A 57352-nucleotide genomic window follows, 5' to 3' on the forward strand; every position below is an offset into this window, starting at 1 on the left:
AAAGATGTTCCCCAACCTGGACTGGTTCAGCGCCGTGTCGTATCACATGATGGGCGTGCCCACGGCGATGTTCACGCCGCTATTCGTCATTGCACGCACGGCTGGCTGGAGCGCGCACATCATCGAGCAGCGGATCGACAACAAGATCATTCGTCCGAGTGCGAATTACACCGGACCCGACGATCTGCCGTTTGTGCCGCTCGCGAAGCGCGGCTAACGCCGTCAGAGCCCTCGCGCAAGCACATGGACCTTGGCTCGCTGATACCCCGAGCCAGGGCCGCTCTTTGCCGTAGCGAGCTACACTAGACCGATTGCTTCACGCAGGCAGGAACGCGCCGTTAAAAACGCCCGCTCAATGCGATGGCCGCCGCCCTTGTTCCCGCATCATTACTGTTGGTCCCCCACGCCATGAATACTGCCTACCGCAAACGCCTTCCCGGCACCCAGCTTGATTTCTTCGATGCGCGCGCCGCCGTCGACGCAATCCAGGCCGGCGCATACGACAAGCTGCCGTACACGTCGCGCGTGCTTGCCGAAAATCTCGTGCGGCGCTGCGATCCGGTGACGCTCGTCGCGTCGTTGAAACAGATCGTGGAACGCAAGCGCGAGCTGGATTTCCCGTGGTTTCCGGCGCGCGTGGTATGTCACGACATTCTCGGCCAGACCGCGCTGGTCGATCTCGCCGGTTTGCGCGACGCGATCGCCGCGCAAGGCGGCGACCCCGCGCTGGTCAATCCGGTGGTGCCGACGCAACTCGTCGTGGATCACTCGCTTGCCGTGGAGTGCGGCGGCTTCGACCCGGACGCGTTCGCGAAGAACCGGGCGATAGAAGACCGCCGCAATGAAGACCGCTTCGATTTCATCAACTGGACGAAGCGGGCGTTCCGGAACGTCGACGTGATTCCGCCGGGCAACGGCATCCTGCATCAGATCAACCTCGAACGCATGAGTCCGGTCGTGCAGGTGAACGACGGCGTCGCGTTTCCCGATACGCTGGTGGGCACGGACTCGCACACGCCGATGGTCGACGCGCTCGGCGTGATCGCGATAGGCGTCGGCGGGCTGGAAGCGGAAAGTGTGATGCTGGGCCGCGCGTCGTATATGCGTCTGCCGGATATCGTCGGCGTGGAGTTGACGGGTAAGCCTGCTGAAGGCATTACGGCAACCGACGTCGTGCTCTCGCTGACCGAATTTCTGCGCAAGGAAAAAGTTGTCGGCGCATACCTTGAATTCTTCGGCGAGGGTACGGCGAAGCTCACGCTCGGCGACCGCGCGACGATTGCGAACATGGCGCCCGAATTCGGCGCGACGGCCGCCATGTTCTATATCGACGAGCAGACCATCAAGTACCTGAAGCTCACCGGCCGCGACGACGAACTCGTGAAGCTCGTCGAAACGTACGCAAAAGAAGCCGGCTTGTGGGCCGACAGCCTCACGCATGCCGAGTACGAGCGCGTGCTGAAGTTCGATCTGTCAACGGTCGTGCGCACGCTCGCCGGGCCGTCGAATCCGCACCGGCGCTTGCCGGTTTCCGAACTGGCTGCGCGCGGCATCAGCGGCAAGGTCGAGAACGAGCCGGGCTTGATGCCGGACGGCGCGGTGATCATCGCGGCGATCACGAGCTGCACGAACACCAACAATCCGCGCAACATGATCGCCGCCGGCCTGCTCGCGCGTAACGCGAACCGGCGCGGGCTCACGCGCAAGCCGTGGGCGAAGACATCGCTCGCGCCCGGCTCGAAAGCCGTCACGTTGTATCTGGAAGAAGCCGGCTTGCTGCCCGAACTCGAAAGGCTTGGCTTCGGCGTCGTCGCGTATGCGTGCACATCGTGCAACGGCATGTCCGGCGCGCTCGACCCGGCGATCCAGGAGGAGATCGTGGAGCGCGACCTGTATGCAACTGCTGTGCTGTCGGGCAACCGCAATTTCGACGGCCGCATTCATCCGTTCGCGAAGCAGGCGTTTCTTGCATCGCCGCCGCTGGTGGTGGCTTATGCGATTGCGGGCACGATTCGCTTCGACATCGAGAAGGATGTGCTCGGTGTCGATGCCGATGGCAATAACGTGACACTGAAGGACATCTGGCCGTCGGACGAAGAAGTCGACGCAATCGTGGCTTCGAGCGTCAAGCCCGAGCAATTCCGCAAAGTCTACGAGCCGATGTTCGCGGTCTCGGTGGACACACAGGAGAAAGCGAACCCGCTTTACGACTGGCGTCCGATGAGCACGTACATTCGCCGTCCGCCGTATTGGGAAGGCGCGCTTGCGGGCGAGCGCACGCTGCAGGGCATGCGTGCGCTCGCCGTGCTCGGCGACAACATTACGACCGACCACCTGTCGCCATCGAATGCAATCTTGCCGGACAGCGCAGCAGGTGAATACCTGACGAAAATGGGGTTGCCCGAAGAAGACTTCAATTCGTATGCGACGCATCGCGGCGATCACCTGACGGCGCAGCGCGCCACGTTCGCGAACCCGACGCTCAGGAACGAGATGGTGATCGAAGACGGCAAGGTGAAGGCCGGTTCGTTTGCGCGCATCGAGCCGGAGGGCAAGATCACGCGTATGTGGGAAGCGATCGAAACGTATATGGAGCGCAAGCAGCCGCTGATCGTGATCGCCGGAGCGGACTATGGCCAGGGGTCGTCGCGTGACTGGGCGGCGAAGGGCGTGCGTCTTGCCGGCGCGGAAGCGATTGTCGCCGAAGGATTCGAACGGATTCACCGCACGAATCTTGTCGGCATGGGCGTGTTGCCGCTCGAATTCAAGCCGGGCGTGAACCGCATCACGCTGGCAATCGACGGCACCGAAACCTTCGACGTAATCGGCGAGCGCAAGCCGCGCACGGATCTGACGCTGGTGATTCATCGCCGAAGCGGTGAGCGCGTCGAGGTGCCGGTGACCTGCCGGCTCGACACGGCCGAAGAGCTTTCCATCTACGAGGCCGGTGGCGTGCTGCAGCGTTTTGCGCAGGACTTTCTGGAGTCGTCGAAGGCGGCGGCTTAATCAATATCGTTCAGGACACTGTTTCATGGCGCATAAACCGCAGATCAGAATTCCGGCCACTTACATGCGTGGCGGCACGAGCAAAGGCGTCTTCTTCCGCTTGCAGGACTTGCCCGATGCGGCGCAAATGCCCGGCGCCGCGCGCGACGCGCTGCTGCTGCGCGTAATCGGTAGCCCAGACCCTTACGGCAAGCAGATCGACGGCATGGGCGGCGCCACGTCGAGCACGAGCAAGACGGTGATCATCGCTAAAAGCAGCAAGCCCGATCACGATGTGGACTACCTGTTCGGACAGGTGTCGATAGACAAGCCGTTTGTCGACTGGAGCGGCAATTGCGGCAATCTCTCTGCTGCAGTGGGCCCGTTCGCGATCAGCGCGGGGTTGGTCGAGGCTAACCGGATTCCGCGCGACGGCGTGTCGACCGTGCGGATCTGGCAGGCGAACATCGGCAAGACGATCATCGCGCACGTGCCGATGACCGACGGCGCAGTGCAGGAAACGGGCGACTTCGAACTGGACGGCGTGACTTTTCCGGCGGCGGAAGTGCAGCTCGAATTCATGGACCCCGCCGCGGAAGAAGACGGCGCCGGCGGCTCGATGTTCCCGACCGGCAATCTCGTCGACGATCTCGAGGTGCCGGGTGTCGGCACGCTCAAGGCGACCATGATCAACGCCGGCATCCCGACGATTTTCGTGAACGCCGAGGCGATCGGGTACAACGGCACGGAGTTGCAGGACGCCATCAATAGCGACGAAAAGGCGCTCGCAATGTTCGAGACGATTCGCGCACACGGCGCATTGCGCATGGGGTTGATCAAGCATCTGGACGAAATCGCGACGCGCCAGCACACGCCGAAGATTGCGTTCGTGGCGAAGCCGGCCGACTACGTGTCGTCGAGCGGCAAGCGGATCGGCTCGGGCGACGTGGATCTGCTGGTTCGCGCGATGTCGATGGGCAAGCTGCATCACGCGATGATGGGCACGGCCGCGGTGGCGATCGGTACTGCGGCGGCGATTCCGGGAACGTTGGTGAATCTGGCGGCTGGCGGCGGCGAGCGTGAAGCTGTGAGGTTCGGGCATCCGTCGGGGACGCTGCGGGTGGGGGCGGAGGCGGCAGTTGTCGGTGGCGAGTGGGTGGTCAGGAAGGCGGTGATGAGTCGCAGTGCGAGGGTTTTGATGGAGGGTTGGGTCAGGGTGCAAGGGTAGGGAGAGGCGCTCCGGTGCTGGCCGGATGCGTCGCGTCGAATACGGACTCTGACTGGGACTCGGACTCGGACTTTTAGCGCACCCGGTTGAACGTGCGTGGCTTTGCACTGGTTATAATCCCCGGGCCATCAAGAAACACTCAACGGTCAGTTCTGGACGCTGTGATCGTAACCACGCATCCGCACACATGAGGCATGCGTCTGCCTCTGCTGGGCTGTGTTGCCCATCTCAACCGAATGCCCGCCGACCTACTGAAGTCTTAGCGAGATCGCACAATGAGTAAGAATAAACGCCGATCGCAAGCCGATTCTCGGCCGCCCGTCGACGCTCTCCAGTACGAAAAGCTTGCGCTCTCGGCTTTCCATCTCTGTGACCGGCAGATGAGCAAGCTCGACTCGTTGATCACGCTCGCGTCCACGATATGTAGGAATCCTGCCGTCACGATTGACGAGCGCCGCCGGCAGCAGACCATGCTGGAATTGCTCATCAGCACCGGCGAGCAATATCAGCAGGAGCTTGCGTGTGACCGCGAACTCTTCCAGGTGATCGCACTCGATGCAAAAGGAGTGGCTAAGAAGCGCATCACGGCGAGCCGGGCGGCGCGCCTGCTTCAGGAAGCAAAGGAGCTCGCGTCGCGGGTGCCGGGCATGAGCACAGGTCCGCAAGAAACCGCTTGCGTCGATGAAGCGTCAAGCGACGAGGTGGAAGCCGGACCCGGCCCCGACCCCGACGTCACACGCCATTGAATACACACAGCGTTGCCGGCGACCGAAGGCCGCCGTTCTCCGTGCTGGTGTCCGTCTAACCACACGTTGCCTTCGCAGCCTTACTTCGCCCCGTGTTTGGCCTGCCAGCGTTGCATGAAGGCGATTTCGTCATGCTGCGCCTTGATGATGTTTCTCGCCAGGCGCTTCAACTCCGGGTCTTTGCCGTACTTGAGTTCGACCTGCGCCATGTCTATCGCGCCCTGGTGGTGCGGGATCATGTGCGCGACGAAGTCCTTATCGGCGTCCCCCGTGTAGGTCGGCGCGCTCATGTCTTTCATCATCTTTTCGTCGGCGGCTTTGAATGCCGGCGTCGAGTCGCCGGAAGCCGCACCGGCTGACGAAGACATGTCCATGCCGGGCATGGAGGCCGTGTGTTGCGCGTGAACAGGCGCGGTGGCGACGGCGCATGCCACGCCGCCGAACACGCACAATGCACGAAAAGCGCGAAGTTTCTTCATAGTTGATTCCCATTAAAAAGTTGTTCGAGCGACGCGTGGCTATCAGTCTCTCACCGACGGATGAAATCCCGCCGCCGCGATTGCTTCCGTGAGTTGCGTTGGTGTCAGCGTCGACGCGACCTTGACCATCTTCTTGGACACGTCGATGTCGACCGCGGCAGCCGGGTCAAGACCGGCAATCGCGCGAGCAATCGCGTTTGCGCATCCACCGCAAGACATATCCGGAACGGCTAATTCCAATTTCATTTCCAATCTCCTGAGACAAGCCTCAAGACGATCTTGGACCTTCCCACGGCGGTAAGGTCAAGCCTGCGAGCATGCGTCTTTACTTTTACCGCTGACGCCAATCTGTGCCCTTCATTGGGAACGGTCCTACACAGGCGCTCGCCTGAGCCGTCGATAATCGGCGTGACCTCAAGCGCAGGCCAGCGTTCGCAGCCTGCACCAGTCGAGGCCTCACGATTCATCCACGCAGACTCACTCGCGCGCTCATGCAAAACCAGTCCCCTGTTTCACCCCAAGCCATTTCGCTCTGGTTCAACGAAGCGGAAGAAGCACGCCTCGCAGGTCGCTTCGACACGGCGCAGGCGCTTCTCGATCGAATCATTGTGCATGATTCGACGCACGCGGCCGCGCTTTACTCGCGCGGACTGGTGGCGCTCGCACTGGACCAGCTGCCCTTGGCGCAACGCTGGATCGAGCGGGCGGTAGAAGTCGAGCCGCAGCCGCCGTTCTTCGATATGTTGTGCCTCGTCCAGATCAGGCTGCGCGCGTTCGCGAGCATTGTGCAAACTGCCAGCGCGGGGCTCACGTATCAGCCGGATTCGATTTCGCTTCACTATTACCTCGGCGTCGCGCTGCAGTTGCAAGGGCGTGCGGAAGAGGCGGCAGCAGTCTATCGCAGGTTGATCGAACTGAAGCCGGACTATGTGCAAGCGCACGCTAACTTGGGCGTCGTCGTGAAAGACCTGGGCTCGTTGAGCAAGGCCGAGCAGCACCTCAGGCACGCCATGACGTTAGACCCGTCCAATCGCGGCGCCCGTGCAAGTCTCAGTCAGGTGCTGCTGGCAGCGGGCCGATACGAAGAAGCGTGGCCGTACTTTGAAGACCGTTGGGCCAATTTCGTCGATGCCGACGGGCAGCCCGTATCGCAGCGGCCGGAACTCCCATGGCCGCAATGGAAGGGCGAGGATGCCGGCGTGGCGGGCGGCGCGCGCCTGCTCGTTCTGCCGGAGCAAGGTCACGGCGACAGCTTGCAATTCGTGCGTTATCTGCCGCTCGCACTCGAACGTTTTGCCCAGGTGGGCTACATCTGCCCGCCGTCGCTGCGGCGGCTATATGAAGAGTCGTTGTGTGCGCGCTGGCCGGGCCTCGTCATGCTCGACGACGTCATGCCTGATGCCAAAGAGTGGGACTGGCAATGTTCGTTGATGTCGTTGCCCCTCGCATTCGGCACGCGCCTCGACAACATTCCGGCCGAGGCGTATCTGCGCGCAGAGCCGCAGCGTTCCGCAGAGTGGCGTGCAAGACTCGGGGCGTTGTCGCGGCCGGACCTGCCGCGCGTCGGTGTCGTATGGGCCGGCGGCCACTCCGGGCTCACCGAAGATCGCGCGCGCAGCCTGACATCGGCGCAGTTCGCGCCATTGCTTTCCTTGTCGCGGATTCGCTGGATCAGCTTGCAGAAAGCCGACGACCTCGCAAAGCGTGCGAACCCCTCGACAAAAGCGTATCTCACCGACTGGATGGACGACGTGTCGGACTTTGCGGACACTGCCGCGATCATCGACAACCTGGACCTCGTCATTTCGGTCGATACGTCGGTCGCTCATCTGGCAGCGGCAATGGGCAAGCCGGTCTGGCTGCTGAATCGTTTTGCCGGTTGCTGGCGGTGGCTGCGCAATCGCGACGACAGCCCGTGGTATCCGACGGTGCGCATTTTCACGCAACCGCAACGGGGCAATTGGGACGAAGTCATCGAGCGCGTCGCGGCGCAATTGAAGCAGCGTTATGAACCGGGCATAACTTACCGTTCCTTTGTGCGCTAGCTAACTCAAAGCCGCGCCGGATTTACTGAATGGTGAGTTCGGGGTGCTAAGCTCGGGCGCTGTCGTGTTGTGGTTTCTCTCGCCGGTAAGGCGGGTGCCGTTTGCCAAAATAATCGATCAAGAGGGGCCGGGCATGTTGAGAAAAGTCGTCGACAGGGCAAAACAGATCCGTCGGAGCGAGCGATTCAAGCATTCCGTCGCCATGCCTCGACGCATATCGCTGCATGCGATGCAGCGCCTCAACCGGGGCGTCTTTGCAATCGAGATCAAGGAGAACTCCGGCTTTTTCTCCGTCATGCAAATGGTGTTGTTCATCCTCATGTTTTGTGAGGAAAAATGCCTGACGCCGCGCATCAGCGCTCGCGGCGGCCTGTATGGCGATGCCGATGGAAAGGTCGACTGGTTCTCCGCGTTCTTCGAACCGGTACGCGCTCCGGCTGCCTTGCCTCTCGCGCGCAAGCTCAGGACTTCGACGGTTCGTGACCTCGTGCAGTTGGGCTTCCGGCAACGTTACGAGCACGTGCTGGAACTCGGCAGCGCGAGTGAACTGTTCTTTGCATACTATCGGCCGGCGCAGCATATCCTTCGGCAGGTGGATGCAGTCTGCGAGCAGCTCGGCATCGGCGCCTTCACACTGGGCGCGCACTTCAGAGGCACTGACAAAACGCTCGAAGCGGTTCCCGTTTCGTGGAAAGACTTTTGCCGCCACGTCGAAACGACGCTGGCGGAAAATCCGTGTTTGAACCACGTTTTCATTTCAAGCGACGAACAGGCCTTTGTCGACTACTTCGTCGCGTGGCCGTTCAGCAAGCCGGTGAGCGTCGCGCCCGCGAGATTGCTCGCGAACGGTGCGACGCCGGTTCATTTCAGCGGCTTTCCGGGGCTGGAAGTCGGTCGCGAAGCGCTGGTCTCCAGTCTGCTTTTGTCGCGCTGCGGCTATCTGGTCAAAACGCCGTCTTATCTGTCCGCGTGGTCGCGAATCTTCAACCCGGCGCTGCCCGTCAAGCTCGTCGCTCCGCCGCGGCCAGATGCGTTCTGGTTTCCCGACAGCCGGTTGTGGCTCGAGCAGGAGGCGCACGACAAAGCGGCTTGAATGTTGCGTCGCTGAAGCCGCGCGACTGCCCGACCTCGCGACATGCTCGAGCGGCTTGCGATATGCTTTTGTGACAAGCCGCGCGCCGAGCGCCCAAGCACATCACAAAGGACTCGCAACATGAAAGCCGTCAAGATCGGAACGCCTGCCGGCGTCGACAATCTCCAGTTGGTCGATATCGACGATCCGGGACAGCCAGGCCCGGGCCAGGTCCGCGTGCGTATCCACGCCAGCTCGTTGAACTTTCACGACTACGGCGTCGTAAGCGGCGTGCTGCCCGCCGACGCCGGACGTATTCCAATGGCGGACGGTGCGGGTGTCGTCGAGGCCGTCGGCGAAGGCGTCGGCGAATTCAAGGCGGGCGACCATGTGGTGTCGTGCTTCTTCCCGTTCTGGGAGAACGGTACTCCCACGATTGGCGACTTCAAAACCACACCCGGCGACGGCGTTGACGGCTATGCCCGCGAAGTCGTCGTGCTGCCGAGCCACTACTTTACGCATACGCCGAAAGGCTACAGCCACGCCGAAGCCGCGACGCTCACCACGGCCGGACTAACGGCATGGCGCGCGCTGATCGTCGACGGTCAGTTGAAACCGGGCGCGACGGTGCTCGTGCTCGGTACTGGCGGCGTGTCGATCTTCGGCTTGCAGCTTGCCAAGGCCATGGGCGCCTCGGTGATCGCGACGTCCTCGTCGGATGCGAAGCTCGAAAAGCTTCGCGCGCTCGGCGCCGATCACACGATCAACTACCGCGAGAATCCCGAGTGGGGCAAAACGGTGCGCTCATTGACCGGGGGCCGAGGCGTCGATCATGTGATCGAAGTGGGCGGTCCGGGCACGTTGCCGCAGTCGATCACCGCCTGCCGGATAGGCGGCCACATTGCGCTAATCGGCGTGCTGACGGGACGCGCGGGCCCGGTGCCCACCGCGGCGCTGATGGCACGGCAACAGCGGCTGCAGGGGCTGATTGTCGGCAGCCGGCAGGATCAGCGCGACATGACCCGCGCGCTCGAAGTGACCGGCATCAAGCCTGTAATCGACAGCACGTTCGAACTCGCGAAGCTCGGCGACGCGTTCAGGCACGAAGCGGCGGGCGCACACTTTGGAAAGATTTGCGTATCGATCTGAGCACGACGCGGTTGCGCGTCCATGCAGCGCGGTGACGCTCAACCGCGCTGCGCGAGATCTGCGAATGTGACGCCTTTGGCCCCGCATGCTTCGGTGAACGCTTCGTCGTAGCTGGAGAAGAACACGGTGCGGGTTTGCGCGAGCGTCGTGAACAGATCCACCAGCACCGCACGCGCGGCGGCGTCGAGTCCGCCAACGGGCTCGTCCGCGATCAGCACTTTCGTTTCGCCAATCACGGCGGCTGTCAGAAAAAACTTCTTGCGCGTGCCGAACGACATCTGTTCAAAGCGCTTTTCCATATGCGGCGTGAGTCCGAAGCGGTCGGCGAGCGCCAGCGTCGCGTCGCTGACCACCGCGTCTCTCGCCGAAGCCACGCGCTGCAGGTATTCGCGACCGGTCGGATCAGGCGACGGCATGCAATCCTCCGGCACGTACGTCAGCAGCGATTGCGCGGCCTCACGCGCCGTGCGCAGTGAATGATCGCCGATCCAGATTTGCCCTTCATCAGCCTCGATCACGCCGGCAAGCATGCCGAGCAAAGTCGATTTGCCGCTGCCGGACTCGTCGTTGAGCGCCACGCAGCCTGCGGCAGAGTCGTGCCACAGTCGCTGAAAGATGACGCGGCCGCCATAGCGCTTGCTGAGGTTTTCGAAACGAAGCATGAGTGGACGTGAAATGTGAGTCGCCGCGCAACGCCTATTGTGAGGAGCGCGCGCGGGATTTTAGACGGATGGCAAAGCCTATCAAAAACCGGACGATTGTTCCGATTTTCCGCGGGTTGGCGGCGGTATCGCCAAGCCGCTAGCCCGTAATCGCCAAACTGCATCGCCTTCACAAAAATAGGGCGGGGTGAAATGATAGGTCTACAGAATACGCGGCCTTTTTTGCGCTGCTAAACTGTGCGCCGGAGCAGTTTTCTTCCGCACTCATGCGCCACTCGCGCCCTCAATTTCCGTCAGCCTCAACCTGCGGGATAAGCGGTAGAAACAGGCCTTTTCTGCGATTTGGAAGAAGCAGCCGCACGGCATACTGGCTTATACGCGGCGGGTGAAAAAGGGACGCATGGTTGGGTGTCCTTTCTTCCAGGCAGGCATGGCGTCGCAATTGCCGATTCCTCTCCCAACCGCTCATCCTCTGTAATTCGATATGTATCGGGGCTCGCTTGAGCTCGTTTTTGGAAGTGACTCATGAAGCCGGGAAAGAATTCGCTTGGGAAAACACGCACGCGCAAATTCGTCATTGCGGCGGCAGCGGCGCTCATCGCATTGACGCTCGCATTCAGTTTGTGGCATTACCAGCAGCGCTCCGCGCAGGTTGCGCCCGCGCTGACCGGCGTCGCCAACCAGATGCGCCACGACACGTCGGCCTGGACGCGCGAGGAGAAAGACGCGTCGCAAATGCTGCGCGACATTCATGATGCGAAGGTTGCCGCAATCGGTGTGAGTCCCAGTGCGATTCTCGTGTCGAAGCGCGACGGCTCCAAATATTTCGTGACCGACCACAACGCGACCTTCTCGCACGCGCTGTTACTCGGTGAGCCGAAGAACGGCGACGCGGCTTCATACCAACTCGTGTGGCTGCCCGACGCGGACATCCGCACAGGCGGCTCGAACTGGGTGCAGGCTTTCGACCAGACGCGCGACGTAATCAGCCTGCTGCTGCCGTTGCTGCTGATCGGCGGCATGGTGTGGTTCATGCGCCGTGAGATGCGCGGCGGCGCGACGCTGCTCGGCAAGGCGCCCACGCTGCGCTTCGACGACGTAATTGGCGCCGGCGAAGCGAAGGCGGCGCTCGCGGACATTCGCGGCTATCTGTCGAATCCGAAGCAATTCACGTCGATGGGCGTACGAGCGCCGTGCGGCATCCTGATGGTGGGCGGCCCCGGCGTGGGCAAAACGCGGCTCGCGCAGGCGCTGGCAGGGGAATGCGGCGCGAGCTTCATCTCGATCACCGGCAGCTATTTCAGCGCGAAGTATTACGGCGTTGGCATTCAGAAGGTCAAGCATCTGTTCGAAATGGCGCGCAAGAATGCGCCCACGGTGATCTTCATCGACGAAGCCGACGGCCTCGCGAAGCGCACCGACACGGGCGGCGGTCCCGTCGAAGCGGAGAGCAACCGCATCATCAATCAGTTGCTGGCGGAAATGGACGGCTTTGCTTCGAACGAAGGTGTGATTATCGTTGCGGCCACCAATCATCCGGACAATCTGGACGAGGCGTTGCGCCGGCCCGGCCGTTTCGATCGCACCGTGCAGGTTCGCCTGCCCGATCGCGAGGACCGCGCGAAGATTTTCCGTTTCTATGCCGAGAGGCTGAAGTCGAAGGCGGCGGACATCGACTACGATCAACTCGCGCGCCTTACCACAGGCTTGTCGCCGGCGACCGTCGCGATGGTCGTCAATCAGGCGGGGCTCGTCGCGCGCAAAGCAGGCGACACGGAAATCGCGGCGAAGCATTTCATCGAGGCGATCAAGATCGCGCGTATCGGCGACGTGAGCGGCGCGGAACGCGCATTGACCGAGGACGAACGCACGCGTATTGCCGTGCATGAAGCCGGGCATGGACTGGTTGCGGCGCTGCTCGGCACCGGCGTACTCGAGGAGGTCACGATTTTGCCGCGTGGCGGCGCACTGGGCGTCGCGCTTATCACCAAGGCGCAGGACAAGCATCTTTATCGTGAGACCGAGATTCGCAATGAAGTGAAGGTCCTGCTCGGCGGCCGTAACGCGGAGATCCTGGCGTTTTCTGAAGCATCGAGCGGTGCCGCCTCCGATCTGCAGGAAGCGTCGCGTATCAGCCTCGACATGGTGTCGAAGTTCGGCTTCAACAGCGACGGCAATCTGTTTAGCCTCGCCGCATTGCCCTCGCAATACGCGGGTTTGCAGATGAAGGGCGCGATCGAGCAGGCAAACGTGCTGCTCAAGGAGTTGAACGAGCAGTGCTATAGCCTGCTGCACGCCTATGAACCCGTGCTGCGCGCTATTGCAGACGAACTTCTCGAGCAGGAAACGGTGCCGGGCGAAACGGTGTATCGCCTGATCAAGGAGCATAAGAGCACGCTGAAGATCGTGCACGAGCCCGAGGCGGCTTGAGCGGCCTGACACCACCGCGCTACGCGAAGTCCGACGGTCCCGGAGGTGGAACGCCGGGAGGCGTTTCTGTCTCGCCCAACGGATCGCGCTTGGCTTCGTCGTCTTCAGGCAGCGGGTCTGCGCCTTTTTCCGGCAGAGGCTGGTCGAGCCCCGGTTCGACCGGTGTCGGGATTGCATCGCCAATGGGCTTCGAGACCTCGGTGGGCGGACCGCCCGGCTCCGCCGATTTGTCCTGGTCGGGCTCGTTCCGGCTATTGGGCTGAGTGGCCACGGCGCATCTCCAGTTGGTAACGGTCATGTCTTCTATCAGCAACCGCTGTGCCATGAGTGCGACGTCATGCGACCTCATGCTGCGTCTGAAGCGGTTCCCTCGTCCGTCAACGCATGCCGGCTATGCTGCTTCTCCGGTGAAGTGGACGTAGGCGTTGCCGCGTGCTTCGACGTAGCATCTACCTTGTCCCAGGCGCCACGCCGCGTCTTCAAACGAAGAATGGGTTCTTCGATGATTCGCCACGACAGCACCGCCAAGCCAAGCGAAATCGCAAACGACGCCCCAATCCCGGCCACATGCGCCCACAGCGGCACCGCACCGCCGAACAGCGCTTGCGCATGATGATTGCGCGTGAGGTCCGGAACGAGGTTGTGATACAGATAGAAGCCATAGCTGATGCGTCCGAGGCCCGCAAGCCAGCGCGCTTCCAGCAGAGCCAGCACGACCGTATTCCGGCAGCACGCAATCGAACACACCAGCGCCGCTATACACAGCCCATACGCGCCGCTGACGACGGTAAAGAGCAAGGGATTCTCGATGTCGCTCCACGCCGGCTCGGTTGCACAAAAGCCCACGAGACAAAGGCTTAAAACAAACAGCGTGGCGCCGTGTCCGAGCCAGGCGCGCACACCGCGTGCACCGTCTACACCGCCGCCGTTCTCCGAAATCATCAAGCCGCCCAATCCGCCGAGCGCCAACAACCAGAAGTTGCTCAACGGATGCGTGTAGATCGTGATCTCCTGCCAATGCGCGGCGCGCATCGCCAGAAGCGAAACCAGTCCCGTCACGACGATCAGTGTGCATATCGCCAGATGCCGCCGCGCTGCGAGCAGCAACAGGAGCGGTGCGAACACGAGATAGAACTGCTCCTCAATGGCAAGACTCCACAAATGCGAGTAGCGCCCCGGCCAGTAGTGCAGCACTGAGCCGATCCAGAAGTTCGACAGGTAGGCAAAGTGATACGGCATGCCGCTCGCGAGCTCCGGACTCGCCATGCCGACGAGCATCAACGCGCTCATCACCGTGAGCATCAGGTAGTAGATCGGAAAGATTCGCAGCATCCGGCGAAACAGGAAGCGCTTGAGTTCTGCCGCGAAAACGCTGTTGCTTTGCTCGATTCGCTGCCGCTGGGCCGACAGAATGCGGATGATCAGAAAGCCGCTCAGCGCAAAGAAGATCCAGACGCCCAGATGGCCTATCTCGCCGATGTCGCCGAATAACCGGTGTTGCAGAAAGACCATCAAGACTGCAATGGCGCGCAGTCCGTCGAAGCCGGCAATTCTGTTGTTCATGTGAGTGTCTTCCAATGCGAGGGCGGTGCGCGGCGCGCGACCGTTCAGGTCGGTAATGGAAGGACCGGTGCCGCGCAAATGAAAGCTCGATCACGCAAACGAGCAGCGGCAAAAAGAAGGCGTCGCACTGACGCTCAACGCGCCCGCCGAACGCAGGTCCGGCGGGCAAGCGTGTCCGGTCCACATGAGTGGCCGCCGTGCGGAGATACTTGTCGCGCGGGTTGCGCGAACTCCGACGGTCATGCATGAATTCATCCTACGATGAAAAAAAGCGAAAAAAATCGCATCGTACGACGCGCCGATTTTTTTCCGCGACGCGAGTCGGCCGTCTTTGCTCGTTCCACATGAAAGCCGCAAAAGTTGCTGCAAATCATATGCGCGGCGAATCACTCTTACCGCATGCCTACAAGCGGATTTCAGATTGCCAGCGGGGCGCCCGAATGACAGGCTGCTTGTCAGCACATACAACGTGACCGCACGGCGTCGGCAAGAAGGCGATATCGTGACGCGTTGCTGGATAACTTTCCTGCGAGAACACGAATGGAAATTCGCCGCGGACGCTCCCTCGAAGTGGACTTCTTTCGCGGCGTCGTGCTGATCGTCATCGTGCTGGACCACATGCCCAGCAGCACGCTTTCTCATCTGATGCTGCATGCGTACGCACTGTGCGATTCGGCTGAGGTGTTCGTGTTCCTCGGCGGCTATGCGTCGGCGGCGGCATACACAGCGGTGGTTGCGGCCCGCGGAGAGCGGGCCGCCAAGCTGCGCTTCGTGCGACGCTGCTGGGAAATCTACCGGGCTTATCTGTTGACGGCAGTACTCACCCTGCTGTCGGGCGCGGCGCTCGCATTTCTGCGACTGAACCACCCGATGGTGGAGCTTACCGGCTGGCCGCCGTTCGCCATGCAACCACTGCATCAGACGTTCGAAATCGCGGTGTTGCGACGGCAGCCCTACCTGTCGAGCGTGTTGCCGATGTACCTGTTCTTTGCGCTCTGCGTGCCGCTTGTGGTGCCTCTGGCGCTGCGCTCGCGCATCACGGCGCTCCTGTTCAGCACAGTTGTGTGGTGGCTCGCGCGGCCGCTGGCCGGGCTATTGAGCATTGACGACATGGCCGAGTGGGCTTTTAATCCGTTTGCATGGCAACTGATGTTCGTGCTCGGCATTGTGTGCCGGCTCGCGCCCATCAGCGAGCAGTTTCATGCTGGCGAGGCGGCGCGCTGGTTCACGCGTGCCGCCATTGCCGCGGTACTCGCGTTTGCCGTCGTCAAACTGTTCGTGCTGACGCAGCCGTTGGCCGGCACCCTTAAACAGAATCTTTCCGTGGATCGCGTGATCAACTTCATTGTCATTGCCTGGCTTGCCGCGCGGCTCGTGCGCATGGGCGCCATCGCGCGGCTCGCGCAGCGTTTGCCCGCCGTGGTTACTGTGGGCCGGACCGGGCTCGTATGTTTTGTCGGTGGCACGCTGGTGTCGTTGATCGTGGACACAGCAACGCCGCATACGTTTCACGGCTTTCGCGGCGTGTTGGTCGGACTGGCCGGAGACTTCGTCGCCATTGGTGCGCTGCTCATGCTTGCGCGCGGTTGGCACGGCTGGAAGGGACAGCAGTTGCGTGCGGCTGCGAGCGGCGCGCGTTGCGGATGAGGGCGCGGTCGCGCCGCATGCGTTTCATGCGAACTTCAGGTGTCCGCGCATGGGCGCTCGCGGCCACCGTTGCCGGTACTCTGCTGGGGACCGGCGCTCATACGGCGTTCGCCGCGCAGAAAGATGCACCGCTCTCCATGCGTTGCGCCGAATTCGCGGGCGCCGTGTTGCCGCCGGAAGTGATCGCGTTGCCCACGGCCGGCGCGCAGATCGAGAGCGCATCGATGGTCGGCGCAACCGCGCCGGGCAATCAGCAAGGCGGCGAGTATTGCCGCATCACGGGTCGGATCAAGGCGCTCAAAGCGACTACACCCGACATCCGCTTTGACCTGAATCTGCCGCGGCGCTGGAACGGCCGCGCGCTGCAAATCGGCGGAGGCGGCTATAACGGCGTCGTGGTCAGCGGCACGGGCGTGATGCCGTTCTCGCCGGACCGCGCGCCGCTCGCGCAAGGCTATGCGACCTTCGGCGACGATTCCGGACATGTCGGCGATTCCTCGCTCGCGGTGTTCGGTCTCGTCGACGAAGCCGTGACGAACTTCGGCTACGCGCATCTGAAGAAGACGCACGACGCCGCGCTTGCACTGATTGCGCGCGCTTATGGCCGGCCGCCGCAGCGTATGTACTTTGGCGGCGGCTCAACGGGTGGCCGCGAAGGCTACACGGTGATACAGCGCTTTCCCGACGACTACGACGGCGTGATCGCCAACTCGCCCGCGCTCAACTTTTCGGGCGTTCGCCTGATCGGCGTCAAGCTCGGCCAGGCGGAATATGCAACGCCGGGTGGCTATGTTCCGCCGTTGCTGCTGGAGCAGGTCTATCAACGCACACTCGGCGTTTGCGACCGGCTGGACGGCGCCGCGGACGGTATTGTGAGCGACGTCCCCGCATGCCGCGAGCATGAATCGGAAATCATTGAGTCGTTGCGTTGCGCGGGACGCTCGCCTTCGAACGAGCAATGCCTGAGCGAGTCGCAACTCGCCACGTTGATGGTGATGCGCGACGGCTTGTCGCTGCCGTACAAACTCGCTTGGGATGTCGCCGGCTATCGCGGCTACAACGTGTTTCAGGGTACGCACCTGACAGGCTCGCTCGGGTTGGGACATCAAGCGGAGCGCCTGGCCGTGCCCAGATTTTTTGCTAATGGCTATCTGTTCGCGCAGGGCGACGGCTACGTACGCTACTTCGTTGCGCGCGACGCGGAGTTCGACTCGCTCAGATTCGACCCGCAACGTCCGGGCAAATATCGCGCACAGTTGACCGCGCTTTCCGAAACCATCGGCGCGATGAATACGGACGTTGCGCGCTACATTGCGCGCGGCGGCAAGCTCATTACGCTGCAAGGTCTCGCCGACGAAGTCATTAGCCCGAATCAGACGATTGCCTACCATCAGGCATTGGTCGATCGCTACGGCGTGGACCAGGTCAATCGTTTCATGCGCCTTTACATGGTGCCCGGTTTTCAGCACGGTAGCGGCGCATTCATTCCTTCGGTGGACCTGCTCGGTGCGCTCGACAACTGGGTGACGCGTGGCGCGTCGCCGGAAACGTTGATCGCCACCGACATCGCTGCGGCGACCAATGGACGCTCGCGCCCACTGTGCCGCTATCCGCTGTTTCCACGCTATACGGGTAAGGGCAATGTGAATCTTGCAAGCAGCTTCGTGTGCACGGAACCCTGACCATGTGCTGCGATTCTACTTCGATGCAACGCGCGACTTCTTTACATTGGAGCCGTTGCAAAATCCACTAACTGGCTGCAAGCGTCGCAGCGCGGCTCGAAAAACAAAAGGACGGCGATGCCGCGCAGCGGCACCGCCGTCCTTCTCAACGCCACTTGTGCAGCGTAAAAAGCTGCGTGAACACTGACCTTCGTTACTGGCCGTTCTTCATCGTGCCGTTGGTGCTGCCCGTACCGTTGCTCGTGCCGTTACTGGAGCGATTGGTGGTCGCGCTATTCGGCGACGCGCCGGTACCCGTGCCCATGCCGCCACCGGTGCCGGTCACGCCCGGCGAGCCATAGCCCGAGTCGCCCGGGTGCTTCATCGCGCCGGGGCCCACGCCCGGGGTTGCGGTTCCACCTGCGCCGCCCGCTGTGCCGCCGCCGGCGCCCACGCCGTTACCGCCCGAACCGCCTGCCCCCGCGCCAGCGCCAGCGCCAGCGCCACCGCCCGCACCGCCGCCCGCCTGTGCAAAGGTTCCGCCTGAGAGTGCCACTACAAGCGCCGATGCGAAAATCGTCTTGGTAAAGCGTTTCATGGTTCATCTCCATTAGAGTCGATCGATGTCACGCGAGCGCGTCGCACTCACATGCGAAGACTGCAGCAAGCACTGTGCCTTAGGTGCCGGCGCTAAACGCGCCGGCGCAGCAGCATGGCGAGGATTCGAGCATGACGCGTTCCTGAGGCGGCGCGGCACCTGCCGTCTGCACGTCCTGGACCGGCGCTCGCATTGCAGTTGCGTTCAGCTGATATCGCTACGGAAACCGAACTTTCTTGCAGCGCAGCGAAGGCCTCGGCGGCGAGAATCGCGGCATGCACCGCCGCGGAGGCTTTCACTGCGGCGCGATCCTTTCGCTGCACGCTTTCGCAGATTCCATTACATTGCGGGTGCGGTCGCGCTTGCGCGTCATTTCCTCCACTTTCACAGCGGTGTCTGCCATCGTCGAATCCATGCAGCCAATCGTCTCAGTCAAGAATCTGTCGAAGACCTATGCCAGCGGTTTTCAGGCGCTAAAAAACATCAATCTGGCGATCAACCGGGGAGAAATCTTTGCCCTTCTGGGGCCGAACGGGGCGGGCAAGACCACGCTCATCAGCATCGTCTGCGGCATTGTCAACGCGAGCGAAGGCAGCGTGACGGTCGACGGCCGCGATATCGCCGCCGACTATCGCGGCGCGCGCTCGTTAATCGGGCTCGTGCCACAGGAACTCACCACCGATTCGTTCGAAACCGTATGGGCGACCGTGTCGTTCAGCCGTGGCTTGTTCGGCAAGCCGAAGAACCCTGCGTATGTGGAGAAGGTGCTGCGCGACCTGTCGCTGTGGGAAAAGCGCGATAGCAAGATCATCACGCTATCCGGCGGCATGAAGCGGCGCGTGCTGATCGCGAAGGCGCTGTCGCACGAACCGCGCGTGTTGTTTCTCGACGAACCCACGGCGGGCGTCGACGTCGAATTGCGCCGTGATATGTGGAAGCTCGTGCGCTCGCTCGCGGCAAGCGGCGTGACGATCATCCTCACTACGCATTACATCGACGAAGCGGAGGAAATGGCGGACCGCATCGGCGTGATCAACGGCGGCGAAATCATGCTCGTCGAAGAGAAAACGGAGTTGATGCGCAAGCTCGGCAAAAAGCAGTTGACGCTGCAGCTGGAAACCCCGCTCTCCGCGTTGCCGGCGGCGCTTGCAGGCTATGGCCTCGATGTCGCGAAGGGCGGCAACGAGTTGATCTACACGTATGAAGGCGACGGCGGCCGCACCGACATCATTGCGCTGCTCAAGGCGCTCGACGACGCCAGCATCCGTTTCAAGGACCTGCACACCACGCAGAGTTCGCTTGAAGACATCTTCGTGAGTCTGCTTCGAGGTAACCAATGAATCTCTACGCCATTCGCGCGATCTACAAGTTCGAGATGGCGCGCACCTGGCGCACGCTGATGCAAAGCATCATCGCGCCGGTGATCTCCACATCGCTGTACTTTGTCGTGTTCGGCGCGGCCATCGGCTCGCGTATCAAGGAGGTGGACGGCATTAGCTACGGCGCGTTCATCGTGCCGGGACTGATCATGTTGTCGTTGCTGTCGCAGAGTATTTCGAACGCGTCGTTCGGCATTTACTTTCCGCGTTTCACCGGCACGATCTACGAGTTGTTGTCGGCGCCAGTGTCGTATCTGGAAATCGTCGTGAGTTACGTGGGCGCGGCGGCGACCAAGTCGATCCTGCTCGGGCTCATCATTCTCGCGACGGCGGGCCTGTTCGTGCCGCTGCAAGTGCAGCATCCTTTCTGGATGATCCTGTTCCTCGTGCTGACGGCGGTTACCTTCAGCCTGCTTGGATTCATTATCGGCATATGGGCGGATAGCTTCGAGAAGCTGCAACTGGTTCCGCTCCTGATCATTACGCCGCTCACGTTTCTCGGCGGGAGCTTCTATGCGGTGAACATGCTGCCGCCGTTCTGGAAAGTCGTGACGCTATTTAATCCGATCGTCTATCTGGTGAGCGGATTCCGCTGGAGCTTCTACGGACTCGCGGATGTCAACGTCGAGGTGAGTCTCGCTATGACGGCTCTCTTCCTGGCCGTGTTTCTTGCGATCGTTGCGTGGATCTTCAAGACGGGTTACCGGCTCAAGAGCTGATTAATTCTGCTGATAAGAGAACGGCATGACGGCGCTCGCCGTCATGCCGTTCGCATGGGTTACTGCAATACCGCCCTGGTCTACGACACGTACGCTTTCGCGACATTGATCAACTGCACGCGGTTGCGAACATTGAACAATTGCCGCAGACGCCGCAGGTGATAGTCGACGTTATGCGGCGACAGCCCGAGGAAATACGCAATTTCCTTGTCGCGCTGCCCCTGAAATACCGCCTTCAGCACCGCGTGCTGCAACTCGCTCAGCGTGACGCGCTGCTGCTCGGGCGTCATGCCGATTACGCTTTTCGCGTGCGTCCAGATGAATTCATGAATCGTGTGGGCGAACATCAGCGTTTCGGCGACGATCGATTCGGTCATCCAGCGTGGATTGCCGATCTCCGAATTGAAGCACAGGCTCGCGCTCAACTCCGGCTCGGGCAGCGGCATCTGCGTGAGAATGCCGCTCTTTCGGCCGGTCGCCTCCAGCATGTCGATCAGGCCGCCGAGCCGCTCGCTGCGCATTTGCGCGCGCGGCAGGTCGGCGCGCATGTCGACCGTGTTCCAGAGGAACGGCATGCCGGTCGGCGAGGCCAGCGCCACGCGCGGATCGAGCTCGAAATAGCGCTCGCGGAAATAGCGCGTCAGCCAGCTTTGCGACTCGTAGCTCGTCAGCACGAACATTGTCTTGCGATGCGCGAACGTGCGCGTGGCCGTATAGCTGAACGAGTTGAACCCCAATTGCCTGATGCGTTGCCGCACAAATTCGATGCGGTCCTGCGCACTGCCAAAACGTACCAGCGGACTGATGACAGGCGCGCGCCGTGCGGCGGGCGCGGGCGTGCCGATCTCCTCCTCGGTGAAGAGGGTCAGGAAACCAGCGGGCGCCGCACCTGCTGCCGCGCGGCTCGATACCATCGATGCGTCAGCCGCGTGGGCTGACTTGGCGGGCTGCCGCGTGCCGGCCGGGTAGGCCGGTTGTGCGGTGACCGCCGGGTTGTATGCTGCGGATGCATGGCCGGATTCGCCCTGCGGCGAACCGGTCAGCCAATGCGGCAGCGTATCGCATTCGTGTTCCATGAAACGGTAGCTCCGGCGTTCGAAACGCGTGAAAGACGACACCCTAATGATTAGCTATTTCCGAAAATTGCGGTAGCCGGTTCCTTGCTATCATTTTCGCGATCTTGCGCTGACAGCCGACCGGTAACGCGGGTGTGACAGAGTTCTCTCATTTGCATACGGCACCTCCTTGGGAATGGACGTGATGACACGAATTCCAAAGCTGACAACGACGCTTGCCTACGACCGCTACATGGCGGGCCAAAAACTGGTGTCGAGCGTGGATCGCCCGTGGCGGCACCTGGTGTTGCGCTCCTATCTCGAACCGGACGAGCAGGAACTGCTGGAAGCACCCGGTCTGCAAGACCTCACGCTGATGACGCTCGCGAGCGGCGCCGAGCATCTCGAGCGCAATCTGAACGGGCGCTGGGAAAGCGCCGACCTTCGAGTGGGCGACGTCTGGTACGTGCCGCCCGCGCCGGTCTCCTGGCGGTGGCGTTCGATCAGCGATAAGCCGCTGTCGACCGTCCATTTACATATTGAGCGCAGCCTGATCGACAGCGTGGCCGATCAGATGGAGCTCGACGGATCGCGCCGCGAGCTATCGCTCAGCGACGCAATGCGGTTCCGCGACCCGCTGGTCGCCGCCATGCTGAACGCATTGCACCGCGCCGCCAGCGATCCGGCCGACTCACGGCTTTATGTCGATGCGCTGCTTCACGCGCTCGCCGCGCATCTTCTTCAACATTATTCGGGCGGCCGGCAAGCGGAGACGGCGCGCCTCGCGCAGCCCGAACGGCTGGTACCGCGCCGCATCCGCCGCGTGACCGACTACATACGCGCGAATCTTGGCGCGGATCTGGCCATTGGCGATCTCGCCGCGCAGGCTGGTTTAAGCAGCTTCCACTTTGCTCGCGTGTTTCGCCGTGAAACTGGCGAAACACCGCACCAGTACGTGACGCGCTTGCGGCTCGAACAAGCGGCGAAGCTGCTGCGTTCGACCGATCAGACGGTGCTGCAGATTGCGATTGCTGTTGGTTACGAGAATGCCAGTCACTTCTCCGTACAGTTCAAGCGCGATTACGGCGTCACACCGCTTGGCTACCGGCTGCGCGGCTGAACAGGCGGATGGCGCGCCAGCAACGGCGGGCAAGTGGACAGTGTAGCCACAGGCGGGGTTCCGGCAACGGCCGGTGAGAAACGGGGACCGCTGCACTCGCAGGTGCAAGCGGCGCCCTCCGAAGCCTGGCGGCGCTGCGCCTTTCTTCGCGCTTTGGGTTGGCGGCCTGTCGACTGCGCCGTGCAAGGGAAGGCTTAGCCGGAATGCCGTCTGTAGGAATCACGCACCTTTCGAAGTGTGCTGTGCATTGCGCGGCTTGCAAACTACGAACATTCGTGGCGCAACGTGGGGCGAATCTGGCACGGGGGGTGCCGCTTCCGCGCGCACGCTGTGATAGGCGCCGCGCCTTACGGATCGAACTGGCCTGACAGGCGGGTTGCGAACTGTATCTGTCTAAGCCTTGCACGGGACGACAGAATGACCGGCCCACAGCTTGGCCCGAGCCGCATCCGACCGACCATCCTCATCCTCATCTCACCGACTTACCGGATACCTAGCGATGACCCGACTTCGAATCACCTCCTGCGGCCACGTCTTTATCGCCGAAACGAATCCCGACGCGCCGCAAACCGTGGCCGCCTTCCTGAAGCTGTTGCCGTACCGCCAGAAGATCATCCATGTGCGATGGAGTGGCGAAGGCTGCTGGGTGCCGCTCGGCGAGTTCAAGCTGGAGAACGACGGCGCGGTGGTCGGCTTCGAGAACCACACGAGCCATCCGTCGGTCGGCGACATTCTGTTTTATCCGGGTGGCTACAGCGAAACGGAACTCCTCATCGCCTATGGCTCGTGCTGCTTCGCGAGCAAGATGGGGCAGCTCGCGGGCAACCATTTCCTGACCATCGTCGAAGGCAAGGAGAATTTGCGCGAAGTCGGCGTCAAAGTGCTGTGGGAAGGCGCGCAAGACGTGCTCTTCGAAAAGATCTGAGCGCGCCCAGCATTTGGCACCGCGCCGCGACGCTCGCAGCGCCACAGTTTTTCTACTTACGAGCCAGCATTGACTGGCTCGTATTTCTTCCAGGCCGGTTCTCGGCCACTCTCAGCATTCCACTCAAAGCCGCTTAATCACGCAGATTCCGCATTAAGACATTTGGCAATTTCCGTCTGAATCGCATTATGCCTTTTAGCTAATTCAAGCGAAAATTTCGCTTTTAGGATTAGTCGTATGCGCGAATCCCGGAGGCGGCTGCACACTCGGGGTTTAAGCCTTGTTTGCCGGTTAATCCGGTGCGTCCCGAGTCTGTCCATTTCAAATAATACTTAGGATGACATAAGAAAATATTGGCAAAGATTAATCGATTCCGAGTGGGAGGAATGTTGAACAAGACCTATAAAACTGTGTGGAACGAAGCGAGGCGCGTGTACGTGGCGGTGTCCGAAGCAGCGAAAAGCGGCGGTGCAGCATGCGCTTCGGTATGCCGGGCCGTGGCCGCTGCGAGCGCTGGCCTGGTCGGCGCGCTGGTGTTTGCGCAGCCGGCTGGCGCTCAGGAGTGCGCGCCAGCCGGCTGCGCGAATGTGGCCGACGCGTTGTTCTACGACAGCGGAGCGCATGACATGGCGACGCTCGGCAACTCGGGTACTCCCGTCAAGTTGACTAACCTGGCGCAAGCTGCGCTGAACGCGAGCAGTTCCGACGCGGTAACAGGCGCGCAACTCCACGCAACGAATGAGGCGGTAGCGCAGAATTCGGCAAGCCTTTCCAGCCTCGCCAGCAACCTCGACAACGGTCAGATCGGGCTGGTTCGGCAAGATCCCGGTACGGGCAATCTCACCGTTGGCGCAGGCATTGATGGCCGGTCCGTAGACTTCACCGGACTCGGCGGGGCGCGCGAGCTGCTCGGCGTCGCGGCGGGCACCGGAGCGCAGTCGGCGGTCAATGTGACGCAACTCAAGCAGGTCGTGTCGACATTGGGCGGCGGCGCATCGGTCAGTGCGAGCGGCTCGACAGTCGGCCCGAAGTACTACGTGCAGTCTGGCACGCAAACCACCGTCGGCAACGCGCTTACTTCGTTGGACACGGGCATCACGTCACTGCAGTCGCAAATCGTGTCGGGCAGCATCGGCCTTGTCAAACAGGATCTTGGTACGCGCGACATCCTGGTTGGGCCGTCGTCTACAGGTATTCGGCTCAACGTGGCGGGCTTGAACGGCAACCGCACGGTCACCGGCCTGTCGCGCGGCGCGCTTGGCGCGTCGAGCACCGACGCCGTGAACGGTGCGCAGCTGTACGGCAACGCGGCGAGTGTGGCCGCGGCGCTGGGCGGCGGGTCGGCGGTGAATGTAGATGGCACCGCAAAGGCCCCTGCCTACAGCATCGGCGGAATTACATATGGCGACGTCGGATCGGCTCTGGCGGCAGCAGTCACGACGAGCGTTGCAACCAGTACCGCGGCGAGTACGGCGGCAGGCGCGAGCGCGATCGCGGCGGCCACCGCCAATTCGGTGCAATACGACTCTTCCGTGCACGACAGCATGACGCTCGGCAGCGCCGGCGCGCCGGTTCGCGTGACCAACGTCAGCGCTGGGCAGCTCACGAGCGACAGCGTGGACGCAGTGAACGGCGGGCAACTGTTCGCTGCCAATCGGGCGATAGCGTCGAACAGCGACAACATCGCGACCCTCGACGCGCGCGTCGGCACCAACACGGCGAACATTGCCAACCTCGATCAGCGCGTGAACGTGAACACAACGAAGATCGCCGGGCTCGACACGCGCACCACCACGCTCGAGGGCAACCTCACGAACGTTGCGAACCAGATTACGAACGGCGAGATCGGGGTGGTCCAGCAAGACCTGGTGTCGCGCATCATCAGCGTTGGACAAAATACGAATGGCGCACGCGTCGATTTTGCGGGCACCGGCGGCGCACGCCAATTGACCGGCGTCGCGGCGGGCCGGACGGACACGTCGGCGATCAACTTCGCGCAGTTCAGTCCGGTTGTGGCCGGACTTGGCGGCGGCGCACAGGTCGGTATCGACGGTTCGGTGATTGCTCCGTCGTATCACGTGCAAGGCAGGACGCAGAGCAACGTCGGCGATGCGCTCGGCTCGCTCGACAACGGGTTGACCACCTTGCAACAGAAAGTCGAGATTGGCGGCGTTGGCCTCGTGACGCAAGATCCGGCCTCGCGCGTCATCCAGATCGGTGCGTCCACGGACGGCCGGGCAATCAGCGTGGCGGGTACGCTGGGCAATCGCGTGGTGACCGGCGTCGCGCGGGGCTCGCTGAACGCGGCGAGTACCGAAGCGGTCAACGGCTCGCAACTCTTCGCGCAGGCAACGAGTACGGCCACGGCGCTAGGCGGCGGCTCCACGGTGAATGCCGACGGCTCGGTTAGCGCGCCGTCGTACAGGGTGGGCGGCCAGGTGGTGAACACTGTCGGCGGCGCGCTCAGCAATCTCGATGGCCGTGTCACGCAGAACAGCGGTGATATCGCCGGCTTGCAAAGCGCAGTCGGCCGCATCGGCGGAACGGTCGCGAACGCGCTTCAGTACGACAGCTCGGCCCATGACAAGGTCACGCTCGGCGGCATATCGGCTAATGCGCCGGCAGTGCAGTTGACCAACCTGAAGAATGGCGAGGTCTCGGCAACCAGCAGCGACGCGGTCACCGGCGCGCAGCTGTGGCAAACCAACCAGCAGATCAGCAGCATCGACAAGAGCGTCAAGAACTATGCGGCCACTGGCAATAGCTACATGGCCGTCAACAGTTCCGCAGAAGCTCCGCAGGCGACCGGAAACGGTTCGCTGGCCTTAGGCGGTGGCGCGAAAGCATCGGCTGCAAACACGGTCGCGCTTGGCGAAGGGTCGCTCGCGGATCAGCCGGATACGGTCTCCGTAGGCTCGCCGGGCAACGAGCGACGTATCACCAACCTCGCGCCGGGACAGGCGGCGGCCGACGCGGTCAACATGCAGCAGTTCCAAAGCGGCATGGGCGATCTCGCCCGGCGCGCCTATGCCGGAACGGCTTCGGCGATGGCGATGAACATGGTACCTGACGTCGATGCTACGAAGAACCTCGCAATCGGTGTGGGCACAGCGGGCTACATGGGATATCAAGCGGTGGCGGTAGGCCTGTCGGCGCGCGTCGCGCAGAATTTCAAGGTGAAGCTGAGCGCGGGCATTAGCTCGGTGACGACCTCGGTGGGCGCCGGCGCCGCGTATCAGTGGTGAGGAGGTGAAGGCAGGCGGCGAGAGGTGCCGGTGGCGGGCACCCCACCGTGCAAACGGCGGGGTGCGGGTGCGGTTACTGGAATAGCTTCATCGCTTGCGCGAGCGTGTTGTACACGCCCCACGCAAGAGGAACCATCACATACAGCCAGAATACGGCGAGCTTGACCTTGTTGGTCGGGTGTACGGGTTGAACGGTCGACATGCGAGTCTCCTTATGCGCCCTTGGCGACTTGTGCGTCGGTCATGTGATGCTTGTCGTCCACACGCTTGACCAACAGATTGCAGATGAAGCCGATCACCAGCAGCACGGCCATGATGTGAACCGTCATCGTGTAGGCGTCGGCTTTTGCCACGCCGTGCGCGACTTCATAGGCGCGGATGTAATTGACGAGCACCGGGCCCGCAACGCCAGCCGCGGCCCACGCGGTCAGCAAACGTCCATGAATGCCGCCGACGAATGCCGTGCCGAACATGTCGGCGAGATAGGCGGGCACCGTCGCAAAGCCGCCGCCGTACATCGTGAGGATGATGCAGTAGGCCAGCACGAAGAGCGCCATCTGACCTGACGCGGCGAAACTCGGCACCAGGAAGTACAGCACCGCGCCGAGCGCGAAAAAGATGAAGTAGGTGTTCTTGCGGCCGATCCAGTCCGAAGCCGATGCCCACACGAAGCGGCCACCCATGTTGAACAGCGACAGCAGGCCGACAAAGCCGGCTGCGGCGGCCGCCGTCACGGTGCCCTTGAAGCTTTCCTGGATCATCACCGAAGCCTGGCCGAGAATGCCGATGCCTGCAGTGACGTTCAGGAACAGCACGAGCCAGATCAGATAGAACTGCGGCGTCTTCAGGGCCTCGTCGATGTGCACGTGGTTGCGCGTGATCATCTTTTGCTGCGAGGTTTGCGGCGGAGTCCAGCCTGCCGGTTTCCAGTCCGCCGGCGGCACGCGAATGGCCAAGGCGCCAATCGACATCGAGATGAAGTACACGATGCCGAGCACGATAAACGTCTCAGCTACGCCGATGCTCGTTGCGCTGCGGAAGTGATTCATCAGCGCGACCGACAACGGCGCCGCGATCATCGCGCCGCCGCCGAAGCCCATGATCGCCATGCCGGTCGCCATGCCGCGGCGGTCCGGAAACCAGCGGATCAGCGTCGACACCGGCGATACGTAGCCCAAGCCGAGCCCGATCCCGCCGATCACGCCATAGCCGAGATACAGCAGCACGATCTGGTGCAAGTACACGCCCAGCGCGGAAATAAGGAAGCCTCCGCCGAAGCAGCAGGCAGCCGTGAACATCGTGCGGCGCGGGCCGACGTGTTCGAGCCACTTGCCTGCAAACGCCGCCGACAGGCCGAGGAATACGATCGCCAGCGAGAAAATCCAGCCGAGAGAGGTCAGCGACCAGTCGTCCGCAGTGGATTGCGTGATGCCGATAACCTTGGTGAGCGGGCCGTTGAACACGGAGAACGCATAGGCCTGGCCGATACAGAGATGAACGGCAAGTGCCGCGGGCGGAACCATCCAGCGCGAAAACCCGGGTTTTGCGATGGTGGCTTCCTTGGAAAAGAATGGCGCGGAGCCTGAATTGTGCTGCGGCTCGGTGATACTGCTCATGGTCGGTCTCCCGGAAAGCGAAGTCTTTGTTATCGGCGCATCAGACCGAATGCTTTAGTGTTGGCGGCGTAAAAATTGCTATTGGATGCTGGTTCATATATGCGGCTGATCTTCATATGAACCTGCGCAAATTCCGCTGGAAACTTGCTTGGTCGAACGATAGGGCGGCAGGCCCGGGTTGGCAATATGAGATAGAAGTGCATAAGGCATTGCCCGAGGAAATGCGACCAAGATCTGTCACATCGCGGCAGCCATCGCGTCAATTCGAGGTACGGCCTACCGAAAAGGCCGTTCCACCCAGGGCATAAAGTAAAAAAAGCCGACAGTGGCAATCGCGCCACGCCGGCTTTTTCTTAACCGCGGTCGGTCATTCAGACAGTGCGCCCGGTTTTCATCTTCGCGGCGACTAGCACTGAAATCAGGCAACCGATTGCGAGGTAGCCCGCCACCGGGTGCCACGAACCGCCGGCAAAACTCACCAGCGCGACCGCGATGAACGGCGTGAAGCCGCCGCCAACCACACTCGCTACCTGGTAGCCGACGCCCGCGCCGCTGTAGCGATATTCGGTGCCGAAGAGTTCGGTGAACATCGGCTGCTGAACGCTTACCACCATGTCATGCGCGATGTTCGCGAGCATCACGGCGAACACGACGATCCACACGGTGGAGCGCGCTTCGAGAGCAAGAAAAAACGGCACCGCGCTGAACATGCCGACGAGCGCGCCGACGATATAAACGCGGCGCCGGCCGAAACGGTCGGCGAGCATTGCAAAGAGCGGAATTGTCACGCAGCTCACGGCGCCGACGAGCAGGCCGATCGTGAGGAAAAATTCGCGCGGCATGTGAAGATTCGCGGTCGAGTAGTTGAGCGCGAACGCGGTCACGATGTACATCGTGAACAGCTCGGCAAGACGCAGCGCAATGATCAGCAGGAACGCCTTCGGATGACGCAGCAGAGCTTCGACAATCGGCAGCCGCACACTGCGTTCGCCGCGCGCGCCGACTTTTTCGACGAACTCCTGCGACTCTTCCATGCTGGAGCGAATCCACATCGCAATCAACACCAGCACCACGCTGAACAGAAACGGCAAGCGCCAGCCCCAGCTCATGAACGACGCGTTATCCATCGAGCGGCTGATCAGCGCGACGAGGCCCGTCGCCAGCACGAGGCCCACGCCGTAGCCGACCTGCACGCCGCTGCTGTAAAACGCCTTCTTCTTTTCCGGCGCGCTTTCGACGGCCATCAACGCTGCGCCGCCCCATTCGCCGCCGACCGCGAAGCCCTGAATCGCGCGCAGCGTGACGAGCAGCACCGGCGCGAGCCAGCCGATCGTCGAAAACGACGGTAATAGGCCGATTGCAGCGGTAGAAAGGCCCATCATCATGACAGTGAGCACCAACATGCGCTTGCGGCCGAGCCTATCGCCAAAGTGGCCGAACACGAAGCCGCCGAGCGGGCGGAACAGAAAGCCGACGCCGAATGTGGCGAAGGCTGCCAGCGTGCCCATCGCCGGGCTTACTTTCGGAAAGAACTCGGCGTTGAAGACCAGTGCCGCAACGATCCCGTACAGCAGAAAGTCGTACCAGTCGACGACAGCGCCGATGAAGCTGCCGAGCGCCGCTTTGCGTGCCCGGCTGCGCGCCGCGCGATTGCCGGCCGCTGCGGCCGGCGAGAGGGTGGTGCTCATACGGTCTCCTTGGATTCTCGAAACACTGCCGACCGGCGCCGTCGCGGCTTATGCCTGCGCAGCTAATCGGTTGCAGGATGTGCGGAAGATTAATACGAGGCAGGCGCCGAACACTCCGCAATTCGGCGATACTGCGCGATCTTCGGACGCTACTGCGCGCATAGCGCGCGTTTTCCGCGTATACACGGAGCGGCGCGAGTTTAATTGAAGGGCAGGCGGGACGGAGCGGTGCGTGCTACCGTAAGAGGTGCCACGAAAACAACAGTCGCTGATATACTACATACCGAATATTGATTTTTGCGGCGATGCAGCATATGATTGAGTCATTCGTTCACTCAATCGTTTGGAGCTACAAATGGAATTTGTTCCTCTCTCGCTGCTGGCTGCCGCTGTTGTTGGCTTAGGCTGTTCCGCCACCGTTCTGCTGGCCCGCTGGATTCCGCAGCCGGTCGCGCAACTCGCAGCGCAACATGGCCGCTTCATCGGCCTTGACGAGCAGCGCGCGGAAGCGGCAGTGCCTTATCGTATGCATGTTCAACAAGAGGCGATGAATGTCGTCGGAACTTCAAACTGAAGCAGTGGCAACTCCTTTGACATTGTCTTTACAGCCTATCGGCGCAAGCGCGAGCTTGCGCGATCAGGCTTACGCAATGTTGCGTCAGGCTATTGCCGACGCGGACATCTACCAGACTCGAGATGAAATCCGTCTGGACGAGCGCGTGCTGAGCGAAACGCTCGGAGTAAGCCGGACGCCGGTGCGCGAGGCAATGACGCTGCTCGAGCAGGAAGGCTTTCTGCGCATGGTCCCCCGTCGCGGCATCTACATCGTGCGCAAGAGCAAGCGCGAGATCGTCGAAATGATCCACATGTGGGCCGCGCTCGAAAGCATGGCTGCGCGTCTCGCGACACAGCGCGCTACAGACGAGGAAATCGCCCGCCTGCGGCACATGTTCGACAATTTCCGCGACGCCACGCCGGCCGAGCACATTGCCGAGTATTCCGACGCGAACATCGCCTTTCACCAGGCAATCGTCGAGTTGTCGAAGTCGCAGATCATTCTCGACACCATCAAGAATATTTTTATCCACGTGCGCGCGATCCGGCGCATGACCATCTCGCAGAGCGATCGCGCTTCGCGGTCGATCGTCGACCATTTACGCATCATCGAGGCGCTGGAGAAGCGGGACACGGAACTGGCCGAACGTCTTACGCGTCAGCATTCGCTCGACCTGGCGGCGTTCGTGGAGAAGAATTGCGATTTTCTCGACTGACAACTTAAGTTAGACGAGGCCGCTGCCAGCGGTCTTGCATCAGAAGCAAAAAAGCCCGCGGTGTTCACACACTGCGGGCTTTTTTCATTGCGGGTTGGCGCGTAGGGAAACACCGCGCTTGACGTCTTGTGAAATGTGGTATGTGATATATCAGCAGGGCGCGGTTATTGAGGCTGCTCAGTGTTTTCCCTCGAAGCGATGGTCAGGACGAAGCGCGATAAGCAGCGATCCCTTGTCCTGTAAGGCTCTTCATGGGAATGCAAGTGTTGGAAACGCCGTTGGATAACTCTTGCCACTTATTGATATATCACATACTGTATGTGGAGAAGTCAGGATAAAACGCGAAGGCGTGTCCCGGAGCGGGGCATCAGTCAATAACCGTTACAGAACCACCAAGCAGCAGTCTTTCATGGGACCGGAGTAAGCGCTCACGCGTAGACCTCCATCGATGCCAAAGCATGGGACCGGACCGAGCGCAAGAGCGCGGGCTCCGGTCGACACACAGGAGACGACCATGTCTGCAGTTGTTTCATCCCTGAACCCAAGCACAGCCAGCACCACCGCCGAAGACACGCTCAAGCAGAAGACGCGCAACGCGGGCGTCGTCTCGGGCGGCCATCTGGTCGCGAAGGCGCTAAAAAACGAAGGGGTCGATACGATCTTCACGCTGTGCGGCGGCCACATCATCGACATTTACGACGGTTGTGTGGACGAAGGGATTCGCATCATCGACGTGCGGCATGAGCAGGTCGCGGCGCACGCGGCAGACGGCTATGCGCGGCAGACCGGCAAGCTCGGCTGCGTGGTCACCACCGCGGGGCCCGGGTGCACGAACGCGGTGACGGGCATCGCGACCGCGTTCCGCTCGGAGAGCCCGATCCTGCATATCGGTGGACAGGGAGCGCTGACGCAGCACAAGATGGGGTCGCTGCAAGACCTGCCGCACGTCGACATCATGGCGCCTATCACGAAGTTTGCCGCCAGCGTGTCGAGCACGGAGCGGGTCGCCGACATGATCTCGATGGCCGCGCGCGAGTGCTTCAACGGCGCGCCCGGTCCGGCATACCTGGAAATTCCGCGTGACGTACTCGACCGCGAAGTCGACCTCACGCGCGCGGTCGTGCCGCAGCCGGGTCACTATCGCGCGTCGACCAAATCGATTGGCGACCCGCGCGACATCGAGAAACTCGCGGACATTCTCGTCAATTCCGAGCGCCCCGCGATTCTGTACGGACAGCAGGTGTGGACCGCCCGCGGTCATGAGGAAGCGATCGCGCTGCTACGCGGCCTCGACATTCCCGGCTATTTCAATGGCGCGAGCCGCGGGCTGCTGCCGCCGGGCGATCCACATCACTTCGACCGCACGCGTTCACAGGCGTTTGCCAATGCGGACGTTCTCATTGTCGTCGGCACGCCGTTCGATTTTCGGATGGGGTATGGCAAGCGCATCAGTAAAGAACTGACGCTTGTGCAGATCGACATGGACTACCGGACTGTCGGCAAGAACCGCGATATCGACCTCGGCCTGGTCGGCGATCCGGGTGCGATCCTCGCCGCTGTATTGCAAGCCGCAAGCGGCCGCCTGAAGGACGACAAGCGTCAGGCACGCCGCAAGTGGATGGCGCAGTTGCAGGACGCGGAAGCGACGGCAACTGAAAAACTCATGCCGCTCTTCAAGTCGAACAGCACGCCGATTCATCCGTATCGCGTGGCCTACGAGCTCAACGAGTTTCTCTCCGACGACACCGTTTATATCGGCGACGGCGGCGACGTCGTGACGATCTCCGCGCAAGCAGTTCGTCCGCGCCGTCCTGGCCAATGGATGGACCCGGGCGCGCTCGGCTCGCTCGGTGTCGGTACCGGATTCGCGCTTGCGGCCAAGATCGCGCATCCGCAGAAAGAAGTGCTGTGCTACTACGGCGACGGCTCGTTCGGCATGACCGCATTCGACATGGAAACGGCAAACCGCTTCGGCGCACCGTACCTCGCGGTGATCGGCAACAACTCGGCGATGAACCAGATCCGCTACGGTCAGCTCGCCAAATATGGCGACGAGCGCGGCAATGTCGGCAACCTGCTGAGCGACGTGCCCTTCAGCAAGTTCGCCGAGATGCTCGGCGGCCACGGCGAGGAAGTGCGCGACCCGGCGCAGATCGCGGGTGCGTTGCAGCGTGCACGCGAAGCGATTCATCGCACGGGGCGCTCGGCTGTCGTCAACATCTGGGTCGACCCGCGCGAGTACGCGCCGGGCACGAAGAACCAGACCATGTACAAGTAATACGGATACCTTAGGAGACACGACATGGGCAAAGCACTCGACGGCGTGCGCATTCTCGATTTCACGCATGTGCAATCGGGCCCGACATGCACGCAATTGCTGGCGTGGTTCGGCGCGGACGTGATCAAGGTGGAGCGAGCCGGAGCAGGCGACATCACGCGTGAACAACTGCGTGACATTCCGGACGTGGACAGCTTGTACTTCACGATGCTCAACCATAACAAGCGTTCGGTCACGATCGATACGAAGAACCCCGAAGGCAAGCAGGTTCTCGAAGCACTGATCCAGAAATGCGACGTGCTGGTGGAGAACTTTGCGCCGGGCGCGCTCGATCGCATGGGGTTTACGTGGGAGCGCATTCAGGAATTGAACCCGCGCATGATCGTTGCATCGGTGAAAGGCTTTGGCCCTGGTCCGTATGAGGACTGCAAGGTGTACGAGAACGTCGCCCAATGCGCGGGCGGTGCGGCATCCACCACGGGCTTCGACGACGGCCCGCCAGTGGTGACCGGCGCGCAGATCGGCGATAGCGGCACGGGGTTGCATCTCGCGCTCGGCATCGTCACTGCGCTTTATCAGCGCACCCAAACCGGCCGGGGACAGCGCGTACTCGCCGCCATGCAGGACGGCGTGCTCAATCTGTGCCGCGTGAAACTGCGCGATCAGCAACGGCTCGAACGCACCGGTGTAATGAAAGAGTATCCGCAGTATCCGAACGGCAAGTTCGGCGAAGCGGTGCCGCGCGCGGGCAATGCATCTGGCGGCGGTCAGCCCGGCTGGATTCTGAAGTGCAAAGGCTGGGAGACCGATCCGAACGCATACATCTACTTCATCACGCAGGCGCCGGTGTGGGCGAAGATCTGCAACGTGATCGGCAAGGAAGAGTGGGCCACCGACCCCGACTACGCGACGCCCGCCGCGCGTCTGCCGCGCTTGAAAGAGATCTTCGCGGAGATCGAACGCTGGACCATGACCAAGACCAAGTTCGAGGCCATGCAGATCCTCAACAAGTACGACATTCCGTGCGGGCCGATTCTTTCGATGAAGGAGATCGCGGAAGAGCCCTCGCTGCGTCAAACCGGCACGATCGTCGAAGTCGATCATCCGACGCGCGGTAAATATCTGACAGTTGGCAATCCTATCAAACTGTCCGACAGCCCCACTGAAGTCAAGCGCTCGCCGCTGCTTGGCGAACATACCGACGAAGTCATGGCTGAACTGGGTTATTCACCCGAACAGATCAGCGCATTGCGTACCGCCGGCGCCATCTAGGCGCATTAGAAAAACCGTAGTGCAAGCCGCCCGCCGCTCGCCATTCAGGCGAGCGCGGTGCCGGGCGGCGCCTTTCGAACCCGCATTGGAGACGGCAGGACATGGCATACGAAGACACGCTCTCACTGAAAGAACGCGGCACCGCCCACACGCCCGACGGCCACGCGCAGGTCGCCAACAAGGACGTCGTGCGGCATATTCTCGATCACGCCAAAGCGGAAGGCCGCACCTCGCTCACCGCGCCGGAAGGCAAGCTGGTGTGCGATGTCTATGGCATTTCGGTGCCGAAAGAAGCGCTCGCCACGACCGCGGCCGAAGCCGCGCAATTTGCGACCGAGATCGGCTTTCCGGTCGTGCTGAAGATCGTTTCGCCGGAAATTCTCCACAAGACGGAGGCGGGCGGCGTGCTCGTCGGCGTGAAGAATGCTGCCGACGTCGTGCAGGGCTTCGCGACGATCATGGAGAACGCGAAGCGCTATAACGCGCAGGCGAATCTGCTCGGGGTGCAGGTGCAGCAGATGATCGGCGCCGGCCAGGAAGTGATTGTCGGCGCGGTCACCGATCCGTCATTCGGCAAGCTGGTGGCGTTCGGCCTTGGCGGCGTGCTCGTCGAAGTGCTGAAGGACATTACGTTTCGCCTCGCCCCGGCTACACGCGACGACGCGCGTTCGATGCTCGACGGCATTGCGGCAGCCGAGATGCTCAAAGGCGTGCGCGGCGGCGAGCCGGTTGATCGCGAGGCGCTCGCGGGATTGATTGAAAACGTGTCGCGGCTCGTATCCGATTTCCCGGAGATATCGGAGCTCGATCTGAACCCGGTGTTCGCGAGCAAGCGGGGCGCGATTGCCGCCGACGTACGGATCGTGCTCGACTTCGAGCCGCCTGTGGAACGCTACCGGCCGAGTCAGGAAGACATCGTGCGGCAGATGAACCGCATCATGAAGCCGGACCGCGTCGCTGTCATTGGCGCGTCGGCGGAGGACGGCAAGATCGGCAACTCGGTCATGAAGAATCTGATCAACGGCGGCTATCAGGGAGAGATCTATCCGATTCATCCCAAGGCCGACGAGATCATGGGACGCAAGGCTTATAAAAGCGTGCTGGATGTGCCGGGCGATATCGACGTTGCCGTATTCGCGATTCCGGCAAAATTTGTCGCCGGCGCGCTGACGGAAGTCGGCAAGAAAGGCATTCCCGGCGCGGTGCTGATTCCTTCGGGTTTTGCCGAAACGGGCAACGTGGAGGGCCAGCAGGAAATCGTTGCGATTGCGCGCGAATACGACATTCGCCTGATGGGCCCGAATATTTACGGCTTTTACTACACGCCGAAGAACCTGTGCGCAACGTTTTGCACACCGTACGATGTGCAAGGCAAGGCGGCGTTGTCTTCGCAGTCCGGCGGTATCGGCATGGCTATCATTGGCTTCTCGCGTTCGGCGAAGATGGGCGTGTCGGCCATTGTAGGCCTCGGCAACAAGTCCGATATCGACGAAGACGACCTGCTGACATTCTTCGAACAGGACGAGAACACCGACATCATTGCGCAGCATTGCGAAGATCTGAAAGACGGTCGCGCATTCGCGGAGACGGCGGCGCGCGTCTCGAAGAAGAAGCCAGTGGTGGTGTTGAAAGCGGGCCGCACGAGTCTCGGTGCGCGCGCTGCGAGTTCCCACACGGGCGCGCTTGCGGGCAACGACCGCATCTACGAAGACGTGTTCAAGCAATGCGGCGTTATACGCGCGCGATCTCTACGCGACCTGCTGGAATTTGCGCGCGGCATTCCGAAACTGCCCACGCCGAAGGGCGAGAACGTGGTGATTATCACCGGAGCGGGCGGCTCGGGCGTGCTGTTGTCCGATGCTTGCGTGGACAACCGCCTGTCGCTGATGACCATGCCCGCCGATCTCGACGCCGCGTTCCGCAAGTTCATTCCTCCGTTTGGCGCGGCCGGAAATCCCGTCGACATCACAGGCGGTGAGCCGCCGTCGACGTATCAGAACACCATACGCCTCGGGCTGGAAGATCCGCGCATTCACGCGATCATTCTCGGCTACTGGCACACGATCATCACGCCGCCGATGGTGTTCGCGCGACTCGTTGTCGAGGTGAAGGAAGAGATGAAAGCGCGCGGCATCGAGAAGCCGATCGTTGCATCGCTCGCGGGCGACGTGCAAGTGGAAGAGGCGGCCGAGTACCTGTATGCGCATGGTGTTCCCGCGTACGCGTATTCGACGGAGATTCCTGTCGCGGTGCTGGGTGCGAAGTATCAGTGGGCGCGCGGTGCCGGGTTGATCTGACCTGACGCGTAAAACGGGAGGCGGCACGGTTTTCATCGCGACCAGCGGGGAAGATCGTGCCGAAGCGCTCAAGGAGCGGCATATGGATACGTGGATGCGTTTCATGTCGAACGACGGCGGTGTGGTGTTCGGCCGCGTCGAAGGTGCCTACCTGCACGAGTACGAAAGTCTCGATCAGCCGGTACCGACCGGCGTGGTGTTGTCGACGCGCGCACTGACGCCGCTCGCGCCTTGTGCGCCCGGCAAGATCGTCGCGCTGTGGAATAACTATCACGCGCTTGCCGCAAAGCTCGAGAAGCCGGTGCCGACGCACCCGCTCTTTTTGCTGAAACCAGCGGGCTCGGTGATCGGCTCCGATGAGCCGATCCGCCGGCCGGCCAGCTACGCGGGCAAGATCGTCTATGAAGGAGAGCTGGGCATTGTGATCGGCCGGCGCTGCCGGGATGCCGACGTCGAGGAGGCCGCTCAGGCGATCTTCGGCTACACGCTCGTCAACGACGTGACCGCTGCCGATCTGCTCAACGAGAATCCGCATTTTCCGCAATGGTGCCGCGCCAAGGGCTTCGATACTTTCTGCTGCATTGGCCCGGCGATCGTCTCGGGCTTCAATTGGCAAAGCGCGAATCTGGTGACGATGCTCGACGGTGTCGAGCGGCAGAACTATCCGCTCTCTGACATGGTGTTTTCGCCGGCCGAGCAGGTAAGCCTTATTTCGCAAGACCTCACGCTTGAACCCGGCGACGTGATCGCATGCGGTACGTCGATAGGCGTGGGGTCGATCAAGGACGGAGCGACGGTGTCGGTTTCCATCGACGGGATCGGCACGTTGCGCAACACGCTGAACTCGGCACGCGCGGCCGGTTCAGAGACGCCGAAACCAGGCGTCGTAGCGGGACTCGTTTGAACGGTGGGTCGGTCCGCGGGCCACGAGCGCGCGGAGTTGCATCGAGAACACGAAGGAGCACGCGTGTCGCAAGCGTCAGACAGTACCGTGTGGCTGGGGATGTTCATACCGTTGATGGCAACGCTTGCCGGGCTGTTGGCTTGTGCGCTCGGCTCGGTGCTCGCGGCGCTCGGGCCATTGCCGTTACACGGGCTGCCTCTGATGCCGCGGCCCTCGCCGCGGATGCCGATTCATAACTCGCGGTCGTGCTCGAATTCGGCGCCCGGAAGTCAGCCTTGCTGGCGTGCCGCCGCGTTGGCCGCCACCGTTTCCGGCGTGTTCGCCGCGGGCCTCGGTGCTGGCGTCGCCGATATTTGCGCGGCAGTTGCAGGCGCCGTTGCCGGTGCGCAGTTCGTGCGTCGGCGCAATCTCGCATGGCGCGCCGCGCGCGTCGCGCTGGTGGCGAGCGGTATGGGCCTGTCGATCGTGGTCGCCGGCGTCGCGCGTTATTTATCGCCGCTATCGTCACTACCGTCGTCGATCGAGGCGATCTTCGAGCGAATCGAACTGTGCACGGCGGTGTTCGCCGGCGCGTTGATGTTCGCCACATCGGCGATTGCATTCTGCAAATTGCGCGGCGTGTTGCCGCTTCGTGTGACGGCGCGTCGGGGCCACGACATCGTCAACGTCGCTGCGTTTCTGTTGTGTGGATGGCTCGGCTATGGGTTCGCGACCGAAGCGGTACAGCCGTTCGGACTCGCCGCGCTGCTCGCAATCAGTGCGCTTGCATCTTCAATAGGCGTGCATGCGATGCTCAGTCGGGAGTATTCCGAGTGTTCCGCGTTTTGCGAGTGTCCGAACGTCCACGCGCATGCACATGCCGCGGGCGGCGTTGGCAGCACTGCTGTCGCGATGGACGGGCGACATGACGCACAGCCGGAAGACATGCGTGAGGCGTGGGAGGTCGGCATGGTGCGCGCGGCAGCATACCGCCGCCGTCGAGGCTGGCATAACAGCGGCAACGGGCAATCGCACACTCGCGCATATGCGGCGCGCCGCCTGCCCAGCCGATCTTCGGTAAGCCGACAGCCAAGAAGCCTGCCACGATGAAAGCACAGACCTCGACGGCCTATCTGTCAGCAGAGGGAACGAGAGCCACAGAGTCTCTACGCGGCGGGAACATGTTCCCGCCGTGCTGCTCATTCGCCAGTAGCGGCAAATTCGCTGTAGTACTGCGCTTTCTTCTGCAGGATCAGTTGAGCGAGGAAATCGGCGTCATAAGCGCGATGAAGATGCGCGTGAAAGCGCTCGATAAAAGCGGTGATGCGAGCGGCTTCGCTGTTGAACTCGCTCAGAATGTCGAGCGTGGCGTGGTCCCAGCGAAAGCGCAGACCCAGATCGCTGAACGCGGCGTTGTAGGCGCTCAGATGCGGGTCGTTGGGATGGTCGGCGGTAGCGCGGGCTGTCCGTGCGCTGGCATGAGTCGCAACCGAAGCGTGGTTCATGATCGGCCTCCTGGGCTGACAAGTGATGGAACTCGCTTGCAGCATAGAAGTACTGATCGATTTGCAATAGTTAAAGTTTTATTGGATTTCCATAGGCTATTGCTTATACACGCTCAGTTCCTTCACTCGCGTGATCTTCTCGATGAGGCTCGCGCCCTCTTCCATCAGAAAGCGCTTGAACGCCACGGCAACGGGCGGCAGACGCTTGTTCTTCCGATGAACGACATACCAGTTGAGCATGACCGGGAAGCTCTCGACATCGAGCACGACCAGGTGGCCCAACTGCAGTTCGAGACTGATCGTGTGCGCGGACAGAAACGCGATGCCCATGCCGGCAATGACCGCCTGCTTGATAGTCTCGGTGCTCTTGATCTCCATCGCGATTTTCAGATTGGAGAGGCGACCGGCGAAGCCTTCCTCCATGGAGTTCCAGGTGTCCGAGCCGCGCTCACGTACGATAAATGCCTCGTTCGCCAACTGGCTCATCCTGATGTTGCGCTTTTGCGCGAGCGGATGCGTAGGCGCGGCCACGATCACGTACGGGTGCGGCGCGAACGGCTCGTTCGTGGCGTCCATCTCATGCGGCGGGCGCACCATCACTGCGAGATCGGTCTGGTTGGTGGCGAGCTGATGCAGCAACTCCTCGCGATTGTGCACCGCAAGATTCAGCACGACGCCCGCGTAGCGCCGCGTGAACTCGGCGAGCAGCCGCGGAAAGAAGTAGTCGCCGGCGCTGATGACCGCCACATTCAGCTTGCCACCGGAGACGCCTTTCAACTGGCTCATGGCTTCGTCGACTTCGTGAAACTGCTGAATGATCGCGCGGCTGTAGTGCAGCATTTCGGTGCCGGCTGGCGTGAGGTAAATCTTTTTGCCCAGCTGTTCGAAGAGCGGCAAGCCGGCGTGCTCTTCAAGCTGACGAACCTGTGTGGAAACGGCGGGTTGCGTGAGGTGCAACTCCTCGGCGGCGCGCGAAAAGCTCAAGTGGCGCGCCACGGTCTCGAATACCTTCAACTGCCGGAGCGTGGCATTGCGCATCGTCATGGCCGATGTATAAGCAAACGTGAATCAACATAATAACAAACTTTAATTATTAGTAATTCAGCAATGACCCTAGCATGAGTTTGTAAAGAAAAACGAAGCTGCCGGCCTCACACTCGGGTTAACGCTTGGATTCAGGCGTGGCGGGACCGAAAGGGGATCGGCGGAAAGCAGCAGAAAGGATTAGTCGGAATTAAGAACTTCCCAAAAGGCGATGATTAATTCGCTTTTTAAAAGGAAGCGATTTAAAGACGCAGATATTAAAAATTCCCGAATTGCAAGGCTTTTCGGGTCATAACGATAAGGCGGGACACATACAGCACGGCGCGTTGGCCGGCTGCACTAAATAATTGCGGAGACAAGGCACATGGACGATATCACTCAACAGACCACGGCCCGCGTATTCTGGGCGAACCGTTGGTGGCAGCTCGTCATCGGCATGGTGTGCATGGCGTTGGTGGCGAACCTGCAGTACGCGTGGACGCTGTTCGTCGCGCCGATGGACGCGCGGCATCACTGGGGCCAGGCCTCGATTCAGATGGCGTTCGCGATTTTCATCCTCACGGAAACCTGGCTCGTTCCACTGGAAGGCTGGCTCGTCGACAAATTCGGTCCACGGCCAGTGGTGGCGGGCGGCGCGGTGTGCGCGGGCATTGCATGGGTCATGAATTCGTACGCGACGACCTTGCCGATGCTTTACGTCTCCGCGGTTATCGCCGGGATTGGCGCGGGCGGTGTGTACGGCACCTGCGTCGGCAATGCGTTGAAATGGTTTCCCGACCGCCGCGGCCTCGCTGCGGGCCTGACCGCCGCCGGCTTCGGCGCGGGCGCAGCAGTGACCGTGATCCCGATTGCGAACATGATTACCCGCTCCGGCTACGAGCACACGTTCTTCTTCTTCGGTATCTTGCAGGGCGTCGCGATTCTGCTGCTCGCCATGCTGCTGGTGAAGCCTGTGTTGCGCAAGCACGTGCCCGCCAGGAAGAAATTCGCGGTGTCGAAGGTGGACCTCACGCCCGGCCAGATGATCAAGACGCCAGTGTTCTGGGTGATCTACGTTTCGTTCGTGGCGGTGGCGGCCGGCGGCCTGATGGCAACCGCGCAGATCGGCCCGATCGCGAAAGACTGGGGCCTTGCGCGCATTCCCATGACGATCTTCGGCGTCACGCTGCCGCTGCTGACAGCCACGCTTTCCATCGACAACGTCTGCAACGGCTTCACGCGTCCGCTGTGCGGTTTCATCTCCGACAAGATCGGCCGTGAAAACACGATGTTCGCGATCTTTATCGGCGAAGGGCTCGCGTTGCTCGGCATGATGGAGTACGGCACGAACCCGTATGCGTTCATGACGTTTGCCGCGCTGATCTTCCTCTTCTGGGGCGAAATTTTCTCGATCTTCCCGGCAATCTGCGCGGACACGTTCGGCAGCAAGTACGCGGCGGCGAATGCCGGCACGCTGTACACCGCGAAGGGCACGGCTTCGCTGCTGGTGCCGGTCGCGTCGGTGTTGTCGGCAACGGGTGGATGGAGCCTCGTGTTCACTGTTTCGGCTGTGATTACGATTGTCGCCGGCGTGTCCGCGAAATTCATTCTGGCGCCGATGCGCTCCCGCTGGATCCACTCGCAGGACGAGCCTCAGCCGGGCGTGCTCGCCGTCGCGGGTAACGGCAAAGCCTCGCGGCTGAGCCACTGGCCCGAGCAAACCGGCGAATAGGCTGCCGAGCCGTTCGCGGCCGGCCATGACCTCATGAATGTTTCGTTGCAGCAACTCAAGGTGTTTGTTGCCGTCGCGCGTGAACGGAGTTTCACGCGCGCGGCGCGCGAGTTCGATCTGACACAGTCGGCGGTGAGCCGGTGTGTGCGGGAGCTCGAAGATGCGGTCGAACTCAAACTGTTCGATCGCACGACGCGCCAGGTTCAACTGACGCACGCGGGCGCAAGTCTCGAACGAAGGATTGGCCGCCTGCTCGATGAAATCGATCTGACGTTGCGCGAAGAGCGGGCCGCTTACGAAGGACACCGCGGCGTCGTCGCTGTGGCGAGCAATCCTGTGTTGTCGTCGGGATGGGTCGCACAGGGACTCGCGCGTTGTGCGACGGCATATCCAGAACTGACGGTCACCGTCGAGGATCAAGCCCAAAGCGGCGTACTCGCGAGCGTCGAGCACGGCGAAGTCGATTTCGGCGTGGTCTCGCTGGCCGCGCCGCTCGCCAACGACCAGTTGCACGCGCAGGTCATGTTCACGACGCCGCTGCATGCGGTGATGCCGTCGACGCATCCGCTGGCCCGCCACGCCAGCGTCGCGTGGGCGGCGCTGCATGACTGGGCGCTCGTCACATTGAATGCGGACGCGGGGGTGCGTGCGGCGCTCGATCCGGCCCTCAACGCGAACGGACTGAAGCGTCGCCCGGTGCAGGAATTCGGACATGTGGCGGCGGTGTTGCGCATGGTGGAACTCGGGTTGGGCGTCGGCGTTCTGCCCGTCGACGCGCATTGGCCCGCCGTCGGCGAGTCGCTGGTGAGCCGGCCGCTCGTTCCTGAAATCGCATTGACGACGCTGCTCGTGCATCGCCGCAATCGCTCGCTAAGGCCGAATGCCGCGGCCGCGTGGGCCGAGTTCGCGGCGCATGGCGGAGCGCCCTCTACGAACGCAAGTCCGGACGACGGTTCGGGCGAAAGCTCAATCACAACCCCATCCACAACGTCGGCCGCATCCCCGCACGCGTCACCTCGCGACTCTTCCTGGCCTGCGGCCGCGCGCAGCGGCGCGGCGCTTCACGAGCCGTAGCGCTCGATCGACTTGCCGAAACCGGCCTTCGCCCCAAGGCCGGCTAGCAGCAATCAGCCCAAGCAACATTTCAATGCAAGGAGCTTCATGATGGACACTGATACCGGCCTCAGGCGCCATGACCTGTTGATCGACGGCAAGCGGTTGCCGCCGGCCACGGGCGAATATTCCGTCAATATCAATCCGGCTACCGAGGAGCCGATCGCGCACGTTGCACAAGGTAGCGCCGCGGACGTCGACACGGCAGTGCATGCAGCGCGCGCCGCATTGAAGGTGTGGAACGGAATCAAGGCGGCGGAGCGCGGCCGCATTCTGTCCCGCCTTGCTGGCCTGATGCGCGACAATCTCGACGAACTGGCCGCGCTCGAAAGTCTCGACGCGGGCAAGCCGATTGCCGCCGTCATGCGCCAGGACGTTCCGGCCGCGATCGATACGCTCGAGTACTACGCAGGCTGGTGCGACAAGATCAACGGGCAGGTGGTGCCCGTTCGGCCGGACGCTTTGACCTACACGTTGCGTGAACCGGTCGGCGTGGTCGCTGCAATCGTGCCGTGGAACTTCCCGCTGATGATCGGTATGTGGAAAATCGCGCCGGCGCTCGCGTGCGGTTGCACGCTGATTGTGAAGCCCGCCGAGATCACGCCGCTCAGCGCGCTGCGCATCGGCGAGCTCGCGCTCGAAGCGGGCGTGCCGCCGGGAGTACTGAATATCGTCACGGGCAAGGGACGTGTGGTCGGCGACGCGCTCGTCGCGCATCCAGGCGTTGACAAGGTTACGTTCACCGGATCGCCGTCGGTGGGGCGCGGCATTCTGCAGGGCGCGGCCGGCAACTTCAAACGCGTGACGCTGGAACTCGGCGGCAAGTCAGCCAATCTGATTTTCCCCGATGCGAATCTCGACAACGCAGTGCGGGCCGCGGCGTCGGGCATCTTCTTCAACACGGGACAAGTGTGCTCGGCGGGCTCGCGCATTCTCGCGCATCGCGATGTCTACGACGAAGTGGTGGAGCGCCTCGCCGCGCGCGCAAAGTCGATCAAGGTTGGCGATCCGTCGTTGCGCGAGACGTCGATGGGTCCGCTTATCTCCGCCGCGCAAATGAAGACCGTGCTCGGCTATGTCGATGCCGGGCGCTCCGAAGGCGCGTCGCTGGTGACAGGCGGCGCGCGCATCGGCGAGCGCGGCTTCTTCGTGGAGCCGACGGTGTTTGCCAACGTCGAGCACGAGATGCGCATTTCGCAGGAGGAGATTTTCGGGCCCGTGGCGAGCGTGATTCGTTTCAACGACGAAGCGGACGCTATACGTATCGCGAACGGCACGTTGTACAGCCTCGCGGCCGGAGTGTGGAGCGCGGACATTGGTCGCGTGCATCGCGTGGCACGGGACCTGAGAGCGGGGACCGTCTGGATCAATACCTACGGCTATACCGACGTGCGCCTGCCTTGGGGCGGCTCGGGCGATTCGGGCTTCGGCCGCGAGCACGGCGATGTGGCGATTGAAAACTTCACCGAGCCGAAAGCGGTCTGGCTGGCCATCGATCAATAGCAGCTGTATTTTGCCGCGCAAATAAAACGGATCGGACGCCCGGCGGCGTCCGATCCTTTTTCAACGTACCGCGATGAACGCGAGAAGCGCAAACAAGTCCTATAGGATCACGCGCCCTGCAATGCCATGCGTTCGCGCAGTTTGACGAGCGCAAGCACGACGTCGATGGTAGGCGTCGGCTCGTTGACGAGGTGTCCCATTTCCTGCACCACAGTCAGAAGCGGATCGATTTCCATGGGCCGCCGGTTCTCCAGATCCACGAGCGTCGACGTTTTATGTGCGCCGACCGCGCCCGCGCCGTCGATACGCTTTTCCACGTCGACCCGAAAGTGCACGCCGAACTGATCGGCAATGCGCTTTGCCTCGAGCATCATCGTGCGCGACACTGCGCGCGTGCCGGGGTCGCTCGTGAGCACGTCGAGTGTTGCATGCGTCAACGCGCTGATCGGGTTGAAGCACAGATTGCCCCACAGCTTCAGCCAGATTTCGTCGCGGATGTTGTCGCGGATCGGCGCCTCGAAACCCGCTGCCTGCATGATCTCGTGCAACTGCTGGATGCGCGGCGTGCGCTCGCCGCTCGGCTCGCCGATCGGAAACTTCTTGCCATATACATGCTTGATGAGGCCCGGTTCCACGATTTCTGCGGCCGGATAGAGCACACATCCGATCGCCCGTTCGGGGCCGAGCTTTGTCCATTGACTGCCGTCCGGATCGACGCTCGCGAGCCGCGTGCCGGCGAACTTGCCGCCGTGTTGATAGAAGTACCAATACGGAATGCCGTTGACCCCGGTCACGACGGCAGTGTGTTTGCCGAGCAGCGGCTGCATCGCGTCGACAACGCCAGGCAACGAGTGCGCCTTCAACGTAATGATCACGAAGTCCTGCACGCCGAGTTCGCTCGGGTCGGACGTGCAGCGAACCGGCGCGCTGACCGTCTCGCCGTCGATAATCAGACGCGCGCCGTGCTCGCGCATTGCCGCGAGATGCGCGCCGCGCGCGATGAAACTGACGTCGGCGCCGGCGCGTGCCAACTGCACGCCCATCAAGCCGCCTATCGCTCCCGCTCCGAAGATGCAGATCTTCATGATGCCGCTCCTGTGACTATGAGAAGTCGCTTGCCCATGCCGCGTCTCGCCGAGCACGGCGGCGGGTCACTTAATGAGCATAGGGGCGTGCGGTCAATACAGATAGTTAAACTTTCTCGGCGCAAGCATTAGGCATTGCTTATGGACGGCGCCCCTCTGCACGCGGTTCTAAGAAGGTCAGGCACGTCTGACCAGCAGGAAACTGAGTCCGATGGCTGCGAGGAATGCGCCGCAGCTGCGATTGAACCAGCGCCTGACGCGAGCGCGCACAAGCCACTTGCCGAGATGCATCCCCGCCCACGAGTAAAGCGCGATAGCCACGCATTCCAGCACGAGGAAGCTCATCCCCAGCGCAGCGAATTGCGGAAGCATCGGTTTCGCGATGTCGACGAATTGCGGTAGAAATGCGGTAAAGACCAGTATCGCCTTGGGATTGCCCGCTGCCACGAGGAATTCCTGGCGTGCGATCCTCGCGAGCGATGCCGGTTGCTCTTGCGTGGTGTCCACCGCAGGCGCGTCGCTGCGCCACAGTTGAATGGCGAGCCAGATCAGGTAAGCGGCGCCCGCGAGTTTGATGGCGAGAAAGAACCACTCCGATGCATGCAGCACGACCGCGAGACCGGTGGCGGCGAGCGCAATCATGGTTGCAAACGCGACCAGCCGTCCGGTACCGCCGAGAAACGCGGTCATGAAGCCGTGCCGCGCGGCCACGTTGATCGAAAGCAGATTGTTCGGCCCCGGCGCGAGATTGATCGCGAAACAGGCGGGGAGAAAGAACAGCCAGGCGGTGGTGGACATGGAGCCTCGCAGGGAATGAACGCGCGGGCGCGAGCCAGGTGCAAACCCGTAAACCCGCAAGCGCGCAAACTGAAAACGCGCCGCGCTGGTTCCGATTGTAGCGAAAACCGGTGGCGCGTCGGCTCGCGTCTGCGCTGACGGGCGTTTGCAGGTGTCGTTGGAAGACGCCTCTGGCCCACTCAGTCCTCAGTTCACTGCATTGATGAACCCGCTATCGCCCACCAATGCGTCGACGCTAAGCCTCACCGTGTCTTCGATCGCAATGGAACTGCTGGTGAATTTCGGCGATTTCCGTTTGACGGTCTTGGTGGTCGAGAACACAACCTTTTGCGTGGCGGAATCCGTCACCACGTAGCGCATCTTCAGTGTCCACAGCGCGGGCGAACGGACGTCGTCGACAGTAAATTTTTCGATGTTACCGCTCAGCACTTTCCTACCATCGTTGAGATGGAAGCCAGCAACCTTGAGACGATTCGCGATGCTCTCGCGCACCGCCTGGTTGATATCGTTTTTCAGCACCAGGGCGGTCATCGCCGTGTTTTCGATGCGATTCGGCGACATGCGTCCTTCAATAGCCGGCATGTAGGCGAAATCGCGGGCGGGCGCGACGCTGAGCCAACCCGTGGAGTGTGCCGCCGCGCGGGGCGGGCTGTTCAGCCCAAACCACGACCACGAGCAGGCGGACAGCATCAAGGGCAGCGCGATCACGCCGCAGCCCTTGAGCACGATATTTCCCAAGGTCGCCGGCGTGCCCGCTGCCGGGCGCGCCGGATGACGCGAAAGCGAACCATGCCGCGCCGATTCGGGCGCTGTGCTGGAACAAGCGGCGGTCGAGATCAGAAGAGTGGCCCTTTAAGTGGTGATACATGCCGTTGAAGAACAGCATGGTAACAGCGGGCACCTGCGCGCCATCTTCGAAATAAAAAGCGCCGGGGCGCTGCCATTAGAAGAAGCCGGCTTTGCCCTGTGTCATATCGACTAGCGTGCGCCGTGCGTCGTCGACCGCGTTGACCGGCAAGCGGATGGTGATCTTCACGAGCATTGCGTGCGCGGTATCGGCGAGCGCGTAGCCTTGAGCTTCGATCCATCGCCGCACTTTGGCTTCGTCGGCGTAACCGACTTCGACGGTCAGCGACCCCTGTGCGATCCGCTCGACTCGCGGCGCGTCCAGCAGCGCCGAAGCAATTGCGTCGGTGTATGCACGCACGAGGCCGCCCGCGCCGAGTTTGACGCCGCCATAATAACGGACTACCGCGCCCAGCACGCCGTCCAGATCGTGGTGCCGCAGCACTTCGAGAATTGGCCGGCCCGCGGTGCCGGACGGCTCGCCGTCGTCGGACATGCCGGACTGACCGCCTGCCAGCAGCGCCCAGCACACGTGCGTTGCGGTGGGGTGCTCGTCGCGCAGACGGCGCAATTCGTCCATCGCGGCGTCGCGATCCTCGACCGGCACGGCGTACGCAATGAACCGGCTCTTGCGAATCTCGAGTTCGTGGATGTGCCGCGTGGACAGCGTGTAAGTCACCTTCGTAATTCCAGTCAATAGCGATAGTCAAGACAACTCGTGAGCCCGTTGAAGCCCGCGACTCGAATGATAGCCAGTTTGCGAGACGTAGCACGATATCGCGCCGGCAAGCGCGCTACGTGCGTCGCAAGTACACTGTTCGAACCGTCCGCTTGCATCGGACGGGCGCAAACAATCTGGAGACGACATGCTCGAGCTATCCTCGTTAGGCACTTTCATTGCCGTTGTATTCGGCCTCTTTCTGATTCCCGGGCCCGCCGTGCTGCTGGTTTTGACACGCACGGTGCACGGAGGACGCAAGGCCGGCATCTTCACCGGCCTTGGCATTGCAGTAGGCGACTTCATTCACACGCTGGGCGCGGCCGTTGGCCTCTCTGCCTTGCTGATGACGTCGGCACTCGCGTTCAACGCGGTCAAATGGATCGGCGCCGCTTATCTGGTTTATCTGGGCATTCGCGCATTGCGTGAAAAGCAGACCAACGCGAATGTGCCCGCGAGCGCGCCCGTGTCCGCGTCGAAAGCGTTCTTCCAGGCCATTCCCGCCGAGGTGCTCAATCCGAAGACCGCGCTTTTCTTTCTCGCGTTTCTTCCGCAATTCGTTCATCCCGAACATGGCTCCACGTTTTTGCAGTTCACGACGTTGGGCCTGATTTTCGTCGGCATGAGCGCGCTTTACACCACGCTGATCGTATTGACGATTCGCCCGCTCGGCAGGCTCATCAAGCGCCTGACGTGGCTGCGGCGGTGGCAGAACAAGATCATCGGTGTGCTGTTTATTTCGCTTGGACTGCGCGTGGCGACGCAAACGCGCTGAGCGCCCGCGTGTTCCCACGCCCTTTTGCCATCTATGCGAGCGGCGAAGTCTCTTGTCATAGTTAGCGCTTTCCCGTTCAACTGGCCCGCATTGCACGAGAATAGAGATGGACCACATCACCGCTTCCGCAACCACGCCAGCACGCCGGATCGAGTTCTGGTTCGACTTCGGCAGCAACTATAGCTACCTGAGCGCCATGCGCATCGAGGCTGAGGCCGCGGCGCGGGGCGTGAGCGTCGATTGGCGGCCGTTTCTGCTAGGGCCGATCTTTCGCGCACTTGGTTTCGACAATTCTCCGTTCGTTCTGCAAAAGGAGAAGGGCGCCTACGTGTGGAAGGACATGGAACGGCAGTGCCGCAAATACGGCATTGCGTTGACACGTCCGAGCGTTTTTCCGCGCGCAGCGTTACTCGCGCTGCGTGTAGCACTGCTCGGCGCAGAGCGCGAATGGATTGCCGCGTACTGTCGCGAGATCATGCAGCAGAATTTCGTGCATGACCGCGATATCGGTTCGATCGAAGTAGTGAGCGAAGCGCTCGCGAAACTCGGGTTGCCTGCGCAACAGATCATCGCGGAAGCGCAGAGCGACGCGAACAAGCTGCGTCTGCGTGAACAGACGGAAGTTGCCGCGTCGAAAGGCATCTTCGGCGCCCCTACGTTCTTTGTCGGCGACGAAATGTTCTGGGGCAACGACCGGCTGGAAGACGCGTTGGACTTCTGCTATTCGTCGCCGCGCTGACAGAAGCGCCTGCCAGGCACATGCGATACGACGGCCTGCGCAATTTCGAGCGGTGTACTTTCGGCAGGCACCACGCGGCGACTTGCTTCGGGCGTGTGCTTCATGGTCCATTCGACGAGCCGGTACGAACGTCCCCAAGGCGGTTGCAGCGGGTCAGAGACCTTGCATGAGTGAATCTGCCGGACCCATTCGTTGTCAGGCATGGCGCGCAGATGCTCGAATACCTTGTTCTCAACCATGGTGTGACCTCTTTCTTTTTCGCAGGCATACAGCCTGTCTTTTAGCGCGTCGGCAAACATCGCTGAAAAAAAACGCCGCCGGTGATCTGGCGGCTCAACAGGGGATGTTGAGTCGCATGGTTGCAGCAAAGAATTAAGCGAGACTTAAGATCGCGCAAATCCGTACGCATACGCGGAGCGGTCGGGCCCAGCGTCACGCGCCGGGTCGCGCATCCGGCGGCACGCCGAGCAGTTGCAACGCGCCGCCCGTTACCGCGCTGAACACCGGGCCGGCGACAGTGCCGCCATAAAACGCCTTGCCGGCCGGGTCGTCGATCATCACGGCGACAATCAGTCTCGGGTCGCTCATGGGCGCCATTCCGACGAAGAGTGCACGGTAGCGATTCTTCGCGTAAGTCGCGCCGACCTGCTTGCGCGCAGTCCCGGTCTTGCCGCCCACACGGTAGCCTTCCACTGTCGCGGCCCGCCCCGTGCCGCCGTCGCCCGTCGCCATTTCCAGCATCGAGCGGATCGCGCGTGCGGTGCCGGGCGTGGTGACCGCGTGGTGCGTTTGAGCAGAAGCGCCTGCACTATTGCCGCCCGCCTCGGTGCTCTCGCGTAGCAACCGCACGCGGTGCATCGTTCCGTCGCCGGCATAGGCGGTGTAGATCTGTGCGATCTGCAATAGCGAAGCGGAAAGTCCGTAGCCATATGCCATGGTCGCCTGCTCGATCGGGCGCCAGCGTTTGCAGGGACGCACCTTGCCAGATGCCACGCCTGGGAACGTCAGATCGGGCCGCAAGCCCAGCCCGTATTCCTGGTACTTCGTCCAGATTTTCTCGGCCGGCAAATTGAGCGCGAGCTTGGCGAGCGCAATGTTGCTCGACTTCTGCACCGCTTCCGCAACAGTCATCGCGCCGTGATTCGACGTGTCGTGGATCACCGCGGGACCGATCTTGTACCAGCCCGGCGCCGTGTCGATCACGCTTTGCGGCCGCACTTTGCCTTCGTCGATGGAAAGCGCGACGACCACTGGCTTGATCGTCGAACCCGGCTCGAACGTGTCCACCACCGCGCGATTACGCAGTTGCCGACCGGTCAGACGCGCGCGGTCGTTCGGATCGAAGCTCGGATAATTGGCGAGCGCGAGGATCTCGCCGTTGCGCGCGTCGAGCACGACTACGCTGCCTGCTTCCGCGCGATGTCTGGCAATCGCGTCCTTCAACTGCCCGTATGCGAGTTGCTGAATGCGCCGGTCGATGGTCAGATGGATCGTCTCGCCGTTCTGCGCGGGTACGAGCGGGCGCGTCTCGGACACGACGCGCCCGAGCCGGTCGCGGATTACTTCGCGATGGCCGGGCACGCCGAGCAGTTGTTCGTTGGCCGCCAGCTCGACGCCTTCCTGACCGTTGTCCTCGATGTCCGTAAAGCCGACCACGTGCGCCGCCGACTCGCCTTCCGGATAGAAACGCTTGGAATCGGCAATCTGCGTGATGCCCGCGAGTCCGAGCCTGGAAAGATGGCCGGCGGTATCCGCGTCGACCTGACGCTTTAGCAGCACGAACGTCTTATCGCCGCTCAGGCGACGACGCAGTTCCGCGAGCGGCAGATCGAGCAGCTTCGAAAGCGGCGGCAACGCGGCTTCGTCGAGTAGTTTCGGGGACGCCCAGATCTCGTAAGTCGCGAGACTGACGGCGAGCATCGAGCCATTGCGGTCGACAATGCGGCCGCGCGTTGCATCCAGTTCGATCGTGCGTTGGTAGCGCTTTTGCCCTTGATCGACGTAGAAGTCGCGATTCACCACTTGAACCCAGAGCGCGCGGCCGGCGAGCGCGGCAAATGCGCCGAACACCAGCACGACGATGAACTTCGAGCGCCACATTGGAAGGCGCGCAACGAGCAACTGGTTCTTTGCGACCGGCGCGTACGGGTCGCGTGGTTGAGACTTTTTCTTCTGGATCATAGAGGCGGATAAACAGCGGATTGACTTGCATCGCTCAAAAGCGGTGCGGCTCATTGTAATGAGAACGTAATCTTTATGAGGGATTACTGCAAGTCAACTCGCGCGACGGGCGAAAAAAAGCCGCGCGGATCCGAAAATCCGTGCGGCTCGTGTTCAAGTGCTTCTTTGCGTCGTGTTGTCTAGTTGTCCGTTGTTTCTTGACGCTTCCCGTTGCGCTTTCTCAAGCTCGTCATCGTCAGGCCGGCAGCGCAAAGCTGGAAATCGCTTCGCGCAGAACGCCCACCTGGTCCTTCAGCGAGTGCGCGGCGGCAGCGGCCTGTTCCACGAGCGCCGCGTTCTGCTGCGTGACCTGATCCATTTCGCCGACCGCGCGATTCACCTGCTCGATGCCCGCGCTCTGCTCGCGCGACGCGTTGCTGATTTCCTCGAGGATCTCGTTCACGCGACGCACCGATTGCACGATCTCGCCCATCGTCGAACCCGCGTTGGACACGAGCGACGCGCCTGCTTCAACGGTACTCGTCGACGTCTCGATCAGCGCCTTGATCTCCTTGGCGGCCGTGGCCGAGCGTTGCGCGAGACTGCGCACTTCCGCGGCGACCACCGCGAAGCCGCGTCCCTGTTCGCCCGCGCGGGCCGCCTCGACCGCCGCGTTCAGCGCGAGAATGTTGGTCTGGAACGCGATGCCGTCGATCACGCCAATGATGTCGCCGATCTGCCGCGAGCTCGTTGTGATCTCGCCCATCGTACGGACCACGTCGTCGACGACGCGGCTGCCGCGCGTGGCGACGTCCGCGGCCTGACCCGCGAGTTGCGCGGCTTGCAGCGCGCTGTCGGCGTTCTGCTTCACGTTGACCGTCATCTGATCCATGCTCGACGCCGTCTGCACCAGCGCGGCCGCCTGTTCCTCGGTGCGCTGCGACAGATCGGTGTTGCCCGCGGCGATTTCGGTCGCGCCAATGTTGATGTTTTCGGTGCCGGTACGCACGCGCGAAACGGTGTCGACGAGACCGGCCTGCATGGTCTGCAGCGCATGCAGCAGGCTGCCGGCGTCGTTGTCCTTGACCGGCACGCGCGTCGCGAGGTTACCGCGCGCCATCAGTTGCGCATGTTCGACGGCCACTTCCAGGTCGCCGCCCAGCGAGCGGCGGATGCTGCGCAACACGAGCAGCATGATGGCCGTAGCAACAGCGCCGAGCGCGACGGTGATGGCGAGCCAGCGCAAGAGATTTGAATAAAACGCGCGCTGCACGTCGTCCATATACATGCCGGTGACGACATACCAGTCCCACGGCTGGAAGTGCATCGCATAGCTCGTCTTGGCCACGGGCTTTTCGCTGCCGGGCTTGGCCCACAGGTAGTCGACAAAGCCGCCGCCTTCGCGATTGCCTGCTTTGACGATGTCCACGAACAGATGGTTGCCCGCCGGGTCGGTGAATTGCGCCAGGTTCTTGCCGACCATCTCTTTCTTGAACGGATGCATCAGCATGACCGGCTGGGAATCGTTCACCGAGATGTAGCCGTCCTTGCCATAGCGCATCGCCTCGATTGTTGCGAGCGCCTGCTTCTTCGCTTCGTCCTCGGTGATGACGTGTTGCTGCGCCAGCGTGTAGTAACGGCTCACGACGTGATTCGCCTGATCGATCAGCGACGTGAGCTGATCGCGCCGGTCGGCAATCATCGACGCACGGTTTTGCCATGCACCGAAGCCGCCGATCAGGATCAGGCCGAACCACAGGACGGCGATCATTGAGGCCAGTTTTTTGTTCAAAGTCATAGCGATGGGTCGTGCTTTCACAAAGGGTCGATCGGATTGGCTGTTTGCTTTTCGCTGACTTTGTTTACGGCACTTGCAGGGTGTCTCCTGAGGCAGGGGAAACCCGCTGTTTTAGCAGGGGTTTTGTCTGACTAAATATCCGCTGGGCTTCGTGAGGCCACGAGTCGCCTGTTTATTAAAAACGCAATGAAATTTGAAATGCAGTAATCAATAAATCGTGAAGCGATATTCATCGGGATTCCGCAAACAACCCGATCTTTATTGAAATATGCTTGTTACAAATTGAGTCGCTGGATTGCGCCGATTCGACTGCGGATCACGGGCACGCGGCGTCCTGTCAAGTTTCCACAAAACGCCAATTAACTCCAAAGGCCGTGTGGCTGCGGCTCTCTGCAAAAATCGACACATTTTTCCACTTAACAGCAAGGCGGAAAAAGCAGAGCCGTCTAAATGACCGATAAATGAAAATTCCGCTATAGTCGCCATTTTCCAGTCGCCAGCCGGGCAAAAAGAGCGCCAATAAGCCCGCCACAAGGAGTACCGAAAATTGAATGCCCGCGAACCCGCCTTCGTCTCCGCTTCCCGCAGCGCACGTCTGCGCCAGATGCTTGTCAGCAACGAACTCGAATTCATGATGGAGGCCCATAACGGCCTGTCCGCCCGCATCGTGCGCGAAGCAGGTTTCAAGGCGATCTGGGGCTCGGGCCTCGCGATTTCCGCGCAATTCGGCGTGCGCGACAACAACGAAGCAAGCTGGACGCAGGTAGTCGACAACCTCGAATTCATGGCCGACGCAAGCGATCTGCCCATTCTGCTCGACGGCGATACCGGCTACGGCAACTTCAACAACGTGCGCCGCCTCGTGCGCAAGCTCGAACAACGCGGCATTGCCGGCGTATGTATCGAAGACAAGCAGTTCCCGAAAACGAATAGCTTCATTAACGGCGAAGCGCAGCCGCTCGCCGATATGGACGAATTCTGCGGCAAGATCAAGGCCGGTAAAGACTCGCAGTCGGACGAGAATTTTTCGATCGTGGCGCGTGTGGAAGCGCTGATCGCAGGCTGGGGCATGGACGAAGCGCTGCGCCGCGCGGAAGCCTACCGCCGCGCCGGCGCCGACGCGATCCTGATTCACAGCAAGCTCTCGCGTCCCGACGAAATTCTCGAGTTCGCGCGTGAGTGGGCGGGCCGTGGGCCGCTCGTCATCGTGCCCACCAAGTACTACAGCACGCCGACCGAAGTGTTCCGCGAAGCTGGCATCAGCACGGTGATCTGGGCGAACCATCTGATTCGCGCGGCGACCTCGGCGATGCAGGCCGTCGCACGAGAGATCCATACGAGCGAAACGCTCGTCAATGTCGAAGACCGCATTGCCGGCGTCAACGAAATTTTCCGCTTGCAGGACGCGGACGAATACTCGGAAGCGGAAGACCGCTATCTGTCGAGCGGCCGCGCGGCGAGCGCCGCTGTCGTGCTTGCAGCGAGCCGCGGCAAGGGCCTCGAAGCGGTCACTCAGGACCGTCCGAAGGTCATGCTGCCGATCGCCGGTAAGCCGCTCTTGCGCTGGCTGGTCGACGCGTTCAAGAAGCAGGGCGTCAACGACATCACCGTGGTCGGCGGTTATCGCGCCGATGCGATCGACACGGCCGGTATCAAGCTCGTGGTCAACGAGAAGCATGCGGAAACCGGCGAACTCGCATCGCTTGCGTGCGCGCTCGACAAGCTCGCGGGCGACACGCTGATCTCGTACGGCGATTTGCTGTTCCGCAGCTATATCCTGCGCGATCTGGTGGAGAGCGAGGCGGCGTTCAGCGTGGTGGTGGATTCGTCGTTGACCGATGCGGAAAACGCGAGCGTGCGCGACTTCGCATGGTGCTCGGCGGCCGACGACCGCGGTCTCTTCGGCAACAAGGTGCTGTTGCGTCACGTTTCGAGCGGGCAGCAGGCGTCGTCGGAGATTGCCGCGCAAACGCCGCATGGCCGCTGGGTCGGTCTTCTGAACGTACGCGGCGAAGGCTGTGAGCGTCTTCGGGCAGTCATGCAGCAGTTGCAGGCGCGTGCCGATTTCGCGTCGCTCGACATGCCCGCTTTGCTGAACGCGCTGATCGAAGCCGGTGAATCGATCGAGGTGCAATACGTGCACGGCCACTGGCGCGGTGTGAACGATCTCGAAGACTTCCGCCGCGCCGGAGACTTCGCGCATGGCCAGACGCCGCTCGCCGCGTCGGTCGGCACGCAGGCAACGGATTCCGCGAACGGAGCCGCGCAATGATCGAGGCGGCACAGTTCGTCGAGGCGGCGCGCGAACGCGGCTTCGACTGGTACGCGGGCGTACCGTGCTCGTACCTGACGCCGTTCATCAACTACGTGTTGCAGGACGAGTCGCTGCACTACGTGTCGGCGGCGAATGAAGGCGACGCTGTCGCGCTGATCGCCGGCGTCGCGCTCGGCGCGCGCGATGAGCGTGATGCAGGCATACGCCGCCGCGGCATCACGATGATGCAGAACTCCGGGCTCGGCAACGCGGTGAGCCCGCTGACGTCGCTCACGTGGACCTTCCGTTTGCCGCAGTTGCTGATCGTCACGTGGCGCGGCCAGCCCGGCGTCGCCGATGAACCGCAGCACGCGTTAATGGGCCCCGTCACGCCCGCGATGCTCGACACGATGGAAATTCCTTGGGAGACCTTCCCCACGGAAGCCGACGCAATCGGCCCGGCGCTGGATCGCGCCATCGCCCACATGGACGAAACGGGCCGCCCGTACGCGCTCGTCATGCAAAAGGGCAGCGTCGCGCCGTATGAGTTGAAGGCCAGCGCCGCCAGCGAGCGCCGCGTGCCAGTGGCGGTGCGTTCGCAGTTCGCCAACGTGGCCGCGAGCGAACTCGCGTCGCGCCATGACGCGCTGAAGAAGGTGATCGCGCATACGCCGATCGAGTCGACGGTGGTGCTGGCGTCGACCGGTTTTTGCGGGCGCGAGCTTTACGCAATCGACGATCGTCCGAATCAGTTGTACATGGTCGGCTCGATGGGCTGTGTGACGCCGTTCGCGCTGGGTCTGGCGCTCGCGCGCCCGGACCTGCACGTCGTCGCGCTCGACGGCGACGGCGCCGCGCTGATGCGAATGGGCGCCTTCGCAACGCTCGGCGCATACGGCCCGTCCAATCTCACGCACGTGCTGCTCGACAACGGCGCGCACGACTCGACCGGGGGGCAGGCGACGGTGTCGTCGCAAGTCTCGTTCGCGGGTGTCGCGGCGGCGTGCGGGTATGCGTCGGCGGTCGAAAGCGACGATCCGGCCGTGCTCGACCAGTTGTTCGAATCGGCCCCGCTCGACGGCCCGCGTTTTGCGCGCCTCGTGATTCGCCGCGGCACGCCTGACGGCTTGCCGCGTCCCACCATCACTCCGCCCGATGTGAAAACGCGCCTGATGCGCCACATCGGCGCCGCGTGAAGTCAACGTAAAGGAGCGCCCATGCTGCTGCTCAATCCCGGTCCGGTGACGCTCACCGAACGCGTTCGCAACAGCCTGTTGCAGACGGACCTGT

At 62.0% G+C, this 57352-nt stretch carries 50 protein-coding genes (1 of these 50 cut by a window edge); 30 read left to right on the plus strand and 20 right to left on the minus strand.

The window, feature by feature from the left end; genetic code table 11:
• The 4 genes from BCA01S_RS34865 to BCA01S_RS13860 form a co-directional block, all read left to right on the plus strand.
• Positions 1 to 217, plus strand: a 217-nt coding sequence (locus BCA01S_RS34865) for a citrate/2-methylcitrate synthase (protein ID WP_042318629.1), incomplete at its 5' end; no start/stop codon positions are given.
• A gap of 191 nt (positions 218 to 408) precedes the next feature.
• The gene (gene acnD, locus BCA01S_RS13850; protein WP_027777400.1) at positions 409 to 3006 is read left to right on the plus strand and encodes a Fe/S-dependent 2-methylisocitrate dehydratase AcnD; all 2598 of its coding nucleotides are present in this window, start codon (positions 409 to 411) and stop codon (positions 3004 to 3006) included.
• 25 nt (positions 3007 to 3031) lie between these two features.
• The gene (gene prpF / locus BCA01S_RS13855) at positions 3032 to 4213 is read left to right on the plus strand and encodes a 2-methylaconitate cis-trans isomerase PrpF (RefSeq protein ID WP_027777401.1); all 1182 of its coding nucleotides are present in this window, start codon (positions 3032 to 3034) and stop codon (positions 4211 to 4213) included.
• Between the two features lie 275 nt (positions 4214 to 4488).
• Positions 4489 to 4959, plus strand: a complete 471-nt coding sequence (locus tag BCA01S_RS13860) for a hypothetical protein (protein WP_027777402.1) — start codon at positions 4489 to 4491, stop codon at positions 4957 to 4959.
• Between the two features lie 80 nt (positions 4960 to 5039).
• On the opposite strand, the gene copM is transcribed toward BCA01S_RS13860, so the two are convergent.
• Positions 5040 to 5438, minus strand: a complete 399-nt coding sequence (gene copM, locus BCA01S_RS13865) for a CopM family metallochaperone (protein ID WP_027777403.1) — start codon at positions 5436 to 5438, stop codon at positions 5040 to 5042.
• A 42-nt stretch (positions 5439 to 5480) separates the two neighbouring features.
• Positions 5481 to 5678, minus strand: coding sequence for a heavy-metal-associated domain-containing protein (locus tag BCA01S_RS13870; protein WP_027777404.1), 198 nt, complete (start codon positions 5676 to 5678; stop codon positions 5481 to 5483).
• 251 nt (positions 5679 to 5929) lie between these two features.
• On the opposite strand from BCA01S_RS13870, the gene BCA01S_RS13875 reads away from it, so the two are divergent.
• The 3 genes from BCA01S_RS13875 to BCA01S_RS13885 all read left to right on the plus strand — a co-directional run bounded on the left by BCA01S_RS13875 (position 5930) and on the right by BCA01S_RS13885 (position 9704).
• Positions 5930 to 7483: a tetratricopeptide repeat protein gene (locus tag BCA01S_RS13875; protein ID WP_027777405.1), complete on the plus strand. Its 1554-nt coding sequence runs from the start codon at positions 5930 to 5932 to the stop codon at positions 7481 to 7483.
• Between the two features lie 133 nt (positions 7484 to 7616).
• Complete coding sequence (locus BCA01S_RS13880) at positions 7617 to 8576, plus strand: O-fucosyltransferase family protein (RefSeq protein ID WP_027777406.1); 960 nt, start codon at positions 7617 to 7619, stop codon at positions 8574 to 8576.
• 120 nt (positions 8577 to 8696) lie between these two features.
• The gene (locus tag BCA01S_RS13885) at positions 8697 to 9704 is read left to right on the plus strand and encodes a zinc-dependent alcohol dehydrogenase family protein (RefSeq protein WP_027777407.1); all 1008 of its coding nucleotides are present in this window, start codon (positions 8697 to 8699) and stop codon (positions 9702 to 9704) included.
• A gap of 38 nt (positions 9705 to 9742) precedes the next feature.
• Here BCA01S_RS13885 and BCA01S_RS13890 read toward each other — a convergent pair whose 3' ends face one another.
• On the minus strand, positions 9743 to 10366 hold the full coding sequence (locus BCA01S_RS13890) for an ABC transporter ATP-binding protein (protein ID WP_027777408.1): 624 nt from the start codon (positions 10364 to 10366) through the stop codon (positions 9743 to 9745).
• Between the two features lie 525 nt (positions 10367 to 10891).
• Here BCA01S_RS13890 and BCA01S_RS13895 point away from each other — a divergent pair.
• Positions 10892 to 12796, plus strand: a complete 1905-nt coding sequence (locus BCA01S_RS13895; RefSeq protein WP_027777409.1) for an AAA family ATPase — start codon at positions 10892 to 10894, stop codon at positions 12794 to 12796.
• A 19-nt stretch (positions 12797 to 12815) separates the two neighbouring features.
• Here BCA01S_RS13895 and BCA01S_RS13900 read toward each other — a convergent pair whose 3' ends face one another.
• Complete coding sequence (locus BCA01S_RS13900; RefSeq protein ID WP_027777410.1) at positions 12816 to 13067, minus strand: hypothetical protein; 252 nt, start codon at positions 13065 to 13067, stop codon at positions 12816 to 12818.
• 74 nt (positions 13068 to 13141) lie between these two features.
• Positions 13142 to 14359 (minus strand): acyltransferase family protein, encoded by a 1218-nt coding sequence (locus tag BCA01S_RS13905; RefSeq protein ID WP_027777411.1) that lies wholly within the window; start codon positions 14357 to 14359, stop codon positions 13142 to 13144.
• A 540-nt stretch (positions 14360 to 14899) separates the two neighbouring features.
• Between BCA01S_RS13905 and BCA01S_RS13910 the strand changes: the two genes are divergently transcribed.
• Positions 14900 to 16006, plus strand: coding sequence for an OpgC domain-containing protein (locus BCA01S_RS13910; protein WP_027777412.1), 1107 nt, complete (start codon positions 14900 to 14902; stop codon positions 16004 to 16006).
• A gap of 26 nt (positions 16007 to 16032) precedes the next feature.
• Positions 16033 to 17688: a tannase/feruloyl esterase family alpha/beta hydrolase gene (locus BCA01S_RS13915; protein WP_244145988.1), complete on the plus strand. Its 1656-nt coding sequence runs from the start codon at positions 16033 to 16035 to the stop codon at positions 17686 to 17688.
• Between the two features lie 193 nt (positions 17689 to 17881).
• On the opposite strand, the gene BCA01S_RS13920 is transcribed toward BCA01S_RS13915, so the two are convergent.
• Positions 17882 to 18265 (minus strand): hypothetical protein, encoded by a 384-nt coding sequence (locus BCA01S_RS13920; RefSeq protein WP_027777414.1) that lies wholly within the window; start codon positions 18263 to 18265, stop codon positions 17882 to 17884.
• Positions 18266 to 18678: 413 nt separating this feature from the next.
• Here BCA01S_RS13920 and BCA01S_RS13930 point away from each other — a divergent pair, with 413 nt between their 5' ends.
• Both BCA01S_RS13930 and BCA01S_RS13935 read left to right on the plus strand, forming a co-directional pair.
• A complete protein-coding gene (locus tag BCA01S_RS13930) occupies positions 18679 to 19605 on the plus strand; it encodes an ABC transporter ATP-binding protein (protein WP_027777415.1) in 927 nt (308 codons plus the stop codon).
• Complete coding sequence (locus BCA01S_RS13935) at positions 19602 to 20363, plus strand: ABC transporter permease (protein ID WP_020068034.1); 762 nt, start codon at positions 19602 to 19604, stop codon at positions 20361 to 20363. Before BCA01S_RS13930 ends, BCA01S_RS13935 begins: the two co-directional genes overlap by 4 nt.
• A gap of 80 nt (positions 20364 to 20443) precedes the next feature.
• Here the strand turns inward: BCA01S_RS13935 and BCA01S_RS13940 are convergent, their stop codons facing one another.
• Positions 20444 to 21439, minus strand: coding sequence for a helix-turn-helix transcriptional regulator (locus BCA01S_RS13940; RefSeq protein WP_027777416.1), 996 nt, complete (start codon positions 21437 to 21439; stop codon positions 20444 to 20446).
• A gap of 175 nt (positions 21440 to 21614) precedes the next feature.
• On the opposite strand from BCA01S_RS13940, the gene BCA01S_RS13945 reads away from it, so the two are divergent.
• The 3 genes from BCA01S_RS13945 to BCA01S_RS13955 all read left to right on the plus strand — a co-directional run bounded on the left by BCA01S_RS13945 (position 21615) and on the right by BCA01S_RS13955 (position 26708).
• Entirely contained in the window at positions 21615 to 22538 is a 924-nt protein-coding gene (locus tag BCA01S_RS13945) for a helix-turn-helix domain-containing protein (RefSeq protein WP_174447050.1), read from the plus strand.
• 499 nt (positions 22539 to 23037) lie between these two features.
• On the plus strand, positions 23038 to 23463 hold the full coding sequence (locus BCA01S_RS13950; RefSeq protein WP_027777418.1) for a DUF3830 family protein: 426 nt from the start codon (positions 23038 to 23040) through the stop codon (positions 23461 to 23463).
• A gap of 386 nt (positions 23464 to 23849) precedes the next feature.
• The gene (locus tag BCA01S_RS13955) at positions 23850 to 26708 is read left to right on the plus strand and encodes a YadA-like family protein (protein ID WP_027777419.1); all 2859 of its coding nucleotides are present in this window, start codon (positions 23850 to 23852) and stop codon (positions 26706 to 26708) included.
• 73 nt (positions 26709 to 26781) lie between these two features.
• On the opposite strand, the gene BCA01S_RS13960 is transcribed toward BCA01S_RS13955, so the two are convergent.
• The 3 genes from BCA01S_RS13960 to shiA form a co-directional block, all read right to left on the minus strand.
• Complete coding sequence (locus BCA01S_RS13960; RefSeq protein WP_020068039.1) at positions 26782 to 26910, minus strand: MFS transporter small subunit; 129 nt, start codon at positions 26908 to 26910, stop codon at positions 26782 to 26784.
• A gap of 10 nt (positions 26911 to 26920) precedes the next feature.
• The gene (locus BCA01S_RS13965; RefSeq protein WP_027777420.1) at positions 26921 to 28324 is read right to left on the minus strand and encodes an L-lactate MFS transporter; all 1404 of its coding nucleotides are present in this window, start codon (positions 28322 to 28324) and stop codon (positions 26921 to 26923) included.
• A gap of 371 nt (positions 28325 to 28695) precedes the next feature.
• Positions 28696 to 30012, minus strand: a complete 1317-nt coding sequence (gene shiA, locus BCA01S_RS13970; protein ID WP_027777421.1) for a shikimate transporter — start codon at positions 30010 to 30012, stop codon at positions 28696 to 28698.
• A 355-nt stretch (positions 30013 to 30367) separates the two neighbouring features.
• On the opposite strand from shiA, the gene BCA01S_RS13975 reads away from it, so the two are divergent.
• The 7 genes from BCA01S_RS13975 to BCA01S_RS14005 all read left to right on the plus strand — a co-directional run bounded on the left by BCA01S_RS13975 (position 30368) and on the right by BCA01S_RS14005 (position 39123).
• Positions 30368 to 30586 carry a hypothetical protein gene (locus tag BCA01S_RS13975; protein WP_027777422.1) on the plus strand — a complete coding sequence of 73 codons (219 nt, stop codon included), beginning with the start codon at positions 30368 to 30370 and terminating at the stop codon, positions 30584 to 30586.
• A complete protein-coding gene (locus tag BCA01S_RS13980; protein ID WP_027777423.1) occupies positions 30564 to 31283 on the plus strand; it encodes a GntR family transcriptional regulator in 720 nt (239 codons plus the stop codon). The genes BCA01S_RS13975 and BCA01S_RS13980 overlap by 23 nt, the downstream gene beginning before the upstream one ends.
• 514 nt (positions 31284 to 31797) lie before the next feature.
• On the plus strand, positions 31798 to 33561 hold the full coding sequence (locus tag BCA01S_RS13985) for a thiamine pyrophosphate-binding protein (RefSeq protein ID WP_027777424.1): 1764 nt from the start codon (positions 31798 to 31800) through the stop codon (positions 33559 to 33561).
• A 24-nt stretch (positions 33562 to 33585) separates the two neighbouring features.
• The gene (frc, locus tag BCA01S_RS13990) at positions 33586 to 34833 is read left to right on the plus strand and encodes a formyl-CoA transferase (protein WP_027777425.1); all 1248 of its coding nucleotides are present in this window, start codon (positions 33586 to 33588) and stop codon (positions 34831 to 34833) included.
• Positions 34834 to 34934: 101 nt separating this feature from the next.
• Positions 34935 to 37130 (plus strand): acetate--CoA ligase family protein, encoded by a 2196-nt coding sequence (locus tag BCA01S_RS13995; protein WP_027777426.1) that lies wholly within the window; start codon positions 34935 to 34937, stop codon positions 37128 to 37130.
• An 82-nt stretch (positions 37131 to 37212) separates the two neighbouring features.
• Positions 37213 to 38034, plus strand: a complete 822-nt coding sequence (locus BCA01S_RS14000) for a fumarylacetoacetate hydrolase family protein (RefSeq protein WP_027777427.1) — start codon at positions 37213 to 37215, stop codon at positions 38032 to 38034.
• A gap of 63 nt (positions 38035 to 38097) precedes the next feature.
• Positions 38098 to 39123 (plus strand): NAD(P)(+) transhydrogenase (Re/Si-specific) subunit beta, encoded by a 1026-nt coding sequence (locus tag BCA01S_RS14005; protein WP_027777428.1) that lies wholly within the window; start codon positions 38098 to 38100, stop codon positions 39121 to 39123.
• Positions 39124 to 39212: 89 nt separating this feature from the next.
• On the opposite strand, the gene BCA01S_RS14010 is transcribed toward BCA01S_RS14005, so the two are convergent.
• Positions 39213 to 39518, minus strand: coding sequence for a hypothetical protein (locus BCA01S_RS14010; RefSeq protein ID WP_027777429.1), 306 nt, complete (start codon positions 39516 to 39518; stop codon positions 39213 to 39215).
• 96 nt (positions 39519 to 39614) lie between these two features.
• Positions 39615 to 40562: a LysR family transcriptional regulator gene (locus tag BCA01S_RS14015; RefSeq protein ID WP_027777430.1), complete on the minus strand. Its 948-nt coding sequence runs from the start codon at positions 40560 to 40562 to the stop codon at positions 39615 to 39617.
• A gap of 364 nt (positions 40563 to 40926) precedes the next feature.
• Between BCA01S_RS14015 and oxlT the strand changes: the two genes are divergently transcribed.
• From oxlT to BCA01S_RS14030, 3 genes are all read left to right on the plus strand, one after another.
• A complete protein-coding gene (gene oxlT / locus BCA01S_RS14020; RefSeq protein WP_027777431.1) occupies positions 40927 to 42273 on the plus strand; it encodes an oxalate/formate MFS antiporter in 1347 nt (448 codons plus the stop codon).
• Positions 42274 to 42306: 33 nt separating this feature from the next.
• Complete coding sequence (locus BCA01S_RS14025) at positions 42307 to 43347, plus strand: LysR family transcriptional regulator (RefSeq protein WP_027777432.1); 1041 nt, start codon at positions 42307 to 42309, stop codon at positions 43345 to 43347.
• Positions 43348 to 43437: 90 nt separating this feature from the next.
• Positions 43438 to 44889, plus strand: a complete 1452-nt coding sequence (locus tag BCA01S_RS14030; protein WP_027777433.1) for an aldehyde dehydrogenase family protein — start codon at positions 43438 to 43440, stop codon at positions 44887 to 44889.
• Positions 44890 to 44996: 107 nt separating this feature from the next.
• On the opposite strand, the gene BCA01S_RS14035 is transcribed toward BCA01S_RS14030, so the two are convergent.
• The 4 genes from BCA01S_RS14035 to BCA01S_RS14050 all read right to left on the minus strand — a co-directional run bounded on the left by BCA01S_RS14035 (position 44997) and on the right by BCA01S_RS14050 (position 48297).
• Complete coding sequence (locus BCA01S_RS14035; RefSeq protein WP_027777434.1) at positions 44997 to 45974, minus strand: 2-dehydropantoate 2-reductase; 978 nt, start codon at positions 45972 to 45974, stop codon at positions 44997 to 44999.
• A gap of 177 nt (positions 45975 to 46151) precedes the next feature.
• Positions 46152 to 46772: a LysE family translocator gene (locus BCA01S_RS14040; RefSeq protein WP_027777435.1), complete on the minus strand. Its 621-nt coding sequence runs from the start codon at positions 46770 to 46772 to the stop codon at positions 46152 to 46154.
• A gap of 186 nt (positions 46773 to 46958) precedes the next feature.
• Positions 46959 to 47498 carry a hypothetical protein gene (locus BCA01S_RS14045; protein ID WP_027777436.1) on the minus strand — a complete coding sequence of 180 codons (540 nt, stop codon included), beginning with the start codon at positions 47496 to 47498 and terminating at the stop codon, positions 46959 to 46961.
• 217 nt (positions 47499 to 47715) lie between these two features.
• Positions 47716 to 48297 (minus strand): IMPACT family protein, encoded by a 582-nt coding sequence (locus BCA01S_RS14050; RefSeq protein WP_027777437.1) that lies wholly within the window; start codon positions 48295 to 48297, stop codon positions 47716 to 47718.
• Between the two features lie 187 nt (positions 48298 to 48484).
• Between BCA01S_RS14050 and BCA01S_RS14055 the strand changes: the two genes are divergently transcribed.
• Positions 48485 to 49111, plus strand: a complete 627-nt coding sequence (locus tag BCA01S_RS14055; RefSeq protein ID WP_027777438.1) for a LysE family translocator — start codon at positions 48485 to 48487, stop codon at positions 49109 to 49111.
• Positions 49112 to 49217: 106 nt separating this feature from the next.
• Positions 49218 to 49850: a 2-hydroxychromene-2-carboxylate isomerase gene (locus tag BCA01S_RS14060; protein ID WP_027777439.1), complete on the plus strand. Its 633-nt coding sequence runs from the start codon at positions 49218 to 49220 to the stop codon at positions 49848 to 49850.
• Here BCA01S_RS14060 and BCA01S_RS14065 read toward each other — a convergent pair.
• From BCA01S_RS14065 to BCA01S_RS38495, 4 genes are all read right to left on the minus strand, one after another.
• The gene (locus BCA01S_RS14065; protein ID WP_020068060.1) at positions 49832 to 50089 is read right to left on the minus strand and encodes a DUF2866 domain-containing protein; all 258 of its coding nucleotides are present in this window, start codon (positions 50087 to 50089) and stop codon (positions 49832 to 49834) included. The genes BCA01S_RS14060 and BCA01S_RS14065 overlap by 19 nt on opposite strands.
• Positions 50090 to 50282: 193 nt before the next feature.
• Positions 50283 to 52031: a peptidoglycan D,D-transpeptidase FtsI family protein gene (locus tag BCA01S_RS14070; protein ID WP_027777440.1), complete on the minus strand. Its 1749-nt coding sequence runs from the start codon at positions 52029 to 52031 to the stop codon at positions 50283 to 50285.
• Positions 52032 to 52266: 235 nt separating this feature from the next.
• The gene (locus BCA01S_RS14075; protein ID WP_027777441.1) at positions 52267 to 53808 is read right to left on the minus strand and encodes a methyl-accepting chemotaxis protein; all 1542 of its coding nucleotides are present in this window, start codon (positions 53806 to 53808) and stop codon (positions 52267 to 52269) included.
• Positions 53809 to 54145: 337 nt separating this feature from the next.
• Positions 54146 to 54454 (minus strand): hypothetical protein, encoded by a 309-nt coding sequence (locus BCA01S_RS38495; protein WP_169740527.1) that lies wholly within the window; start codon positions 54452 to 54454, stop codon positions 54146 to 54148.
• Between BCA01S_RS38495 and aepX the strand changes: the two genes are divergently transcribed.
• The 3 genes in view from aepX to BCA01S_RS14090 are tightly spaced (at most 21 nt apart) and all read left to right on the plus strand, a layout consistent with a single transcriptional unit that may run on beyond the window.
• The gene (gene aepX / locus BCA01S_RS14080; RefSeq protein ID WP_027777442.1) at positions 54356 to 56080 is read left to right on the plus strand and encodes a phosphoenolpyruvate mutase; all 1725 of its coding nucleotides are present in this window, start codon (positions 54356 to 54358) and stop codon (positions 56078 to 56080) included. The two genes, BCA01S_RS38495 and aepX, sit on opposite strands and share 99 nt — an antisense overlap.
• Positions 56077 to 57258 (plus strand): phosphonopyruvate decarboxylase, encoded by a 1182-nt coding sequence (aepY, locus tag BCA01S_RS14085; RefSeq protein ID WP_027777443.1) that lies wholly within the window; start codon positions 56077 to 56079, stop codon positions 57256 to 57258. The genes aepX and aepY overlap by 4 nt, the downstream gene beginning before the upstream one ends.
• A 21-nt stretch (positions 57259 to 57279) precedes the next feature.
• Positions 57280 to 57352, plus strand: partial view of a 2-aminoethylphosphonate aminotransferase gene (locus tag BCA01S_RS14090; protein ID WP_027777444.1) — the beginning only. It continues 995 nt past the right edge of the window; only the first 73 of its 1068 coding nucleotides appear in the window; its start codon is at positions 57280 to 57282; its stop codon lies off the right edge, out of view.

The organism is Paraburkholderia caledonica NBRC 102488 (genome assembly GCF_000685095.1).
Taxonomy (GTDB): Bacteria; Pseudomonadota; Gammaproteobacteria; order Burkholderiales; family Burkholderiaceae; genus Paraburkholderia; species Paraburkholderia caledonica.

What these genes read in the sequence shown, in the direction of transcription:
- BCA01S_RS13935 (WP_020068034.1), top strand. Translation starts at nt 19,602, where the DNA reads ATGAATCTCTACGCCATTCGCGCGATCTACAAGTTCGAGATGGCGCGC.
- BCA01S_RS13890 (WP_027777408.1), bottom strand. Translation starts at nt 10,366, where the DNA reads ATGCTTCGTTTCGAAAACCTCAGCAAGCGCTATGGCGGCCGCGTCATC.
- BCA01S_RS14040 (WP_027777435.1), bottom strand. Translation starts at nt 46,772, where the DNA reads ATGTCCACCACCGCCTGGCTGTTCTTTCTCCCCGCCTGTTTCGCGATC.
- BCA01S_RS38495 (WP_169740527.1), bottom strand. Translation starts at nt 54,454, where the DNA reads ATGGGCCTCCATCATGAATTCGAGTTCGTTGCTGACAAGCATCTGGCG.
- BCA01S_RS14035 (WP_027777434.1), bottom strand. Translation starts at nt 45,974, where the DNA reads ATGAAGATCTGCATCTTCGGAGCGGGAGCGATAGGCGGCTTGATGGGC.
- BCA01S_RS13960 (WP_020068039.1), bottom strand. Translation starts at nt 26,910, where the DNA reads ATGTCGACCGTTCAACCCGTACACCCGACCAACAAGGTCAAGCTCGCC.
- BCA01S_RS13895 (WP_027777409.1), top strand. Translation starts at nt 10,892, where the DNA reads ATGAAGCCGGGAAAGAATTCGCTTGGGAAAACACGCACGCGCAAATTC.
- BCA01S_RS13985 (WP_027777424.1), top strand. Translation starts at nt 31,798, where the DNA reads ATGTCTGCAGTTGTTTCATCCCTGAACCCAAGCACAGCCAGCACCACC.
- BCA01S_RS13915 (WP_244145988.1), top strand. Translation starts at nt 16,033, where the DNA reads ATGCGAACTTCAGGTGTCCGCGCATGGGCGCTCGCGGCCACCGTTGCC.
- frc (WP_027777425.1), top strand. Translation starts at nt 33,586, where the DNA reads ATGGGCAAAGCACTCGACGGCGTGCGCATTCTCGATTTCACGCATGTG.
- BCA01S_RS14025 (WP_027777432.1), top strand. Translation starts at nt 42,307, where the DNA reads ATGAATGTTTCGTTGCAGCAACTCAAGGTGTTTGTTGCCGTCGCGCGT.
- BCA01S_RS13860 (WP_027777402.1), top strand. Translation starts at nt 4,489, where the DNA reads ATGAGTAAGAATAAACGCCGATCGCAAGCCGATTCTCGGCCGCCCGTC.
- BCA01S_RS13880 (WP_027777406.1), top strand. Translation starts at nt 7,617, where the DNA reads ATGTTGAGAAAAGTCGTCGACAGGGCAAAACAGATCCGTCGGAGCGAG.
- BCA01S_RS14065 (WP_020068060.1), bottom strand. Translation starts at nt 50,089, where the DNA reads ATGGTTGAGAACAAGGTATTCGAGCATCTGCGCGCCATGCCTGACAAC.
- acnD (WP_027777400.1), top strand. Translation starts at nt 409, where the DNA reads ATGAATACTGCCTACCGCAAACGCCTTCCCGGCACCCAGCTTGATTTC.
- copM (WP_027777403.1), bottom strand. Translation starts at nt 5,438, where the DNA reads ATGAAGAAACTTCGCGCTTTTCGTGCATTGTGCGTGTTCGGCGGCGTG.
- BCA01S_RS13975 (WP_027777422.1), top strand. Translation starts at nt 30,368, where the DNA reads ATGGAATTTGTTCCTCTCTCGCTGCTGGCTGCCGCTGTTGTTGGCTTA.
- oxlT (WP_027777431.1), top strand. Translation starts at nt 40,927, where the DNA reads ATGGACGATATCACTCAACAGACCACGGCCCGCGTATTCTGGGCGAAC.
- BCA01S_RS14030 (WP_027777433.1), top strand. Translation starts at nt 43,438, where the DNA reads ATGGACACTGATACCGGCCTCAGGCGCCATGACCTGTTGATCGACGGC.
- shiA (WP_027777421.1), bottom strand. Translation starts at nt 30,012, where the DNA reads ATGAGCACCACCCTCTCGCCGGCCGCAGCGGCCGGCAATCGCGCGGCG.
- BCA01S_RS13995 (WP_027777426.1), top strand. Translation starts at nt 34,935, where the DNA reads ATGGCATACGAAGACACGCTCTCACTGAAAGAACGCGGCACCGCCCAC.
- BCA01S_RS13945 (WP_174447050.1), top strand. Translation starts at nt 21,615, where the DNA reads ATGGACGTGATGACACGAATTCCAAAGCTGACAACGACGCTTGCCTAC.
- BCA01S_RS13930 (WP_027777415.1), top strand. Translation starts at nt 18,679, where the DNA reads ATGCAGCCAATCGTCTCAGTCAAGAATCTGTCGAAGACCTATGCCAGC.
- prpF (WP_027777401.1), top strand. Translation starts at nt 3,032, where the DNA reads ATGGCGCATAAACCGCAGATCAGAATTCCGGCCACTTACATGCGTGGC.
- BCA01S_RS13905 (WP_027777411.1), bottom strand. Translation starts at nt 14,359, where the DNA reads ATGAACAACAGAATTGCCGGCTTCGACGGACTGCGCGCCATTGCAGTC.
- BCA01S_RS13885 (WP_027777407.1), top strand. Translation starts at nt 8,697, where the DNA reads ATGAAAGCCGTCAAGATCGGAACGCCTGCCGGCGTCGACAATCTCCAG.
- BCA01S_RS13875 (WP_027777405.1), top strand. Translation starts at nt 5,930, where the DNA reads ATGCAAAACCAGTCCCCTGTTTCACCCCAAGCCATTTCGCTCTGGTTC.
- BCA01S_RS13950 (WP_027777418.1), top strand. Translation starts at nt 23,038, where the DNA reads ATGACCCGACTTCGAATCACCTCCTGCGGCCACGTCTTTATCGCCGAA.
- aepY (WP_027777443.1), top strand. Translation starts at nt 56,077, where the DNA reads ATGATCGAGGCGGCACAGTTCGTCGAGGCGGCGCGCGAACGCGGCTTC.
- BCA01S_RS14000 (WP_027777427.1), top strand. Translation starts at nt 37,213, where the DNA reads ATGGATACGTGGATGCGTTTCATGTCGAACGACGGCGGTGTGGTGTTC.
- BCA01S_RS13920 (WP_027777414.1), bottom strand. Translation starts at nt 18,265, where the DNA reads ATGAAACGCTTTACCAAGACGATTTTCGCATCGGCGCTTGTAGTGGCA.
- BCA01S_RS13980 (WP_027777423.1), top strand. Translation starts at nt 30,564, where the DNA reads ATGTCGTCGGAACTTCAAACTGAAGCAGTGGCAACTCCTTTGACATTG.
- BCA01S_RS14015 (WP_027777430.1), bottom strand. Translation starts at nt 40,562, where the DNA reads ATGACGATGCGCAATGCCACGCTCCGGCAGTTGAAGGTATTCGAGACC.
- BCA01S_RS13955 (WP_027777419.1), top strand. Translation starts at nt 23,850, where the DNA reads ATGTTGAACAAGACCTATAAAACTGTGTGGAACGAAGCGAGGCGCGTG.
- BCA01S_RS14070 (WP_027777440.1), bottom strand. Translation starts at nt 52,031, where the DNA reads ATGATCCAGAAGAAAAAGTCTCAACCACGCGACCCGTACGCGCCGGTC.
- BCA01S_RS14075 (WP_027777441.1), bottom strand. Translation starts at nt 53,808, where the DNA reads ATGACTTTGAACAAAAAACTGGCCTCAATGATCGCCGTCCTGTGGTTC.
- BCA01S_RS14060 (WP_027777439.1), top strand. Translation starts at nt 49,218, where the DNA reads ATGGACCACATCACCGCTTCCGCAACCACGCCAGCACGCCGGATCGAG.
- BCA01S_RS13910 (WP_027777412.1), top strand. Translation starts at nt 14,900, where the DNA reads ATGGAAATTCGCCGCGGACGCTCCCTCGAAGTGGACTTCTTTCGCGGC.
- BCA01S_RS14010 (WP_027777429.1), bottom strand. Translation starts at nt 39,518, where the DNA reads ATGAACCACGCTTCGGTTGCGACTCATGCCAGCGCACGGACAGCCCGC.
- BCA01S_RS13965 (WP_027777420.1), bottom strand. Translation starts at nt 28,324, where the DNA reads ATGAGCAGTATCACCGAGCCGCAGCACAATTCAGGCTCCGCGCCATTC.
- BCA01S_RS13940 (WP_027777416.1), bottom strand. Translation starts at nt 21,439, where the DNA reads ATGGAACACGAATGCGATACGCTGCCGCATTGGCTGACCGGTTCGCCG.
- BCA01S_RS14055 (WP_027777438.1), top strand. Translation starts at nt 48,485, where the DNA reads ATGCTCGAGCTATCCTCGTTAGGCACTTTCATTGCCGTTGTATTCGGC.